At 68.7% G+C, this 53,676-nt stretch carries 60 protein-coding genes and 1 pseudogene (1 of these 61 running past the window's edge); 33 read left to right on the forward strand and 28 right to left on the reverse strand.

The window, feature by feature from the left end; translation table 11 throughout:
* The first annotated feature begins 60 nt into the window (after positions 1–60).
* Positions 61–225 carry a hypothetical protein gene (locus EZ216_RS21470; RefSeq protein WP_167772936.1) on the forward strand — a complete coding sequence of 55 codons (165 nt, stop codon included), beginning with the start codon at positions 61–63 and terminating at the stop codon, positions 223–225.
* Between the two features lie 21 nt (positions 226–246).
* Here the strand turns inward: EZ216_RS21470 and EZ216_RS15890 are convergent.
* Positions 247–833 (reverse strand): annotated as a pseudogene (locus tag EZ216_RS15890) (YdeI/OmpD-associated family protein).
* A gap of 57 nt (positions 834–890) precedes the next feature.
* Between EZ216_RS15890 and EZ216_RS15895 the strand changes: the two are divergent.
* Together EZ216_RS15895 and EZ216_RS15900 are read left to right on the forward strand one after the other, a co-directional pair.
* Entirely contained in the window at positions 891–1,952 is a 1,062-nt protein-coding gene (locus tag EZ216_RS15895; protein WP_135250761.1) for an adenosine deaminase family protein, read from the forward strand.
* A 7-nt stretch (positions 1,953–1,959) separates the two neighbouring features.
* Positions 1,960–2,928, forward strand: a complete 969-nt coding sequence (locus EZ216_RS15900) for a Bug family tripartite tricarboxylate transporter substrate binding protein (RefSeq protein ID WP_135250762.1) — start codon at positions 1,960–1,962, stop codon at positions 2,926–2,928.
* Between the two features lie 40 nt (positions 2,929–2,968).
* On the opposite strand, the gene glmS is transcribed toward EZ216_RS15900, so the two are convergent.
* The gene (gene glmS / locus EZ216_RS15905; protein ID WP_135250763.1) at positions 2,969–4,819 is read right to left on the reverse strand and encodes a glutamine--fructose-6-phosphate transaminase (isomerizing); all 1,851 of its coding nucleotides are present in this window, start codon (positions 4,817–4,819) and stop codon (positions 2,969–2,971) included.
* A 134-nt stretch (positions 4,820–4,953) separates the two neighbouring features.
* On the opposite strand from glmS, the gene EZ216_RS15910 reads away from it, so the two are divergent.
* Positions 4,954–5,451, forward strand: a complete 498-nt coding sequence (locus EZ216_RS15910; RefSeq protein WP_135250764.1) for an Lrp/AsnC family transcriptional regulator — start codon at positions 4,954–4,956, stop codon at positions 5,449–5,451.
* Positions 5,452–5,454: 3 nt separating this feature from the next.
* On the opposite strand, the gene glmU is transcribed toward EZ216_RS15910, so the two are convergent.
* A complete protein-coding gene (gene glmU / locus EZ216_RS15915; protein WP_135250765.1) occupies positions 5,455–6,852 on the reverse strand; it encodes a bifunctional UDP-N-acetylglucosamine diphosphorylase/glucosamine-1-phosphate N-acetyltransferase GlmU in 1,398 nt (465 codons plus the stop codon).
* Between glmU and EZ216_RS15920 the strand changes: the two genes are divergently transcribed.
* Positions 6,851–7,729 (forward strand): DUF6279 family lipoprotein, encoded by an 879-nt coding sequence (locus tag EZ216_RS15920; RefSeq protein WP_135250766.1) that lies wholly within the window; start codon positions 6,851–6,853, stop codon positions 7,727–7,729. The genes glmU and EZ216_RS15920 overlap by 2 nt on opposite strands.
* Positions 7,726–8,868 (forward strand): MFS transporter, encoded by a 1,143-nt coding sequence (locus EZ216_RS15925; protein ID WP_135250767.1) that lies wholly within the window; start codon positions 7,726–7,728, stop codon positions 8,866–8,868. The genes EZ216_RS15920 and EZ216_RS15925 overlap by 4 nt, the downstream gene beginning before the upstream one ends.
* A gap of 3 nt (positions 8,869–8,871) precedes the next feature.
* Here EZ216_RS15925 and EZ216_RS15930 read toward each other — a convergent pair whose 3' ends face one another.
* The 5 genes from EZ216_RS15930 to EZ216_RS15950 all read right to left on the reverse strand — a co-directional run bounded on the left by EZ216_RS15930 (position 8,872) and on the right by EZ216_RS15950 (position 12,080).
* Positions 8,872–9,189, reverse strand: coding sequence for a hypothetical protein (locus EZ216_RS15930; RefSeq protein ID WP_135250768.1), 318 nt, complete (start codon positions 9,187–9,189; stop codon positions 8,872–8,874).
* Positions 9,190–9,282: 93 nt separating this feature from the next.
* Complete coding sequence (locus tag EZ216_RS15935) at positions 9,283–10,269, reverse strand: MBL fold metallo-hydrolase (protein ID WP_135250769.1); 987 nt, start codon at positions 10,267–10,269, stop codon at positions 9,283–9,285.
* A gap of 88 nt (positions 10,270–10,357) precedes the next feature.
* Positions 10,358–10,846 (reverse strand): gluconokinase, encoded by a 489-nt coding sequence (locus tag EZ216_RS15940; RefSeq protein WP_135250770.1) that lies wholly within the window; start codon positions 10,844–10,846, stop codon positions 10,358–10,360.
* Positions 10,843–11,445 (reverse strand): TetR/AcrR family transcriptional regulator, encoded by a 603-nt coding sequence (locus EZ216_RS15945; RefSeq protein ID WP_135250771.1) that lies wholly within the window; start codon positions 11,443–11,445, stop codon positions 10,843–10,845. Before EZ216_RS15945 ends, EZ216_RS15940 begins: the two co-directional genes overlap by 4 nt.
* Before the next feature lie 161 nt (positions 11,446–11,606).
* On the reverse strand, positions 11,607–12,080 hold the full coding sequence (locus EZ216_RS15950; RefSeq protein ID WP_167772937.1) for a DUF2917 domain-containing protein: 474 nt from the start codon (positions 12,078–12,080) through the stop codon (positions 11,607–11,609).
* A 128-nt stretch (positions 12,081–12,208) separates the two neighbouring features.
* On the opposite strand from EZ216_RS15950, the gene EZ216_RS15955 reads away from it, so the two are divergent.
* Positions 12,209–13,192 carry a LysR substrate-binding domain-containing protein gene (locus EZ216_RS15955; protein WP_135250773.1) on the forward strand — a complete coding sequence of 328 codons (984 nt, stop codon included), beginning with the start codon at positions 12,209–12,211 and terminating at the stop codon, positions 13,190–13,192.
* 55 nt (positions 13,193–13,247) lie between these two features.
* On the opposite strand, the gene EZ216_RS15960 is transcribed toward EZ216_RS15955, so the two are convergent.
* Positions 13,248–13,835 (reverse strand): 5-formyltetrahydrofolate cyclo-ligase, encoded by a 588-nt coding sequence (locus EZ216_RS15960; protein WP_135250774.1) that lies wholly within the window; start codon positions 13,833–13,835, stop codon positions 13,248–13,250.
* A gap of 9 nt (positions 13,836–13,844) precedes the next feature.
* Between EZ216_RS15960 and EZ216_RS15965 the strand changes: the two genes are divergently transcribed.
* The 5 genes from EZ216_RS15965 (at position 13,845) to EZ216_RS15985 (ending at position 19,309) form a co-directional block, all read left to right on the forward strand.
* A complete protein-coding gene (locus EZ216_RS15965) occupies positions 13,845–15,836 on the forward strand; it encodes a lytic transglycosylase domain-containing protein (RefSeq protein ID WP_135250775.1) in 1,992 nt (663 codons plus the stop codon).
* Positions 15,833–16,360 carry an MgtC/SapB family protein gene (locus tag EZ216_RS15970; RefSeq protein ID WP_239024408.1) on the forward strand — a complete coding sequence of 176 codons (528 nt, stop codon included), beginning with the start codon at positions 15,833–15,835 and terminating at the stop codon, positions 16,358–16,360. The genes EZ216_RS15965 and EZ216_RS15970 overlap by 4 nt, the downstream gene beginning before the upstream one ends.
* A gap of 87 nt (positions 16,361–16,447) precedes the next feature.
* Positions 16,448–17,131: a glutathione S-transferase family protein gene (locus tag EZ216_RS15975; protein ID WP_135250776.1), complete on the forward strand. Its 684-nt coding sequence runs from the start codon at positions 16,448–16,450 to the stop codon at positions 17,129–17,131.
* Between the two features lie 23 nt (positions 17,132–17,154).
* Entirely contained in the window at positions 17,155–18,015 is an 861-nt protein-coding gene (gene dapA / locus EZ216_RS15980) for a 4-hydroxy-tetrahydrodipicolinate synthase (RefSeq protein ID WP_239024409.1), read from the forward strand.
* Positions 18,016–18,052: 37 nt separating this feature from the next.
* Positions 18,053–19,309, forward strand: coding sequence for a multifunctional CCA addition/repair protein (locus tag EZ216_RS15985; protein WP_135250778.1), 1,257 nt, complete (start codon positions 18,053–18,055; stop codon positions 19,307–19,309).
* Here the strand turns inward: EZ216_RS15985 and EZ216_RS15990 are convergent.
* The 3 genes from EZ216_RS15990 to EZ216_RS16000 are packed head-to-tail and all read right to left on the reverse strand — an operon-like array spanning position 19,282 to position 21,546.
* On the reverse strand, positions 19,282–20,205 hold the full coding sequence (locus tag EZ216_RS15990; protein WP_135250779.1) for an ROK family protein: 924 nt from the start codon (positions 20,203–20,205) through the stop codon (positions 19,282–19,284). The two genes, EZ216_RS15985 and EZ216_RS15990, sit on opposite strands and share 28 nt — an antisense overlap.
* A gap of 8 nt (positions 20,206–20,213) precedes the next feature.
* Entirely contained in the window at positions 20,214–20,408 is a 195-nt protein-coding gene (locus tag EZ216_RS15995) for a DUF2905 domain-containing protein (protein ID WP_135250780.1), read from the reverse strand.
* 43 nt (positions 20,409–20,451) lie between these two features.
* Positions 20,452–21,546: a class I SAM-dependent methyltransferase gene (locus tag EZ216_RS16000; protein ID WP_135250781.1), complete on the reverse strand. Its 1,095-nt coding sequence runs from the start codon at positions 21,544–21,546 to the stop codon at positions 20,452–20,454.
* Between the two features lie 13 nt (positions 21,547–21,559).
* Between EZ216_RS16000 and EZ216_RS16005 the strand changes: the two genes are divergently transcribed.
* The 5 genes from EZ216_RS16005 (at position 21,560) to EZ216_RS16025 (ending at position 25,460) form a co-directional block, all read left to right on the forward strand.
* Positions 21,560–22,324, forward strand: a complete 765-nt coding sequence (locus EZ216_RS16005) for an SDR family oxidoreductase (RefSeq protein ID WP_239024410.1) — start codon at positions 21,560–21,562, stop codon at positions 22,322–22,324.
* Between the two features lie 2 nt (positions 22,325–22,326).
* A complete protein-coding gene (locus tag EZ216_RS16010) occupies positions 22,327–22,695 on the forward strand; it encodes a dihydroneopterin aldolase (RefSeq protein WP_135250783.1) in 369 nt (122 codons plus the stop codon).
* A gap of 961 nt (positions 22,696–23,656) precedes the next feature.
* Complete coding sequence (locus EZ216_RS16015) at positions 23,657–24,667, forward strand: transglutaminase family protein (RefSeq protein WP_135250784.1); 1,011 nt, start codon at positions 23,657–23,659, stop codon at positions 24,665–24,667.
* Positions 24,664–25,203, forward strand: coding sequence for an RHS repeat domain-containing protein (locus tag EZ216_RS22080; protein ID WP_135250785.1), 540 nt, complete (start codon positions 24,664–24,666; stop codon positions 25,201–25,203). The genes EZ216_RS16015 and EZ216_RS22080 overlap by 4 nt, the downstream gene beginning before the upstream one ends.
* Positions 25,200–25,460 carry a hypothetical protein gene (locus EZ216_RS16025; protein WP_135250786.1) on the forward strand — a complete coding sequence of 87 codons (261 nt, stop codon included), beginning with the start codon at positions 25,200–25,202 and terminating at the stop codon, positions 25,458–25,460. Before EZ216_RS22080 ends, EZ216_RS16025 begins: the two co-directional genes overlap by 4 nt.
* A gap of 1,174 nt (positions 25,461–26,634) precedes the next feature.
* On the opposite strand, the gene EZ216_RS16030 is transcribed toward EZ216_RS16025, so the two are convergent.
* Positions 26,635–28,035: a hypothetical protein gene (locus tag EZ216_RS16030; RefSeq protein ID WP_135250787.1), complete on the reverse strand. Its 1,401-nt coding sequence runs from the start codon at positions 28,033–28,035 to the stop codon at positions 26,635–26,637.
* A 171-nt stretch (positions 28,036–28,206) separates the two neighbouring features.
* Between EZ216_RS16030 and EZ216_RS16035 the strand changes: the two genes are divergently transcribed.
* Both EZ216_RS16035 and EZ216_RS16040 read left to right on the forward strand, forming a co-directional pair.
* The gene (locus tag EZ216_RS16035) at positions 28,207–28,779 is read left to right on the forward strand and encodes an Xre family toxin-antitoxin system antitoxin (protein WP_167772938.1); all 573 of its coding nucleotides are present in this window, start codon (positions 28,207–28,209) and stop codon (positions 28,777–28,779) included.
* Complete coding sequence (locus EZ216_RS16040; protein WP_135250789.1) at positions 28,776–29,240, forward strand: RES family NAD+ phosphorylase; 465 nt, start codon at positions 28,776–28,778, stop codon at positions 29,238–29,240. Before EZ216_RS16035 ends, EZ216_RS16040 begins: the two co-directional genes overlap by 4 nt.
* Positions 29,241–29,248: 8 nt before the next feature.
* On the opposite strand, the gene EZ216_RS16045 is transcribed toward EZ216_RS16040, so the two are convergent.
* Positions 29,249–30,652 (reverse strand): MFS transporter, encoded by a 1,404-nt coding sequence (locus tag EZ216_RS16045; protein ID WP_135250790.1) that lies wholly within the window; start codon positions 30,650–30,652, stop codon positions 29,249–29,251.
* A gap of 71 nt (positions 30,653–30,723) precedes the next feature.
* On the opposite strand from EZ216_RS16045, the gene ttcA reads away from it, so the two are divergent.
* Genes ttcA through EZ216_RS16070 form a run of 5 tightly spaced genes read left to right on the forward strand, consistent with a single transcriptional unit; the run spans position 30,724 to position 36,027 of the window.
* A complete protein-coding gene (gene ttcA, locus EZ216_RS16050; protein ID WP_135250791.1) occupies positions 30,724–31,644 on the forward strand; it encodes a tRNA 2-thiocytidine(32) synthetase TtcA in 921 nt (306 codons plus the stop codon).
* Between the two features lie 23 nt (positions 31,645–31,667).
* On the forward strand, positions 31,668–32,363 hold the full coding sequence (locus EZ216_RS16055) for a DUF4136 domain-containing protein (RefSeq protein ID WP_239024411.1): 696 nt from the start codon (positions 31,668–31,670) through the stop codon (positions 32,361–32,363).
* A gap of 59 nt (positions 32,364–32,422) precedes the next feature.
* Positions 32,423–33,064, forward strand: coding sequence for a histidine phosphatase family protein (locus tag EZ216_RS16060; protein WP_135250792.1), 642 nt, complete (start codon positions 32,423–32,425; stop codon positions 33,062–33,064).
* Positions 33,036–34,232, forward strand: a complete 1,197-nt coding sequence (locus EZ216_RS16065) for a DSD1 family PLP-dependent enzyme (protein WP_135250793.1) — start codon at positions 33,036–33,038, stop codon at positions 34,230–34,232. The genes EZ216_RS16060 and EZ216_RS16065 overlap by 29 nt, the downstream gene beginning before the upstream one ends.
* Positions 34,233–34,281: 49 nt before the next feature.
* A complete protein-coding gene (locus EZ216_RS16070; protein ID WP_135250794.1) occupies positions 34,282–36,027 on the forward strand; it encodes a lysoplasmalogenase family protein in 1,746 nt (581 codons plus the stop codon).
* Here the strand turns inward: EZ216_RS16070 and ruvB are convergent.
* Both ruvB and ruvA read right to left on the reverse strand, forming a co-directional pair.
* Positions 36,024–37,082 (reverse strand): Holliday junction branch migration DNA helicase RuvB, encoded by a 1,059-nt coding sequence (gene ruvB / locus EZ216_RS16075; RefSeq protein ID WP_135250795.1) that lies wholly within the window; start codon positions 37,080–37,082, stop codon positions 36,024–36,026. The two genes, EZ216_RS16070 and ruvB, sit on opposite strands and share 4 nt — an antisense overlap.
* Positions 37,083–37,089: 7 nt before the next feature.
* A complete protein-coding gene (gene ruvA / locus EZ216_RS16080) occupies positions 37,090–37,668 on the reverse strand; it encodes a Holliday junction branch migration protein RuvA (protein ID WP_135250796.1) in 579 nt (192 codons plus the stop codon).
* Positions 37,669–37,720: 52 nt separating this feature from the next.
* Here ruvA and EZ216_RS16085 point away from each other — a divergent pair, with 52 nt between their 5' ends.
* Together EZ216_RS16085 and ybeY are read left to right on the forward strand one after the other, a co-directional pair.
* Positions 37,721–38,668, forward strand: coding sequence for a PhoH family protein (locus EZ216_RS16085; RefSeq protein ID WP_135250797.1), 948 nt, complete (start codon positions 37,721–37,723; stop codon positions 38,666–38,668).
* Positions 38,655–39,107, forward strand: coding sequence for an rRNA maturation RNase YbeY (gene ybeY / locus EZ216_RS16090; protein ID WP_135250798.1), 453 nt, complete (start codon positions 38,655–38,657; stop codon positions 39,105–39,107). The genes EZ216_RS16085 and ybeY overlap by 14 nt, the downstream gene beginning before the upstream one ends.
* On the opposite strand, the gene dtd is transcribed toward ybeY, so the two are convergent.
* Both dtd and EZ216_RS16100 read right to left on the reverse strand, forming a co-directional pair.
* On the reverse strand, positions 39,101–39,541 hold the full coding sequence (dtd, locus tag EZ216_RS16095) for a D-aminoacyl-tRNA deacylase (protein ID WP_135250799.1): 441 nt from the start codon (positions 39,539–39,541) through the stop codon (positions 39,101–39,103). The genes ybeY and dtd overlap by 7 nt on opposite strands.
* Positions 39,538–40,455, reverse strand: coding sequence for a cation diffusion facilitator family transporter (locus EZ216_RS16100; RefSeq protein ID WP_135250800.1), 918 nt, complete (start codon positions 40,453–40,455; stop codon positions 39,538–39,540). The genes dtd and EZ216_RS16100 overlap by 4 nt, the downstream gene beginning before the upstream one ends.
* Positions 40,456–40,497: 42 nt before the next feature.
* On the opposite strand from EZ216_RS16100, the gene EZ216_RS16105 reads away from it, so the two are divergent.
* From EZ216_RS16105 to EZ216_RS16120, 4 genes are all read left to right on the forward strand, one after another.
* On the forward strand, positions 40,498–41,946 hold the full coding sequence (locus EZ216_RS16105) for a sensor histidine kinase (protein ID WP_135250801.1): 1,449 nt from the start codon (positions 40,498–40,500) through the stop codon (positions 41,944–41,946).
* Positions 41,943–42,572, forward strand: coding sequence for a response regulator transcription factor (locus tag EZ216_RS16110; RefSeq protein ID WP_135250802.1), 630 nt, complete (start codon positions 41,943–41,945; stop codon positions 42,570–42,572). Before EZ216_RS16105 ends, EZ216_RS16110 begins: the two co-directional genes overlap by 4 nt.
* Positions 42,573–42,675: 103 nt before the next feature.
* Entirely contained in the window at positions 42,676–43,167 is a 492-nt protein-coding gene (locus EZ216_RS16115; protein ID WP_135250803.1) for a GlcG/HbpS family heme-binding protein, read from the forward strand.
* Entirely contained in the window at positions 43,164–43,856 is a 693-nt protein-coding gene (locus EZ216_RS16120; protein ID WP_135250804.1) for an ankyrin repeat domain-containing protein, read from the forward strand. The genes EZ216_RS16115 and EZ216_RS16120 overlap by 4 nt, the downstream gene beginning before the upstream one ends.
* A 25-nt stretch (positions 43,857–43,881) precedes the next feature.
* Here EZ216_RS16120 and tyrS read toward each other — a convergent pair whose 3' ends face one another.
* Complete coding sequence (gene tyrS / locus EZ216_RS16125; protein ID WP_135250805.1) at positions 43,882–45,117, reverse strand: tyrosine--tRNA ligase; 1,236 nt, start codon at positions 45,115–45,117, stop codon at positions 43,882–43,884.
* Between the two features lie 166 nt (positions 45,118–45,283).
* Between tyrS and EZ216_RS16130 the strand changes: the two genes are divergently transcribed.
* Together EZ216_RS16130 and EZ216_RS16135 are read left to right on the forward strand one after the other, a co-directional pair.
* Positions 45,284–46,645, forward strand: coding sequence for a M23 family metallopeptidase (locus EZ216_RS16130; protein ID WP_135250806.1), 1,362 nt, complete (start codon positions 45,284–45,286; stop codon positions 46,643–46,645).
* A gap of 25 nt (positions 46,646–46,670) precedes the next feature.
* Entirely contained in the window at positions 46,671–47,771 is a 1,101-nt protein-coding gene (locus EZ216_RS16135) for an anhydro-N-acetylmuramic acid kinase (protein ID WP_135250807.1), read from the forward strand.
* Here the strand turns inward: EZ216_RS16135 and erpA are convergent, their stop codons facing one another.
* From erpA to rplM, 5 genes are all read right to left on the reverse strand, one after another.
* The gene (gene erpA / locus EZ216_RS16140; RefSeq protein ID WP_135250808.1) at positions 47,772–48,137 is read right to left on the reverse strand and encodes an iron-sulfur cluster insertion protein ErpA; all 366 of its coding nucleotides are present in this window, start codon (positions 48,135–48,137) and stop codon (positions 47,772–47,774) included. It lies immediately after the preceding gene.
* A 58-nt stretch (positions 48,138–48,195) separates the two neighbouring features.
* Positions 48,196–48,591, reverse strand: coding sequence for a bactofilin family protein (locus tag EZ216_RS16145; RefSeq protein ID WP_135250809.1), 396 nt, complete (start codon positions 48,589–48,591; stop codon positions 48,196–48,198).
* 28 nt (positions 48,592–48,619) lie between these two features.
* Positions 48,620–49,333, reverse strand: a complete 714-nt coding sequence (locus EZ216_RS16150; RefSeq protein WP_135250810.1) for a DUF6776 family protein — start codon at positions 49,331–49,333, stop codon at positions 48,620–48,622.
* An 82-nt stretch (positions 49,334–49,415) separates the two neighbouring features.
* Positions 49,416–49,808: a 30S ribosomal protein S9 gene (rpsI, locus tag EZ216_RS16155; RefSeq protein ID WP_135250811.1), complete on the reverse strand. Its 393-nt coding sequence runs from the start codon at positions 49,806–49,808 to the stop codon at positions 49,416–49,418.
* 2 nt (positions 49,809–49,810) lie between these two features.
* Positions 49,811–50,239 (reverse strand): 50S ribosomal protein L13, encoded by a 429-nt coding sequence (rplM, locus tag EZ216_RS16160; RefSeq protein ID WP_135250812.1) that lies wholly within the window; start codon positions 50,237–50,239, stop codon positions 49,811–49,813.
* Positions 50,240–50,431: 192 nt separating this feature from the next.
* Here rplM and EZ216_RS16165 point away from each other — a divergent pair, with 192 nt between their 5' ends.
* Entirely contained in the window at positions 50,432–51,343 is a 912-nt protein-coding gene (locus EZ216_RS16165) for a 23S rRNA (adenine(2030)-N(6))-methyltransferase RlmJ (RefSeq protein ID WP_135250813.1), read from the forward strand.
* A gap of 106 nt (positions 51,344–51,449) precedes the next feature.
* Here EZ216_RS16165 and EZ216_RS21835 read toward each other — a convergent pair whose 3' ends face one another.
* From EZ216_RS21835 to ahcY, 4 genes are all read right to left on the reverse strand, one after another.
* Positions 51,450–51,914, reverse strand: a complete 465-nt coding sequence (locus tag EZ216_RS21835; RefSeq protein WP_439126738.1) for a septal ring lytic transglycosylase RlpA family protein — start codon at positions 51,912–51,914, stop codon at positions 51,450–51,452.
* Entirely contained in the window at positions 51,911–52,741 is an 831-nt protein-coding gene (metF, locus tag EZ216_RS16175; RefSeq protein WP_135250815.1) for a methylenetetrahydrofolate reductase [NAD(P)H], read from the reverse strand. The genes EZ216_RS21835 and metF overlap by 4 nt, the downstream gene beginning before the upstream one ends.
* Positions 52,738–53,493, reverse strand: coding sequence for a TlyA family RNA methyltransferase (locus tag EZ216_RS16180; protein ID WP_135250816.1), 756 nt, complete (start codon positions 53,491–53,493; stop codon positions 52,738–52,740). The genes metF and EZ216_RS16180 overlap by 4 nt, the downstream gene beginning before the upstream one ends.
* Before the next feature lie 78 nt (positions 53,494–53,571).
* Positions 53,572–53,676, reverse strand: the 3' portion of a protein-coding gene (gene ahcY, locus EZ216_RS16185; RefSeq protein ID WP_135250817.1) for an adenosylhomocysteinase. The gene runs 1,332 nt beyond the window's last position; the window shows 105 of its 1,437 coding nt (coding positions 1,333–1,437); its start codon lies off the right edge, out of view; the stop codon is at positions 53,572–53,574.

Genomic DNA, 53,676 nt, shown 5'->3' on the forward strand with positions numbered 1-53,676 from the left:
CCCCTGGCCGCGCGAGTCCTGTTCCCTTGTTCCTGCCGCGCACTCACGCGGGGAGTCGCCATGACCTTCGCCGACGTGGCCCTGCTGCTGGGCGTGATGGGCGGCTCCTTCCTGTGGGCTGCGGGGTTCGGCTTTCTCGGCGGCGACCGCCGCCAGGACGTGGCGCTCGTCGCCACGGTGGGAAGCCTGTTCGTGGTGGTGGCGGCGGTGCTCGCGGTGCTTTAGCCGCAGGCGCCCACGTCGCTCTCAGCCGTGGATCTTCTCGCCTCGGGCGAGCATCTCCACGAGCGCTTCGATCCGTTTTGACCGCGTCTGCGGCTGCTTGGCAGTCTGCACCCGCCACAGGACGGCATAGCGGTTGGCACCATCCAGCTGGTCGTAGAAGGACCTCGCTGGCGGCCGTGCATCGAGCGCGGCTGTAGGTCCGGCGGCACGACCGCCGTGCTCGCGCTGTCGTAAGCCGCGTGCCACCGCCCGTCGGCTTGTGCCGTCACGACTTCCGCCATTCCACTGGGCTGCATCCGGCCCGATGCGATCAAGGCCTGCGCCTTCTCGCGATTCGCCCTGGACCACAGGCTCCGCGCACGCCTGGGCGTGAAGCGCTGCAGCCAGTGCCGATCGTCAAGGCCCTTCTTCTGCCCGTCGATCCACCCATGGCACAGCGCGATCTCCACCGCCTGCGGATACGTGACCGTCGGCTCCCCGGCGCCGGCCTTGGCGATCAGCAGCCAGACGCCGTCGCAAGTGGCGTGGTTGCTGCTCAGCCAGGTTTCGAACGCGCGCGCAGTAGCGAAGCGCAGTGGCTGCTGCCCCGGGGCGATCTCCTTGGCCATGGCGCCAGTTTACGAATCACGCCAGGGCGGCCGCACCCGCTGCGCGAAAATCGCGGCATGACCCAGGCCCCAGCGCTAGAGCAGTTCCTGCGCTCGATTCCCAAGGTGGAGCTGCATTGCCACCTGTTCGGCGCGGTGCGCGAGCAGACCTTCCGCGACCTGAACCGCAACGCCGGCGCGCCGCTGGCCGATGAAGAGATCACCAGCTTCTACACCCGCGGCGAAAAGCCGGTGGGCGTGCTGCGGGTTCTGCGCGCGCTGGACGCCTCACTGGTGCGAAGCCCGCAGGACCTGCACCGCATGGCGTACGAGTACCTGCAGGACGCGGCGGCGCACAACGTGCGGCACAGCGAGTTTTCGTGGAACCCCACCGGGACCGTGCACGTTTCCGGCATCCCCTATGCGGCCGCGCAGGACGGCATCGTGCAGGCGATCCGCGATGCGCGGCGCGATTTCGGCATCTCGGCGCGCCTGATCGGCGCGATCGACCGCGAAGCGGGGCCGGAAGCGTCGCTGGAGATGGTGCGCTGGCTGCTGGACCACCGATGCGAAGAAGTGGCGGGCATCGGCATCGACTACCGCGAGAACGAGCACCCGCCCGAGCTGTTCGAAGCGGCCTACGCGCTGGCGCGGCAGGGCGGCTTGAAGACCACGGCCCACGCCAGCGAGTTCGGCCTGCCCTGGCACAACGTCCGCACGGCGGTCGAGACGCTCAAGGTCGATCGCATCGACCACGGTTACACCGTCGTCGACAACCCGCAGTACGCGGCCGAATGCGCGCGCCGCGGCCTCGTGTTCACGGTGGTGCCCACCAATTCGTACTACCTGCGCACGCTGCCGCCCGAGCGCTGGGCACTGGACCACCCGATCCGGCGCATGCCCGCGCTGGGCCTGCGCATCCACCCGAACACCGACGACCCGACGCTGCACAAGGTCGATCCCACCGGCGCGTGGCGGATGATGGTGAGCGATTTCGGCTTCACCCTCGACGACCTGCGCGGCTTCATGCTCAACGGCATCGACGGCGCGTGGCTGGACGAATCCGTGAAGCAGCGCTGGCGCGTCGAGTGGCCGGCCGAGTTCGACGCGCTGCGCCGCCAGCACCTGCAAGACCTCTGAGGACCGCATGTTCAAGCCCATCATTCCCCTGCTCTTCGCCTTCGCGTCGAGCCTCGCTTCCGCGCAAGCGGCATGGCCGGCCGCCAAGCCCATCACGCTGATCGTCCCGTACACCGCGGGCGGCAGCGTTGACTTCAACGCGCGGCTGGTCGCCCAGAAGCTTTCGGAACGCCTGAAGCAGACCGTGGTGATCGACAACGTGGGCGGCGCCGGTGGCGCGGTGGGCGTCACCAAGGCGGCTTCCGCCGCGCCCGACGGCTACACGCTGGTGGCCGGCACCGACAGCGCCATCGCCATCGCCAAGCTGGTCAATCCGGCGGCTTACCGCTTCGAGCCGCTGCAGGCGCTGACGCCTGTCGGCATGCTCAACACCGCGCCGATGGTGCTGGTGGCGGGCAACCGCCTGCCGGCGAAGACGTACGCCGACTTCGTGAAGCTCGCGAAGGAAAAGCCCGGCAGCCTGACGTACGCGACCTCCGGCATCGGCACCGTGCTGCAGCTGGCCATGGAACTGCTGAAGGAAAAGAGCGGCATCTTCGTCACGCACGTGCCTTACCGGGGCGGTTCGCAGATCGCCACCGACGTGATCGGCGGCCAGGTCGACACCGCCATGCTGGTCAGCACCTCGGCCATCCCGCACGTGCAGGCGGGTCGCATGCGTGCACTGGCGGTGACCGGCCCCGGCCGCATCGAGCAGTTGCCCGACGTGCCCGCGCTGGCGGAGCTGCCGGGCCTCAAGGGTTTCTCGGTCGTGACCTGGACGGGCCTCTTCGCGCCGGCGGGCACGCCGCCCGCCGTGGTCAAGCGGCTGAACGAAGAGCTGAATGCGGCGCTGAAAGATCCCGAAGTCGTGGCCAAGATGCGCGAGCAGGGCGCGGTGCCCGGCTCGGGCAGCGCGGAAGACCTCGGCCGTTTCGTGCAGGCCGAGCACGCGCGCTACGAGCGCATCGTGAAGTCCGCGCACATCCGGGAGTGAAGCGGGAAGGCCCGCTTGCCGCGGGCCTTCCGGACCGGGTTCACTCGACGGTGACGCTCTTCGCCAGGTTTCGCGGCTTGTCGACGTCGGTCCCACGCGCGCACGCCGTGTGATACGCCAGCAGCTGCAGCGGCACGACGTGCAGCAGCGGGCTGAGCGGACCGTAATGCTCCGGCATGCGGATGACGTTGATGCCGTCCTCGCTCTCGATGCGGGTGTCGGAGTCGGCCAGCACGTACAGCACGCCGCCGCGCGCGCGCACTTCCTGCATGTTGCTCTTGAGCTTTTCCAGCAACGTGTCGTTGGGCGCGACGGTCACCACGGGCATCTGCGAAGTCACCAGCGCCAGCGGGCCGTGCTTCAGCTCGCCGGCGGCGTAGGCCTCGGCATGGATGTAGGTGATCTCCTTGAGCTTGAGCGCGCCTTCCAGCGCGATCGGGTAGTGCAGGCCGCGGCCCAGGAACAGCGCGTTCTCCTTGCCCGCGAACTGCTCGGCCCAGCCGATGATCTGCGGCTCCAGGGCCAGCACCGACGACAGCGCGGCGGGCAGGTGGCGCATGGACTTCAGGTGCGACGCCACCTGCGATTCGGTGACGCGGCCCTTCACCTCGGCCAGCGACAGCGCCAGCAGGAACAGCGCGGCCAGCTGCGTGGTGAAAGCCTTGGTCGAAGCCACGCCGATCTCCACGCCCGCGCGCGTGATGTAGGCCAGCTTGCATTCGCGCACCATCGCCGACGTGGACACGTTGCACACCGTCAGCGTGTGTTCCATGCCCAGTTCGCGCGCGTGGCGCAGCGCGGCCAGCGTGTCGGCCGTCTCGCCCGACTGGCTGATGGTCACCACCAGCGTGCGCGGGTTGGGCACCGATTCGCGGTAGCGGTACTCGCTGGCGATCTCCACCTGCGTCGGGATCTTCGCGATGCCTTCCAGCCAGTACTTGGCGGTGCAGCCGCTGTAGTAGCTGGTGCCGCAAGCGAGGATCAGCACCGAGTCGATGTCCTGGAACACGCGGTGCGCGCCGTCGCCGAACAGCTCCGGCACCACGGCCTGCACGCCTTCCAGCGTGTCGGCAATGGCGCGCGGCTGCTCGAAAATCTCCTTCTGCATGTAATGGCGGTACGGGCCCAGTTCGGCAGCGCCGCTGTGCGCCTGCACGGTCTTCACGGGGCGCGTCACCGGCTTGTGCGAACGGTCCTCGACCCAGTACTTGCCCAGCTGCAGGTCGACCACGTCGCCTTCTTCCAGGTAAACGATCTGGTCGGTGACGCCGGCCAGCGCCATCGCGTCGCTGGCCAGGAAGTTCTCGCCGCCTTCCTTGCCGACGCCCAGGATCAGCGGCGAGCCCGCGCGCGCGCCCACCACGCGCAGCGGTTCGTCCTTGCAGAAGACGGCGATGGCATACGCGCCGTGCAGTTTGCGCACGGCGGCCTTCACCGCCTCGAACAGGTCGCCTTCGTACAGGCTGTCCACCAGGTGCGAGATCACCTCGGTGTCGGTCTGGCTGTGGAACTGGTAGCCCTTGGCCTTCAGCTGCGCGCGCAGCTCGTCGTGGTTCTCGATGATGCCGTTGTGCACCAGCGCCACGCGGCCGGGGCGGTCGGCCGCGCCTTCACCGGGGCCGTGGCTGAAATGCGGGTGCGCGTTGTGCACCGCCGGCGCGCCGTGCGTGGCCCAGCGCGTGTGCGCGATGCCGGTGGTGCCTTCGATGCCTTCGCGCTCCACCTGCGTCACCAGCTCGGCCACGCGCGAAACGCTGCGGGCCCGCCGCAAGCCGTCTTCGTAAACGGCCACGCCGCATGAGTCGTAGCCGCGGTATTCCAGCCGCTGCAGGCCCTGGACGAGGATGGGAACGATGTTGCGGGTGGAGACCGCGCCGACGATGCCGCACATGGGAGTTGCTCCTTGGAATGGCCGCGACTGTAGGTCAGCCTCCATGAAATAAGATGGCTAAATTGAATTTAATTCGGAATATTCGTTCCACTCATTAGAGTTATGGAATATTATTCCGATTCTCAACATAAAATATGAATCAAGTTGCGCTAGACGCCACCGACCTGGCCCTCCTGAGCCAGCTTCAGCAGGACGCTGCGCTCACCAACCAGGACCTGGCGGCCAAGGTGCACATCTCGCCGCCCACTTGCCTGCGGCGCGTGAAGCGCCTGCAGGAAGCCGGCCTGATCGAGCGGCAGGTGGCCATCCTGGCGCGCGACCGTCTCGCGCCCATCACCGGCCACGGCATCGACGCCATCGTCGAGATCACGCTGGACCGGCAGGACAACGAAGCCATGGTTGCCTTCGAGTCGCGCATGGTGGCCGACGAGGCGGTGCAGCAGTGCTACCGCGTCTCGCCGGGACCCGACTTCATCCTGGTGGTGCAGGCGCCCGACATGCCGGGCTACCTGGCGGTCGCGCAGCGGCTGTTCACGGCCGACGCGAACGTGCGCAACGTGAAGGCTTTCTTCGCGGTGCGGCGCGCGAAGTTCGATCCGCGCATCGCGCTGCCCAAGCCGCCGCGCGGCTGATCCTTACTTGGGCGCCTTCTTTGGCCGCTGCCAGCCGGAGATGCTCACCTGCTTGCCGCGCGCCACCGTCAGGGCTCCCGGTTCGGTGTTCTTGGTCACGGTCGAGCCGCCGCCCACGGTGCCGCCCTTGCCGATGCGCACCGGCGCCACCAGCACGCAGTTGCTGCCGATGTGCACGTCGTCTTCCAGCACCGTCTTGTGCTTGTTGGCGCCGTCGTAGTTGGCGGTGATGGACCCCGCGCCGTAGTTGACGCGTTCGCCCACCTCGGCGTCGCCCAGGTAGGCAAGGTGGTTGGCTTTGGCGCCGCGCGCCATCGTCGAGTTCTTCACTTCGACGAAGTTGCCGATGTGCACGTCGGGGCCCAGTTTCGCGCCGGGCCGCAGCCGGGCGAACGGACCGACCTGCGCACCCTCGCCCACCGTCACGCCGGCTTTCTCGCCGTCGAAATGCGTGAAGCCCAGGATGTGGGCGCCGGCCTCGATGGCGGTGTTGCGGATGACGCAGTTCGGCCCGATGCGCACGCCGTCACCCAGCGTCACGCGGCCTTCGAACACGCAGTTGACGTCGATCTCCACGTCCTGTCCGCATTGCAGCGTGCCTCGCACGTCGATGCGCGCCGGGTCGGCCAGCCGCACGCCGGCCTCCATCAGCTCGCGCGCATTGCGCAGCTGGAACGCGCGCTCCAGCTCGGCCAATTGCAGCGGGCTGTTCACGCCGTCGACCTGCACGCGGTCGGGGCAGGCGATGGCGACCACTTCCACGCCGTCGGCCACCGCGTGCTTCACCACGTCGGTGAGGTAGTACTCGCCCTGGACGTTGTCGTTGGTCAGCCGGGCCAGCCAGCGCTTGAGCAGCGCGTTGGGTAACGCCATGAAGCCGGTGTAGACCTCACGGATGGCGCGCTGCGCCTCGCTGGCGTCCTTGTGCTCGACGATGGCCCGCACGTGCGAGCCGTCGCGCACGATGCGGCCGTAGCCGGTGGGATCGGGCATCTCCACGCTCAGCAGCGCCAGCTTGCCGCCGGCGCATGCATCCACCAGCGGCTGCAGCGTCCCGGGGCGGATCAGCGGCACGTCGCCGTTGAGGATCAGCGCCACACCGTCGTCGGGCAACTGCGGCACGGCCTGCTGCACCGCGTGGCCGGTGCCCAGCTGCGGTTCCTGCCGCACGAACGTGGGCACGACCCTGGCGCCGGCGAAGCTGCCGCGCACCGCCGATTCCACCTCTTCCGCGCCGTGGCCGGTGATGACGACGATGCGGCGCGCGTCCAGGGCCATGGCGCAATCGATCACATGGTCGACCAGCCCACGGCCGGCCAAACGATGCAACACTTTGGGCCGGCGGCTCTTCATGCGCGTGCCCTTGCCCGCCGCCATGATGACCACGTCTACAACTGTCATGTCTTTCCTTCGTCTCGCGCGATTCGCCGCAATTATCGGCCTGCTCAGCCTCAGCGGGGCGCTCTGCGGGTGCAGCGCGATCAAGCTCGCCTACGCCAACCTGCCCCAGATCGCGTACTGGTGGCTCGACGGTTACGTGGACTTCGACGACGCGCAGTCGCACCGCGTGCGCGAGGACCTGGCGCGGCTGCACGACTGGCATCGCAAGCAGGAGCTGCCGCGGTTCATGCACCTGTTGCAGAAGGCCGAGAAGATGGCCATGGGGGACGTCACGCCCGAGCAGGTTTGCGCGCTGGAGCCGGAACTGCGCGAACGCCTGGCGGCGCTGCGCGAGCGGGCCGAGCCCATGGTGGCCGCCAACGCCGTGCTGCTGACGGCGCCGCAGCTGCAGCACCTGGAGAAGAAGTTCGCGCGGAAGAACCGCGAGTACCGCGCCGACTGGGTGCGCCTGCCGCCGGAAGAGCTGCTGGACAAGCGGCTGAAGCTGGTGGTCGAGCGCTCCGAGATGGTGTACGGCAGCCTGGGCAGCGACCAGCAGTCGCGGCTGCGCGAGCTGCTGAAAACCTCGGCTTACAGCCCGGCGCTGGTGCTGGCCGAGCGCACGCGCCAGCAGCAGGAGATCCTGGACGTGCTGCGGCGGCTGGCCACCCAGCCGGTGCCGCTGGCCGGAGCCAGGATGGCCGTGGCGCGGGTGGTGGACCGCGTCCTGCAGCCCGCCGACCCCGAGTACCGCGCCCACGTCGACACCCTGCGGCAGGAGACCTGCCGCACCGCCGCCGCCGTGCACAACGGCACCACGCCCGCGCAGCGGGACTTCGCGGCGCGGCGGCTGCGGGCCTGGCAACGCGACCTGATGGAACTGGCCGAAGGCCGATGACGGCTCTCGCGCCCGGCTCCTCGATGCCGCTGGTGTGGCGCTTCGCGGCGTCCACCACCTTGATCGTGCTGGCTTTCGCGATGGCCGGCCCGGTGCTGGCCGTCAGCCTGCAGCAGGCCGGCGCCAGCACCAGCGCCGTCGGTGCATTCGCGATGATCCCGTTCCTGATGGTGGGGCTGCTGATGCCTTTCGTGCCGCGCGTCATCGCGCGCCTGGGCGTCGTGCGCACCTACCGCGCGGGCTGCGTGTTCAACCTCGCCGGCGCGCTGCTCTACGCGGTGACCGACCACTGGCTGGCGTGGTGCGCCGGCTCCGTGCTCAGCGGCATCGGCGCCGCGGCGCTGTGGAACTCCACCGAAGCGCTGCTCGCGCGCGAAGCGCCGCCGGACCAGCGCGGCCGCGTAATGGGCCTTTACCAGACGGCGCTGGGCGCGTCGCTCGCGCTCGGGCCGTTCGCGCCGGGCGTGCTGGGCTGGAGCGCACACGCGATGCTGTGGGCCAGTGCCGCGATCGTGGTGGCTTGCTGCGCCATCGCCGCGGCGATCCCGTCGCGCTCGGCGATCGAACCGCCGCCGGGGCAGGCGGGCACGTGGGAAGCGTTGCGGACAGTGCCATTGCTGGTGCTGATCGCGTTCAGCGGCGGCGTGTTCGAAGCGGGCCTGGGCTCCGTCAGCGCCGCGAACGCCTCCGCCTCGGGCCTCAGCCTGGCGATGGCGGCCAGTGTCGCGGGCGCCATCGGCGTCGGCAGCTTCCTGTGCCAGTACCCCGCCGGCCTGCTGGCCGACCGCTTCACCATGCGCGGCATCTTCACCAGCGCGGGACTGCTGCTGCTCGCGGCCAGCGGCGCGTTCGCGCTGTCGCCGCAAGCGCCCTGGCTGCTGTGGGCGGTGGGGCTGGTGTGGGGCGGCGTGGGCGGCGCGCTGTACACGCTCACCATGGTGGAAGTCGCGCACACCTTCCAGGGCCGCGCGACGGCGGGCGGCGCGGCCGCGATGATCACCGGCTACACGGGCGGGGCGACGGTGGGCCCGCTGGCCAGCGGCGCCGCGCTGCAGTACGGCGGCATCGTGGGGCTGGCCGTGCTGCTGGGCACGCTGGCCGCCGGCACGCTGGCGGCGGCGCGCAGCGTGCCGGACTGAGGCTTATTCGCCTTTGGCTTTGGAGTGGGACTTGCCCTCTTCCTCGGCGGCCTTCATCTCGCTCGCTTCCTGTTCGGACTTGGGCTGCGCGGCCTCGGCGTCCTTCTTCACGTCGTGCGACTTCAGGTAGCGCTCGGTGCGTTCCTTGTAGTCGCGCGAGCCTTCGTAGCTGCCCTCGCCCATCTGCTGCGGCTGGCCGCTGCCCTGTTGCCGGGCGGCCGGGCGGCCCTGCTTCTGGAATTCGTCGGAGCCCGACATCTGCTGCTGCCGGGCGATGCTGTCGCCTTGGGGCTGTTGCTGCTTGGAGGTACTGCGGTTCATCCTGGTGCTCCTGTGGACCCACCAGCTTAGGCAGCCCGACAGCGCGGCGGCGTCAGCGGGCGCCGAGTGCGCTGTCGGAGCCGTCCGACAACCCTACTGCAGCTGGCCCCACATTTCCTTGTCGCGCTCGGCCGTCCAGATGCGCGGGTTCTTGATGCCGCGCGCTTCGTCGTAGGCACGGCTGACGTCGAACGGCAGGCAGTGCTCGTAGATGAACACGTGGCCGAACACGGGGTCCATGCTCTTGCGCGTGTGCGCCATGCTGGCCTTGAGGTCCATGTTGGCGGCGGCGGCTTCCTTGGCGGCGGTGTAGAGCGTCTCCACCCAGCGCTTGGTGTAGTCCAGCGCCTTGTTCACCTGCGCCGCGCCCTTCATCGCCTCGCCGCGGCCCGGCACGATGGCTTCGGCTTTCAGCGCGCGCAACGCCTCCAGCGTGGCCGGCCACTCTTCCAGGTGGGCGTCGCCGGTGTAGACGCCGGCTTCGTACTCCACCAAGTCGCCGGAAAACAGCACCTTCTCTTCTTCCACCCACGCGATGGTGTCACCGCGCGTGTGGCCGGGACCCGGGTGCCACACCTGCACCTTCACGCCACCCAGGTCCAGCACCAGCTTGCCGGGCACCTCGCCCTTCACCGGGTTGCCCCCGGCGATGACCATGGTGGGCCACGTGAGGCCGGGCACGCTCTCGGCATTGCGGAACAGGCGCGGGAAGCGCTCCATCTCCGACTGCATGTCTTCCTTGCCGCGTTCGACGATCAGCTCGTACGTGCCCTGGCTGGCGATCACCTCGGTGGCGCCTTCGGCGGCATAGGCGCTGGCGCCGAGCACGCGCACCGCGTGGTAGTGCGTGAGCAGCACGTACTTGATCGGCTTGTCGCTGACGGTGCGGATGCGCGCGATCAGGTCCTTGGCCATCGCCGGCGTGGCGGTGGCGTCGCTGACCATGATGAACTTGTCGCCGATGATCACGCCCGAATTCGGGTCGCCTTCGGCGGTGTAGGCCCAGCAGTGCGGGGAAAGCTGCTCGAAAGTGATCTTCTTGTCGGCCAGGTCGGCTTGGCTGGCGAAGGCTTTGCTCACGTCTTGGACTCCTGCGCGCCGTCGCGGCGCGAACGCACGATTCTACTTAGCGTAACGCGTTACGCATTGTTGAACGAACGGGAGTTGTTCAGCGCAGGCCGGCCGCCGCCAGCGCGACCACGTCCTCGATCGGCCGCGAAGCATCCACCACCACCACGCCCGGCTCGCCGGCGGGGTCCTGCAGCGCGGCGAACTGGCTGTCCACCAGGCTGGGCGGGTAGAAGTGGTCGCGGCGCGCGGCCACGCGGGCCTGAGCCTGCGCCGGCGTCAGCGCCAGGTGCACGAAACGCAGCCCCGGCGCGGCGGCGCGCAGGCGATCGCGGTAGGCCTTTTTCAGCGCGGAACAAGTGAGCACCGCGCCCTGCGGCCGCGACGCAAGTTCGCGGCCCAGCGTGTCCAGCCAGCCGGCGCGGTCGTCGTCGTCCAGCGGCACGCCGCGGCTCATCTTCTCGATGTTGGCCGGCGGGTGGAAGCTGTCGCCTTCCACCAGCGGCAGGCCCAGCGACTTCGCCAGCCGCTCGCCGATCTCGCTCTTGCCGCAACCCGACACGCCCATCACCACCACGTGCAGCGTCATGCGGCCAGCCCCCGGTCCAGGACCTCGATCACCTGCCCGGCGAAGTCGCCGTACGAGAGGCTGCCGCCGCCGGGGCGCAGCCAGGTGAAGGTCCAGTTGATCATGCCGAACAGCATCATCGCTACCGGCGTCTGGTTTGCATCGCCCACGCGCTGCGGGTAGGCGCGGCGGATGAAGCGGGTGACCGCCGACACCACGTCGCGCTGGCGGTCGAGGATCAGGTCGCGCTGGGTGTCGCCCAGGAACTTGGTGTCGTGCAGCAGCGCGGCGTGGCGCGTGGCGCTGGTCTCGTATTCCTCGAGGAAGGCGCGAATGAGTTCATGCAGCGCGGCCCGGTCGTCCAGCCGGCCGCGCTGCGCGGTCGCCTCAACCTGCCCGATCAGCGCCAAGAGCCGCTGCGTGTGGCGGTCCAGCAGGTCGAACAGGATGGCTTCCTTGCTCTCGTAGTAGTGGTACAGGCGCGCCTTCGACGTGCCGCCGGCGGCGGCGATGTCGTTCATGCTGGCCGCGAAGTAGCTGCGCTCGGCGAAGCACTGCGCCGCGATCTCGAGGATCTCGTCGCGCTTGATCTCGTGCTGGGACGACTTGGGTCGGGCCACCCCGCGATTGTGAGGTGCAAACGGATGCGGACACCCTTACCCAGAGTGCGCGGAGGTTTCGCAGAGATCGCAGAGAAAAACCTTCCCGATCTCTTTGCCTTCTCTGCGCCCTCTGCGAAACCTCCGCGTCCTCTGCGTAAGGGAGTCCGCTTTCGCGACCCTCAGGTCGCCGCGCACTCGTTGCGCGCGGCCGGCCGGGGCATCAGCGAGCCCAGGGCCAGCGCCGCCAGCGCGGCGCCCAGGCGCCAGGCGGCGCGCAGGCCCAGGCCGGTGGCCAGCTGCAGGTCGAGCCAGGACTGGGCCACGGCCTGCAGGCGCGGCGTGCGCACGGGGCGCAGCTGCGAGACGAAGTCCCAGCTGATATAGGCCGGCACGCCCTTCTCGGACGATTCGAGCACGACCCGCCGGCCCGCCCGCACTGTCACCTGCTCGCCCGCCCCCAGCACCCGGTCGCCCGAGTCGTTGGCAGGGCCCGCATGGGGACCGTCGAAGGTGAGCCACACGCGGCCGTGCGCGATGCGCAGCACGCCGTCTTCCCGCGGGCGCAGCGTGACGGCGCGCTTGGCCTCCAGGCGCCAGGTGCCGGGCAGGCTGGGCGTGGATTGTTGCGATTGCGTCAGAGCGAGCGGGTTCATGGCGTTCTCCTTGGGGGTGGTTCGGCGAATGAATCTTCGGGGCTGCCGCATTGGCAGTCCAATGAAATCCGGCTAGGCTATTCATTCCGACTACGCATCAATCCCCATCCCCACGGCCGACCTCCGCCATGATGCATTCACAGACCCATTTGCGCAGCCGGCCGATCTCGGCCGGCCACCTGCGCGCCTTCGAGGCCGTGGCCCGGCACCTGAACTTCCGCGCCGCTTCGGAGGAGATGGCGCTCACGCAGTCGGCCGTCAGCCGCCAGATCCAATCGCTCGAAGAGGAAGTGGGCGTGTCGCTGTTCCTGCGCCACACGCGCGCGGTGGAGCTCACCAGCGCCGGCCAGCAGTTGCTGCTGGCGGTGTCGCACGCGCTGCCGCGCATCGATTCGGCCGTGCGCCAGATCCGCCAGAGCGCCGGACGCAAGAGCGTGTCGGTCACCACGTTCGCGTCGTTCGCGTCCATGTGGCTGATCCCGCGGCTGGAGCAGTTCCAGCGCGACAACCCCGAGATCGACATCCGCATCGACGCGACGGACGCTTCGCTCGACCTGGAACTGGCCGACGTCGACCTGGCACTTCGCTACGGCCCGGTGGCCAACATGCCGCCCAAGGCCATCCGGCTGTTCGGCGAGCAGCTGACGCCCGTGGCCAGTCCCTGGCTGCTCAAGAGCGGCACGCCGGTGAAGAAGCCGGCCGACCTGGCGCAGTTCGCGCTCATCGAGGCCGGCGACGCGCACCGCACGCACCTGGAATGGCTGACGTGGCGGCGCTGGTTCGACGAGCAGCACCTCACGCGCCTGCAGCCCAAGCGCTGGCTGTACTTCAACTATGCGTACCAGATGGTGCAGGCCGCGCTCACCGGCCAGGGCGTGGTGCTGGCCCGCCTGCCGATGGTGGCGGAAGCGCTGGCCAACGGCGAGCTGATCGAGCCGCTGTCCCGGCTGCGCATGGATTCGCCCATGGCCTATTGGTTGATCATGGGCCCCCGCAGCGCGTCGCGGCCGGAGATCAAGGCGTTCTGCGACTGGGTGATGGCGCAAAGCAAGGCCACGCGCCAGGCCATCGGCGAAGTGCCCGACCCGGACACCATCGACAACATTGATTGATTTACTTCGAAATCGCTACGCGATTACGAAGTGGCCCTGCAGCGCCCCTGCGGGGTCATCGGATCGGCCAGACCACGCCGTTGTCGTTCAGGATGGCATCCAGCGGCACGTCGTGGGGCTCGGGCTCCAGGTCGTCGACGTAGCCTGTCGTGAACCCCAGTCCCACCGTGAAAGGCTTCGGCTCCAGCTTCGCCAGCGTGCGGTCGTAGAAGCCGCCGCCGTAGCCGAGGCGGAAGCCCCCCGGCCCGTAGCCCACGCAGGGCACGAACAGCAGCGTGGGCACGATCACCTCGGTGTCCTTGGGCTTGGGGATGCCGTAGGCATCCTCCTCCATCGGGCAGCCCGGGTACCAGGCGTGAAATTTGAGCGTCTTGTGCAGCTTGTCCACCACGGGCAAGCCAATTCGTCGCAGCTGCGGCTGGTCGAGGAGCTCGCCGTCCTCCTTCCACCGGTGCAGGGCGGGCAGCGGGTCGAACTCGCCCTTGATCGGCCAATAGGCGCCGATGACAGTGTCGGGGCGGCCCACCAGCCAGATGCGCATGACGCGCTGGAGCAGGTCCGCGCGCCGCAGCCGGTCGGGGAGATTCAGCCTCTCCTCGATCAGGCGCTGTCGCAGGGATTTTTTGTCCTCCGGCGTGCTCATAATCTCCCGATGAAGTTCCGTGCGATTTTGGCATTGATCCTGGCCGCGCTAGGCGCCGCGGCGCAGGCACAGAACCGGGGGGACGACGCCATCGTGGAGATGGCGCAGGCTTTCCGCAAGGGCGACAAGGCGAAGCTGGCCAACCTGCTGCCGCAGGTGCGGGGGCACGCCCTCGAACCCTGGGGGGCGTACTGGGAGCTGCGTTCGCGCCTGGACACCGCCGCGCCGGCCGAAGTACAGGATTTTTTCCAGCGCTATGCCGGCACCTACCAGGAAGACCGCCTGCGCAACGACTGGCTGCTGCTCCTGGGCCAGCGCCGCGACTGGTTCCCTTTCGCCGAAGAGCTTGCGAAGTACCGCATGAACGACGACCCGCAGGTGCGCTGCTACTCGCTGGTGGTGCAGTTCCTGCGCGATGGGCCCGGCGCCGATCCGTCGCTGGCCGACGACGTGCGCCGCATGTGGCTGGGCCAGCGCGAAGCCGAAGACGCCTGCACGCTGGCCGCCAGCCGCATGCTGGCCGACGGCGCGCCGCGCAACCGCCTCACCACGGCCGACGCCTGGCGCAAGGCGCGCATGTCGATGGAAGTGAACAGGCCGCGCGCCGCCGAAGCCGCCATCGAACTGGTCGCGCCCGACGCGCTGCCGCAGTTCCGCGAGATGGTCGCCAGCCCCGCCAAGTTCCTCACCAAACGCATCAGCGCCACCTCGCGCACGCGGCGTGAGTTGATCGGCCTGGCGCTGATCCGCATGGCCGGCACCGACCCGGACAACGCCGCGCGCCTGCTGGAAGACAAGTGGGGCCCGCAACTCTCGGCGGAAGAACGCAACTGGGTCTGGGGTGTGCTGGGCAAGCAGGCCGCGATGAAACTGGACGACGACGCGCTGTCGTCCTTCGCCAAGGTCACCCGCGACCACGACCTCAGCGACGACATGCTGGTGTGGAAGGCGCGCGCGGCGCTGCGCAGCCCGCGCGGTCCGCAGTGGGAGCCGCTGCTCTCGGCCATCCAGGCGATGAGCGACGACGCCCGCCGCGACAACGCGTGGACTTACTGGAAGGCGCGCGCGCTGCTCGCGTCCGGCCGCGAGTCGCACAAGGCCGAGGCCCGGCAGCTGCTGCAGTCCATCGCTTCGCCGCGCGGCTTCTACGAGCAGCTGGCGCTGGAGGACCTGGGCCAGAAGATCGCCGTGCCGGCCAAGCCCGCGCCGCTGACGCCGGAAGAAAAAGAGACCGCCCGCGCCAATCCTTCGCTCAATCGCGCGCTCTACGCCATCGCGCTGGGCCTGCGCCCCGAAGGCAACCGCGAGTGGAACTACGCCACCAACCTGGCGCGCGCGGGCGGCCTGTCCGACCGCGAACTGCTGGCGGCCGCCGCCTTCGCGTGCGAGCGCGAGGTGTGGGACCGCTGCATCAACACCAGCGACCGCACGAAGATCGAGTTCGATGTCGAGCAGCGCTACCCCATGCCCTTTCGCGACACGGTGGTGCGGCGCGCCCAGCAGATCTCGCTGGACCCGGCCTACGTCTACGGCCTGATCCGCCAGGAAAGCCGCTTCGTGATGGACGCGCGCTCCAGCGTCGGCGCTTCCGGCCTGATGCAGGTGATGCCCGCCACCGCGCGCTGGACGGCCCGCAAGCTGGGCATGGCCGGCTTCACGCCCGACCAGCTGACCGACCGCGACACCAACATCGCCATCGGCACCGGCTACCTGAAGCTCGCGCTGGACGACTTCGGCGGCTCCATGGCACTGGCCGCCGCGGCCTACAACGCCGGCCCGGGCCGGCCGCGCAACTGGCGCAACGGGCCGGTGCTGGACGCCGCCATCTGGGCCGAGAACGTGCCTTTCAGCGAGACGCGCGACTACGTGAAGAAGGTGCTGGCCAACACCACGATGTACGCGGCCATCCTCACCGGCCAGCCGCAATCGCTGAAGGCGCGCCTGGGCATGGTGGGCCCGCGCGACGCCAGCATGCCGGAACCGAACCGCGACCTGCCGTGAACGCCGTCACCGACACGCTGGCCAGCGAGTTCTCGGGCATCGCCGACCTCTCCTCGGTCACGCGCATCGTGGTGCGGCTGCTGATGGCGGCGCTGCTCGGCGGGCTGCTGGGCCTGGAGCGCGAACTCTCGCACAAGGCCGCGGGCCTTCGCACGCACATGCTGGTGGCCCTGGGCTCGGCGATGTTCGTGGTGGCCGCCGTGGAGGCGGGCCTGGACAGCGACGGCATGTCGCGCGTGGTGCAGGGGCTGCTGGCCGGCATCGGCTTCCTGTGCGCGGGGTCCATCCTGAAGGGAAGCGAGAAAGGGCACATCTACGGCCTGACCACCGCGGCGGGCATGTGGATGACGGCGGCCATCGGCGTGGCGGCGGGCCTGGGCCGCGAGGTCCTGGCCGTGCTGAGCACCCTGCTCACGCTGGGCATCATCTCCGCGCTGAAGCCGATCGAGCGCCGCCTGGACAGCCACCACCGCAAGCACGAGGCGGCGACCGGCATCCTGCTGCCGGAGCAGCGCGAGGACTGAGCGGGCGCATCAATCGGCGCGCCAATTCGCATCAATCGGCCGCGGACGCGCCGATAGCATGGGACCGTCCACAGAAGAGGTCGCTCCATGCTCAAGCTCTACATCGGCAACAAGAACTATTCGTCCTGGTCCATGCGCCCCTGGGTGCTGCTCAAGCAGGCCGGCATCCCTTTCGAGGAGGTGATGGTCAAGTTCGACTCGTTCGGCGCCGACTCCGAATTCAAGCGCGTCATCGGCGAGGTCAACCCGGGAGGCCGGGTGCCGGTGCTGGCGGACGACGGCCTGGCCGTGTGGGACACGCTGGCCATCGCCGAGTACCTGGCCGAGAAGTTCCCGGACAAGGCGCTGTGGCCGAAGGACAGAAAGGCTCGCGCCCGTGCGCGCAGCGTGTGCGCCGAGATGCATTCCGGCTTCGCCGCGCTGCGCAATCACTGCCCGATGAACATCGAGGCTTCGCTGGCGCAGGCCGGCGCCATCGTCTGGCGCGACCAGCCGGCCGTGCGCGCCGACGTGCAGCGCATCGTGGCGATGTGGACTGAACTGCTGGAGCAGCACAAGGGCCCCATGCTGTTCGGCGAGTTCGGCATCGCCGACGCCTATTTCGCGCCGGTGTGCATGCGCATCCGCAATTACTCGCTGCCGGTGCCCGGCCACGTCACCGACTACATCCGCCGCGTGTGTGCGCTGCCGGGCGTGAAAGCGTGGATGGACGATGCGCTGGCGGAGCGCGACTTCGTCGCGATGGACGAACCCTACCGCACCACCCGATGAGGCCGCGGCACTTCGGCGCCGTGATGAGCGCCATGGTCACGCCGTTCGACGGGCAGGGCCGGCTGGACCTGGACGCCGCGCGCACCGTAGCCCGTTGGCTGGTGAACCACGGCAACGAAGGCCTGGTGATCGGCGGGACGACCGGCGAGGCGACCACGCTGACCGACACCGAGCTGTGCGACCTGGTAGCGGCGGTGGCGGAAGCCGTCACGGTGCCGGTGGTCGCGGGCACCGCCAGCAACGACACCGCGCACAGCGTGGCCCTGACGCGCCGGGCGCGCGGCCTGGGCGCGGCCGGCGTGCTGGCCGTGGGCCCGTACTACAGCCGGCCGCCGCAAGCCGGCATCGAGGCGCATTTCCGCGCCATCGCGGACGCCACCGACCTGCCCGTGATGCTCTACGACGTGCCGGGCCGCACCGGCCGGCGCGTCGCGCACGACGTGCTGCTGCGCCTGTTCCGCGAAGTGCCCAACGTGCTGGCGTTCAAGGACGCCACCGGCGATCCCGCCGCGGCGGCCGCGCTCGTCGCCGAAGGCGGCGGCCATTTCGACTTGTACAGCGGCGACGACGCCATGACGCTGCCGCTACTGGCGTGCGGCGCCGTGGGCGTGGTGGGCACCACCACGCATTGGACCGCGCCGCGGTTCCGCCGGATGCTGGACGCCTTTCATGCCGGCGACCATGCCGCCGCCCGCGCGGTGCACGCGGAACTGCTCCCCTCCATCCGGTTCGTGAACAACGACGAGAGCGTGTATTCCATGTCCGTGAAGGTGATGCTGCGCACACTGGGTTTGCCCACCGGCCCATGCCGCCTGCCGTTGCCACCGGCGCCCGCGGGGAAGGAAGACGAAGCGCGCGCCGTCTGGCGGGCCCTCGCCCGCTGAGCCAGCGGCGCGCGGTCCGCGCCCGTAAACTGCCGCCATGCAGACGTACATGGTCGGCGGCGCGGTCCGCGATGCGCTGCTCGGGCTGCCGGTGAACGACCACGACTGGGTCGTGGTCGGCGCGACGCCCGAGCAGATGGTGCACGCCGGCTACCTGCCGGTGGGGCGCGACTTCCCCGTGTTCCTGCACCCCGAGACGCGCGAGGAATACGCGCTGGCGCGCACCGAACGCAAGACCGCTCCCGGCTACCACGGCTTCGCCTTCCACGCCGAACCGAACGTCACGCTGGAAGACGACCTGGCGCGGCGCGACCTCACCATCAACGCGATGGCGCAGGACGGCGACGGCAGGCTGTTCGACCCCTTCGGCGGACAGATGGACCTGCGCGCGCGCGTGCTGCGGCACGTGACCGACGCGTTCCGCGAGGACCCGGTGCGCATCCTGCGGCTGGCCCGCTTCGCCGCCCGTTTCGCGGACTTCAGCGTGGCGACCGAAACAATGGAACTGATGCGCGCCATGGTGCAGGCCGGCGAGGTGGACGCGCTGGTGCCCGAGCGCGTGTGGCAGGAGCTGTCGCGCGGGCTGATGGAACGCTGCCCTTCGCGCATGTTCCAGGTGCTGCGCGAATGCGACGCACTCGAGCGCCTGCTGCCCGAGGTGGACCGCCTGTGGGGCGTACCGCAGCGGGCCGACTACCACCCCGAGGTCGACACCGGCGTGCACCTGATGATGGTGCTGGACATGAGCGCGCGCCTGCGGGCGCCGCTGCCGGTGCGATTCGCCTGCCTGGCGCACGACCTGGGCAAGGGCACGACGCCGGCCGACGTGCTGCCCCGGCACATCGGCCACGAGGAGCGCAGCGCGCGCCTGCTGAAGAAGGTGGCCGCGCGGCTGCGCGTGCCGGCCGAATGCTTCGAGCTGGCCGACGTGGTGGCGCGCGAGCACGGCAACATCCACCGCAGCGGCGAGTTGGGCGCCTCCGCCGTGGTGCGCCTGCTGGAACGCTGCGACGCCTTCCGCAAGCCGCAGCGGTTCGCGCAGGTGCTGCAGGCTTGCGAATGCGACGCGCGCGGGCGCGGCGGGAAGGAAGACGCGCCGTATCCGCAGAAGGACCGCTTGCTCGGCGCGCTGGCGGCCGCGCAAGCCGTGCCCACGCGCGAGATCGCCGAAGAGGCGCAGGCGCAGGGGCTGGCGGGCCCGAAGGTGGGCGAGAGGATTCAGCAGGCGCGGGTGCGGGCGGTGACCGGCGCGCTGGCCGGCCCCGGTCAGGACACCAGCGCCAGCGCCGCGTAGTCGCCCACGCGGTTTTCCAGTCCCGCGGGCACCAGCTCGCAACCGGCCGTCACCGGCTTCATGTGTTCCAGCACGTGCGGCCGCAGGCGCGGCAGCAGGAAGTCGCGGTTGTTCCAGAACACGCTGCCGCCCAGGCTGATGCGCTGCAGGTCCAGCGACACGACCAGGTCATACAGCAGGCGGCCGAACACGCGGCACATCTCGTCGACGATGCGCAGCGCCGCGGGATCGCCGGCCTGCGCGCGCTGCATCAGGGTGGCCGCGTCGGCGCCGTAGAGATGGGCGACCGAGCCGCCCGCGACCAGCGACTCGACGTCGCCGACGTTGCCGCAGCCGCACAGCGCCTTGCCGTTGTCGCTGGCGAACATGTGCCCGGCATGCCCCGCGTTGCCGTTCTTGCCGCGCAGCACGCGGCCGTCCACGCACAGGCCCGTGCCCACGCCGGTGCTCCAGGTCACGTACGCGCAGTGATCGATGCCCTGCAGCGCGCCCCAGCGCCTTTCGGCTTCCAGGGCGGCGACGCAGTCGTTCTCGAGCCGGACCTGCTGGAAGCGGTCGTGCAACGGCGCTTCGAGCACCGCGGTCTTCCAGTCGTTGGGCAGGCCACGCTCCGCGCCGGCCATCCCGCCGCAGATGTTGGGAGTCGCGAGTTCGACGCGGCCCGCCGCCTTGACGAACGGCCCGCACGACGACACGCCGACGGTCTGCACGTCCTGGGGCAGCACGCCCAGTTCGGCGCAGGCCTCGTCGACCATGCGCAGCACCTGCCGCGCCAGCGCGTCGTTGTTGCCTTGCTTGGCGGTGGGTTCGCTGCGGCGGCCAAGCAGTTCCAGGCTGCGGCCGTCGTTCAGGCTGACGGCCACCTTGGTGCCGCCGATGTCGATGCAGGCTTTCATGTCGGTCGTTAGATCAGGCGCGCGAGGGCCGAGGCGATCATGCTCAGCACGACGGTGGACGCGAGCGGGATGAACCACTCGCGGCCGAACAGCTTGAAGCGGAAGTCCCCCGGCAGCTTGCCCAGCCCCAGCTTCTGCAGCAGCGGGGACACCCAGCTGATCAGCACCAGGGCGAGGAAGACGACGATGAACCAGCGGATCATGCGAATGCCAGTGTAGGTGCAGCCGGGCTCGCCGTGCGCGACCTCACAGGCGATCGGTGCGGTCGCCGCGCGCGAAGCCCAGCGCTTCCCAGAAGCCGCCTTTTGCGAGGCCGATGACCTTGAAGAGCTCGCCCATCTCGTGCTCGTTCACCAGCTTCTGCATGGCGGCGCGCTGCGCGAGGTCGGCGTCCGCGGCAAGCTCGAGCACCCCGCAATTGAAGAGGAAGTGCGCTTGCGTGGTGTAGCCCAGCAGGTTCAGGCCCGAGTCCTGTGCGGCTACTGCGATGCCGGTGAAATCGACGTGCGCCGTGATGTCCTTCACCCCCACATCCGACAGCGGATCCGCGTCCGCCAAGTGGCCGCGATGGCACATCAGCGTGCCCATGTGGCGCTGCGGGTGCCAGTACTCGCGCTCCGGAAAGCCGTAGTCGATGAAGAACGCGGCGCCCTTCTCCAGCCGGTCGGCGAGGGTGCGGATGAAGGCCTGCGCCTGCGGATGGATCTCGGTGAGGTAGTCGTGCGGCCCATCCACCTCGATGGGCGGGCGCAGGCCGGTCGGCCTGTCCTCGAACCGCAGCGCACCGGCGCTGCCGGCCACACCTCTCTCGTGCCAGGCGCCACCCACGCGATGCAGCAGCTTCACCGGCATGGCGTCCAGCACTTCGTTGCCGACGATGACGCCGCTGAAGTGCCCGGGCAGCTCGGCCGCCCAGCGCACGCGATCGCCGAACGCGGCCAGGCGCTGCCGCTGGCGCGACCGCAGGCTGCCGGACAGGTCCACGATGGTGTAGCGCTGCACGCGATCACCCAGCGCTTCGAGCAATTGCTGCGCGAGCGCGCCCGAGCCCGCACCGAATTCCCAAACCTCTTTCGTGCCGGAGACTTCGAGCGCCTGCGCCACCTGCCGCGCCAGCGCGCGGCCGAACAGCGGCGTCAGCTCCGGCGCGGTGACGAAATCGCTGCCGGATGAAGGCATCGCGCCGAACTTGCGCGACGCGTTGGCGTAGTACCCCAGTCCCGGCGCATACAGCGCCAGCGCCATGAACCGGTCGAACGGCAGCCAGCCGCCGTCGCGTGCCACCGCCTGTCCGATCAATGCGCCCAGGGCGCTCGTTAAACTGCCTGTCTCTTCGCTCACCCCGCGATTGTCCGTGAACGCCAACGCCCCCAGAACCGTGCTCGTCACCGGCGCCGCCCGCCGCCTGGGCCGCGAGATCGCGCTGGCGTTGGCCGGCGGCGGCTGGAACGTCGCCGTGCACTACCGGCGGTCCGCGGACGAAGCGAAGCAGACGGCCGCCGATTGCCGCGCGGCCGGTGCGCGCGCGGAAGCTTTCGCCGCGGACCTGGCCGATGAGGGTTCGACCCGCGCGCTGGTCCCCGCCGTAGCGGCGGCCTTCGGCGGCATCGACGCGGTGGTGAACAGCGCGTCGCTCTTCGAACACGACAGCGCGCAAAGCTTCGGCTACGCGTCGCTGCAGGCGCACCTGGCGTCCAACACCGCCGCGCCCATCGTCTTGGCGCAAACACTGCACCAGCACCTCGAGCAAGGCGGCGGCGAAGGCGCGGTCGTCAACCTGCTCGACCAGAAGCTGTGGAACCCCAACCCCGACTTCCTGAGCTACACGCTGTCCAAGGCCGCGCTGGAAGCCGCCACCACGCTGCTGGCGCAGGCGTTGGCGCCGCGGCTGCGGGTGGTGGGCGTCGCCCCGGGGCTGACGCTCACCAGCCACATGCTGTCGCAACAGAAGTTCGAGCAGTTGCACAAGCTGTCGCCGCTGGGCCGCTCGTCCACGCCGCAGGACGTGGCCGCCGCCGTGCGCTTCGCGCTGGAGAACCGCTCGATCACCGGCACCACGCTGCTGGTGGACGGCGGCCAGCACCTGATGAAGTTCGACCGCGATTTCTCGCTGATGTGACCATGGCCAAGGCAGGCACCCAGATCCTCACCCTCACCGGCCTGGAGTTCACGGCCAACCTGGGCATCCTCGACCAGGAGAAGACCGCGCCGCAGCCGATCCGCGTGGATGCCGAGCTGAGCCTGGGCACACAGCCGCTGCTGCCGCGCGACGACGACATCCTGCACGTGCTGGACTACCGCAAGGTGCGCCGCATCATCATCGATGAGTGCACCGCCGAGCACGTGAACCTGCTGGAAACGCTGATCGGCAAGCTGGCCAACCGCCTGATGCAGTTGCCCGGTGTGCTGGGCGTGCGCGTGAAGATCGCCAAGCTGGAGATCTTCGAGGACTGCGAGGTCGCCATCCGCGTCGAAACCGGGCAGTGGTGAACGTCACTGTCGGGAACAATTGAGTTTGCAAGTCGACAATTGAATCTGCAGTTTGGGCCGCGACAAATCAACAACTTGCAGCGGTTTGCAATCTCGCGCCTACCCGAGACATGCTTGTTCCGCACGGAGCGAGGGATCGGCCAGCTGAGCTTCTTGGCGCACCAGTTCACACCGGGTGCTGAGCACACTTGCACACTCGCACCTCTGCGCAAAGTCGGCTGAGGTGAGATCGCACCCGCTACCTAAAGCCGCGGCCAGCGTTTTAGTACCCCACCATCTGCCCTGCTCGCGTCGGATACTGTGTAAGCGTACAGCACCCGAAGGAGCTCGTTGGAGATTTACCAAGGCGCCCTCCGGCGTGCCCTATCCGCTTCGGCTGTGCAGTAGGCGCTGGTCCACGAGAAACTTCAGAAAGTCAGCGCCTCGCTCGGTAAGCGTCATGTACTGGTTCTCCAGCTTCACGAACCCGGATCCAAGCAGGAAGCTGCGCATTTCGGCTGATCTGATCACTCAGCACGTTGAGGTGGTCATCCAATGCACGGCAATACGTCCAGAAAGGCCACCATCAACTGCGGGTAACCCCGCGCGGCGCCATAGACGTGGATAACTTGTTGAATGCTCGCGCAGAAGTGACCCACTTCGCTACGACCTACCAGCTGCAATCTGACCCACCTACAACCCGAGATTTGAGCCCGCTTCTCCTCTGAGATCGCCCTGTTTGGCAGAAGGGCGTCCGTCAATCTAAGGCAAGCGCCTTGGGTCAATACTTCGCTGGCGTCAACAGGCGAGAGCATGCGCAAGGTGCGCGGCCGCACAGCGCTGGCCGAGACCTGAGGCTCGAAGAATCCTTGCGCCTAGGCTCAACACCCCCGTAATACTGACGGGGGACACCCTGACTACTGCAGTGAGACGACGAAAAAGGCCATCGATTGTGGCCCTGCCGCGCTAGATTAGATCACTGATGGGCATCACACGTCGTTCATTGCTGCAAAGCTGCGTGCGCGCCGCGCTTCTGTCAGGGCCGTCTGCTTGGGCGGCCAAGAGCGGATTGCCCCCCCTCCAGAAGTTGCTTGAGCAGCCTGAATCACAGGTCGATTACGGTGCGGCTGCGCTCACGATTGATCGCATGGCCGATCCCACCTTAGATGTTTCAGCCGCAGAGAGCCAGCTGAACCAGCTGCTCAAAGCTGCCATATCCGTCGCGGGCGGCAGCCTTCTTCGCGGAGGCAGCCAAGTGAGGATCGACGCACTGCGAACGGTCTTGTACGAGCCGGGGCCCTGGAATGACCAGCGGCCCTTCAAGTACGATCTCAAAAACGATCCCAGCGGCACAAAGATCTTCGCCAACAAGCTGTTGCCGAACTACCTGCGCTCCCGCTTGGGCAACTGCGTCTCCATGCCCGCGCTGTTCCTTGCGCTTGGCCAGCGAATGGGCCTGGACGCTCACCTATCTACCGCGCCAGAACACACCTTCGTAAAGATCCGCAGGGAAGACGGCAGCTACACGAACCACGAGTGCACGAGCAACGCTGGTGAAAAGCGCGACGCCAGCTACGTCAAAGAATTCGAGATCGTTCAAGCCGCGATGGACCAGGGGACCTACCTGGTACCGCTCTCTCCGAAGCGGGCGCTGATTCAAATGTCTGGCACGCTGGCCGAGCACTACTACCGAACCGAGAACTTGCCGATGCTCCACGCACTGGCGGACCTGTTGCTGCAGAAGGATCCTCGCTACGTTTATCCGATGCTGGCCAAGCGGTCTGCGTATGGACTGGAACTGAACCTCCGCTATCGCCGCAAATACAAGCGTTTCGAAGATGTTCCGGCGTCCGAGATGGGCCCACTGAAGGAGCTGCTTCGGACGCTGCAGCAATGGGACGAGAACGTCCGCGCCTTAGGCTGGAGGCCACTTAGCGCCTCCTTCGAACAGAGCTACAACAGAATCACCAAAGAAGCCAGGGAGCAAAGATGAAGAACAAGGTACTGGGTGGCATTTTCTTCGCCATCGTCTCCATCAGCCCATTTGCACATGGTCGTTACGTGCAGGCTGACCCAATCGGACTGCAAGGCGGGCCGAATCCGTACGGCTACGTGAACGGCAATCCTCTGCTCAGCACAGATCCGATGGGATTGATGGGGGGCAGCGGCAGCGGTGCTGGTCAAAGGCGAGGCCCCCCGATCGTGAATGCATTCGGCTGCATGGGCTTGGCGTGCGTGACCGGGGGAACCGAGCCATCATCTATGAGCGGAGAATTAACGTTGGGCGGAGGCATTGAGGTCTGCGACGCCCCTCTGCCGTCTCCACCACCTCAAATGTGCCCAGCCCCGAGTAGCGTCGTAAGTCGACTTGACCCTCCAGGCGTGCCAGTACCCGCGAAATTCGGTGGGGCCTTCATTGCTCCAAGCATCAAACGTGACGGTCGAATTTGCGTTCGTTTCGGTGCCTTTGCTTCACCGCGAATTCCCTTACCCTCGTTCGACGCTGGTCCGATGGAGCCGTTGCCATGAGCGTTCCGGTGTCAGTACTATTGATCGCGTCACTGGTGTTGGGGGTGAGTTATACGGCTCTAGGTTGGAGTGCACGCAAACACCTCAGGGAGGGCACCTCCGAGGCAGATCGATCCATCGGATGGCTGTTTTGGTGGTCGTTCGCCAAGGAGAAGTACGACGACGAGGGTAAACGGGTGTGCGATAAGGGCCAGTTACTGGCATTCGGCCTTGTTGCCCTTTACGCGGCTTGGTACTTCGTGCTTCTGCGGAAGTAGATGGTCTTGAAGAACTCGACTACCGAACCGGCAGGCGTGCTGCCTTGCTGTCGATACTTCCTCGCCACCATCGGCATGGTTGCAGCATCGGCCTGTGCACCTTCCGATGTTACGCCCCGCTCTTATGTGAGTTCTGTCATTGCCGATCTAAGCCCACAGCGAGAGGAGATTGAGCGCGTCTTGGCTGAGTCCAAGACTATTCGCGCCCACCCAATTCCATCTCCCGACCCCGGTGATGTAGCAGCTCTAAAAAAGATGCCCATTGATTTTGGCTGGGTCACGAGCGGGGGAGCGATCCTGGTCCACAGCAAGAGCTACGGTGTTGTCTTGGTTCAGGAGCCCCGGTCTGCCGGTGACCACGTCGCTTGGTCTTGCGTAGTGTTTCCTGCCGAGGCGAAACCAAACACCTGCGTTGCCGAATAGCGCAAGTCGATCCGCAGACGGTTGCAGTGCCTGCTCTTCTAGAAGCGCGCCTCGCAGCAAGATACGCCGACCGGAGCGCGTGGGGCAGCAACATTCGACGAGATTCCGGCGATCTTTGGCACTCACTCGCGACCGAAACGCGCATGTATGACAAATTGGACTGACTTGGATGTCGCGACAGTGCTACCGCCGCCACTTTCCGCTGCAGCCTAGCGATGGGACTGAACGACGCGGAGAAGGCGCGGGAGCTCGCGAAATCTCCTAAGACATGTGGTCGAGTATCAGGCAAAGGAGAACTGCTTCGAGCCAGCACTCTCGAGTGAAGCGATGCACTACCTCTCGTCGCCATTCTCGCTGTGCGGCGAGAGCGCCGAAGCTCACGCCCTGGATGCAAAGCTTCATCCGAGCACTTTGCAGCAACTCCCGCAGATTCACTCTTCGCCACAGGCTGCATCGCCCTCAGTGCGTTCCGATCCGTACGCACGAGCAGTTCACTGCTCTCGCGCGTGAAACAAGAAGGCTGTCCGAAGACAGCGGCCCTTGATCGGCGGCGCACCAAAGGAGTATTCCGTGCGTGACACCGCCACCGGCCCAACTGTGCAACAGCCGTGAGGCCAATTGTCGAAACGGCTGAGCTACAACTGAGTTGCAAGCGAAATTGCATCCTCAGCCTCCGAGCCCCCAAAGCTCTGGGCTGGGCAAGTTATTGATTTTCTTGGTATGTAATTGCGGACTCAATTGTCAGCGACAGTCACTGCAGCGTGCCGCCGCTGAAGTCGCGGGCGAAGATGCCGGACTGGTCGGCGTCCTGGCCCATCCAGGTGACCACGAAGCCCTGGCCGACGCCGCGGACCTCCGGCATCGACTCGGGCGTCGCGTTGGCGGCATCCGCCCGCGCCGGGACACCGAGCGGGTTGCCCTGCGCATCGAAGGTGCGCAAGTAGACGAAGTTGCCGGGACGCTGCCGGTCCTGCGTGTCCCAGGCGACGACGAACCCGCCATCCGCCGTGCCGGCCACCGTCGCGTTCGTCTGCATGGGGAAAGGACACGGGTGGACGCCGCCCTGGTCGGCGAAGGTGCATGGCGTGCCCAGCGCGGCGACGTCCGCCTCGTCGTCGACGCGGATGCGCGAACCGATGAGCGTGCCATCCGCGCCGAAGCGCTGCACGAGAGCGGCCTGGTTGCTGGTTCCCGCCAGCAGGTCCGTGCCCACGATGACGAACGATCCGTCGCGCAGGGCCGCGGACTGGTAGGCCGAGGCGTTGAACGTGCCCGACACCTCGCCCCCTGGATGCGTCACCGGATCCAGCGTGCCGCCGGCCGACATGAACTGGAAGAACAGGCCCACGCCGCCGCCCTGCGCCACGTCGCTGCGCGCCCATGACACGAGGCGTCGGCCGTCGGCCAGCACGGTGCCGAAGGCGGAGGTCTGCAGCACCTGGCCGCTGTCCACCAGTTGGGTGTCGATGAACGTGTCGTCGGCGCCGAAGCGGTCGAGCACCAGCACCACGCCGCTGTTGTCGGGGTTCGGCGATCCCTGCAGCAGGCGGCCGTAGCCGCCGCCGGCCAGGCTCACCAGGTCATAGGTGTGGAAGAAGGTGACGACGTCCTCGCGCACGGCCGACAGGCTGCCGTCCGCGCGGACGTGGCGGATGGCCACCGCCCACTGGTCGAAATCCGGTGAATGCGATCGCCACGTCACCACGTAGCCGCCGCCGTCCAGCCCCACCACCTTGGCCGTCTCGACCACGCGGCCGGTGACCGGCTCGTCGATGCGGATCTCGTCGCCGGTGGGCGAGCCGTCGGCGGCGAACCGGCGGGCGAAGATGCCGTTGCCCTGCGGATCGTCACGGTGCCAGGCGATGACGAAGCCGCCGTCCGAAAGCGCGGCGAGCGCCGGAGACAGCTGCGCGCCGGCGGCCGAGGTGTTCACCTGGAATGCGGCGCTCATGGCCACCGGTGTCTCGCCGGTGCCTCCGCCCATCGGGCCGGTGCCTGAAGGCAATGGGGAACCTGATGTCGTGCTGGACGGGGAGTCGGCCGGCGTGCCGCTGTCACCTCCCCCGCCGCCGCAGGCCGCAAGGCCCACGATGGCCGCCTGGACGCCCCAGCGCGCCAGACGGCGCGCCAACCCGGATGCAGTGAGTGCCATGGCGGATACCTCCACGCCGGTGGGATGGATGCACTCTAGGCAGCGGGCAAGCCAGCCGTTGCAACACCCTTGCAGGCGACGCATGTACACGGCTCCGCCGGCAGGGACCGGCCCGCCGGACCTCCCGACGCCTCTGGTGCATTTTCACCATGAATGTGGTGTAATTTCTCCATGACCCGTAAAACTCCTCCGACGGCCGCCGCGGCCGATGCCGGTTCGCCCCGGCGCGAGCTGTGGGACCTGCTCACGACGCACTACCCACCCGGCGGCGCCGGGCAGCCGCGGCCAGCCTCGCGCCCGGCCGCGGTCAAGGCGGCGGAACCCGCCCCGCCGGGCGAAGGGCGGCTGCAGTTCAGCGCCCGCATGGCCCACTGGATCGCCCGGCACGGCGTTCCCGCGCAGGCGCTGGAACCGCTGCAAGCCATCCTGGACGTCGGCAGGACCGAGCTCGCGCCCCTGCTCGGCATGGACCGCGCCACCGTGCGGCGCTACCTGGTCCCGCACACCGGCGAAGACGAGCCGCTGCTGCTGCCGCCGCACACGTCCGAAACCGTGCTGCGTCTCGCCGAACTCGAAGCCCTGGCCCAGGAGACGTTCGAGACCGGCGATGGCGCGCGCAAGTGGCTGAAGACGCCCCACCCCATGCTCGACGGCGAGACGCCGCTGCAGGCCGCGTCCACCTCGTACGGCGCGCAGCGCGTGCGCGAGATCCTCGTCGCCATCACGCACGGCGGCGTGGCGTGACCAGCGTCTGGCGCATCGGCTGGAACGGCGCGCTCAAGCTCAACCAGCTGCCCGGCGGCTCGGCGCTCGCCAACGGTCGCTGGCACGTCGCCACCAGCCGTCTGCCCATCGTGTACGCCGCCGGCACGCGCGCGCTGTGCCAGCTGGAAAAGCGCGTGCACTGCAACGGCGTCGCGCCCGCCAACATGGCGCTGCTGCGGCTGGAATTGCCCAAGGGCGCGGTGCTGCAGGACGCCGAAGCGCGCGGCCTCGCGAAGGCATGGCGGCAAGACGAGGCCCACACGCAAGCCCTGGGCACTGCGTGGGCCGGCAGCGACGACAGCCTCGGCCTCTGGGTGCCTTCGTTCGTCGAGCCCGCCGAGCGCAATCTGGTGCTCAACCCCCGGCATCCTCAGTACGCCGCGGTCAAGGTCGTGGTCGAGGCCAATCCCTTCCGGTTCGATCCCAGGCTGTTCTCCTGAAGGCAGCCTCAGTGGTGAGTGCCCAGCGGCGGCGCCACTTCCTCCAGCGGCTTGCGTTCCGCGTCCACGGCCCACAGCCACGCGATGAGCGCCGCGGCGATCACGAGCACCGCGCCCAGCACGTAGCCGCCGAACACCTGCCCGCGGCTGCCGCTGGCCACCAGCGCGCCGAACAACGCGGGCGCCGCGAAGCCGCCCAGGCCGGTGCCCACGGCGTAGAAGAGCGAGATCGCCACGGCGCGCATCTCCAGCGGAAACACTTCGCTCACGGTGAGGTACGCGGAACTCGCCGCGGCCGAGGCCAGGAAGAACACGCCTGACCACGCAAGCGCCTGGCCCGTGGCGCCGAATGCGTCGGCGAGAAAGCCGGCGCCGGTGGCGAGCAGTCCGATGCCCGAGAGCGCATAAGTCGCGGCGATCATCCTTCGCCGGCCGACGCGGTCGAACAGCGGGCCCAGCAGCAACGGGCCGAGCACGTTGCCGGCCGCGAACGGGAAGATGTACAGCGCCACCCGCGATTCGTCGACGCCGTAGAACCGCGTGAGCACCAGCGAGTAGGTGAAGAAGATCGCGTTGTAGAAGAAGGCCTGCGAAGCCATCAGCGCCAGCACCACCGCGCTGCGCCGCGGGTACACGCGCAGCAGCACGTGCGCCACTTCGCGCCACGCGGGCACGCGTCCGCGCGCCGCGGGCACGGCGTGCGCGGACGGCGCAGGCATCACTCCTGCGGCGCGCTCGATGGCCGCGACGACACGCTCCGCTTCTTCGGCCCGGCCATGCGTCAGCAGCCAGCGCGGACTCTCGGGTACGTGCCTGCGCACCAGCAGGATGGCCAGCGCCAGCACCGCGCCGAGCACGAAGCCGGCGCGCCATCCCAGTTGCGGGCCCAGCACGCGCGGGTCCAGCAGAACCAGGCTGAGCGCGGCACCCAATGCAGCGCCCACCCAGAAGCTGCCGTTGATCGCCAGGTTCACGCGCCCGCGCACGCGCGCCGGGATGAGTTCGTCGATGGCCGAGTTGATGGCCGCGTACTCGCCGCCGATGCCCACGCCGGTGAGGAAGCGGCACACCGCGAACATCGTGAACCCATCGGCGAAAGCGGTGGCCACCGTCGCGGCCATGTAGATCGCCAGCGTCCAGAGGAAGAGCCGCTTGCGTCCCAGCCGGTCGGCCAGCCGCCCGAACACCAGCGCGCCGAGCACGGCGCCACCGACGTACAGCGAGCCCGCCCAACCCACTTGCGCGTCGGTGAGGTGAAGCGTGTCCGCCCGCGTGAGCACGCCGCCCAGCGACCCCACCAGCGTGACCTCCAGCCCATCCAGCACCCAGGCCACACCCAGCGCGACGACCACGCGCCAGTGCCACGGCGACCAGGGCAGGCGGTCCAGGCGCGCGGGCAGGCTGTCGGGCATGCGGCCATGATGGCGCAGGCAAGGCCTGCGTGGGGCCCGGAAACTCGTCCGGGTGAGACAATCGCGGCACCATGTCCGCCGTCTGGATCGAGTCCGAACCCGCCCCCTCCGCCACCCGTGCGCTGAAGATCGAGCGCGAGGCGCACAAGCTGGAGAAACGCCTGTGCCGCCTGGTGGGACAGGCCATCGGCGACTACAGGATGATCGAGCAGGGCGACAAGGTGATGGTGTGCCTGTCGGGCGGCAAGGACAGCTACGGCCTGCTGGACATCCTGCTGAAGCTGCGCCAGCGCGCGCCAGTGGACTTCGACATCGTCGCGGTCAACCTGGACCAGAAGCAGCCCGGGTTCCCGGAGCACGTGCTGCCCGAGTACCTGAAGGCGCTGGGCATCCCGTTCCACATCGAGGAGCAGGACACCTACTCCATCGTCAAGGACAAGATTCCCGAGGGCAAGACGATGTGCAGCCTGTGCTCGCGGCTGCGCCGCGGCATCCTGTACCGCGTCGCCGACGAGCTGGGCGCCACCAAGATCGCGCTGGGGCACCACCGCGACGACATGCTGCAGACGTTTTTCCTGAACATGTTCTTCGGCGGCAAGCTCAAGGGCATGCCGCCCAAGCTGGCCAGCGACGACGGCAGGCACGTGGTGATCCGGCCGCTGGCGTACGTGCCCGAAAAGGAGCTGGTGCGCTGGGCCGAACACCGGCAGTTCCCCATCATCCCGTGCACGCTGTGCGGCAGCCAGGAGAACCTGCAGCGCAAGCAGGTTGGCGCGATGCTTCGCGAATGGGAGAAGAAGCACCCGGGCCGGCTGGAGAACATGGCCAATGCGTTACAGAATGTCGTGCCTTCGCACCTGGCCGACGGAACGCTCTTCGATTTCAAGGGTCTGACCGCCACGGGCGTGCCCAGTGAGGACGGCGACAAGGCTTTCGACCAGGAAGACTTCGAGCCGCCCGCGCTGCCGGGCCTGTCGATCGTCAAGCTCTGAACCCGTTCGCCGCCGCCATCACCATGAAGCGATCCCTGCCGCGCTCGTTCGCCGCTTTCGCCGCGCTGGCGGCAGTGCTGCTGTCTGGCTGCGCCGCCGGCTACCTGATGGACAACACCGTGCAATCCTTTTCCGGGCTGCAGGGCGGGCTGCCGAACGCGCCCACGTACACCTTCGAGCGCCTGCCCTCGCAAGCCAACCAGCCCTCGCACGAGCTGGTGGAGAAGCTGGCCGACCCGGCGCTCTTCAAGGCGGGCCTGCGGCGCGACGACGCCTCCCCGCGCTACACGGTGCAGGTTTCGGCGCGCATCCAGCGCGCCGTGTCGCCCTGGGCCGACCCGTGGGATCCGTGGGGCGGCTGGGGTGGTTCGTTCGCGTACGGCGGCCCGCGCGCGGGTTTCGGGCTGGGCTGGGGCGGGCCGTTCCCGCGCATGGACCAGGCCTGGTTCCAGCGCGAGGTGAACCTGCTGGTGCGCGAGCGCGCCGGCAACAAGGTCGTGTACGAGACGCGCGCCGTCAACGAAGGCCCGTGGCTGGACAACGACACCGCCATCGCGGCGATGTTCGAAGCTGCCTTGCAGGGGTTCCCCACCCCGCCGGCGGGCGCCCGGCGCGTGGACATCCAGCTGGGGGGCAGGCAACAGGCTGCCGCCGCCGCGCCCGCGGCAGCCGCATCCGCCCCTGCGACGCCTGCTCCCGCGGCGTCCGCAGTGCGGTGACATTTGGTTAACTTCCGTAGCGCTGGGCAGGCGCTGGGCCCTTGCCTAGAATCCGGCCGATGGAAGCCACGCGCATCATCGCGGTCCGCCACGGCGAAACCTCGTGGAACGCCGATGCGCGCATCCAGGGGCAGACCGACATCGCCCTGAATGACACCGGCCGCTGGCAGGCGGTGCGCGTCGGCAGGGCGCTGGCTCACGAGCCCATCAGCGCCGTCTATTCCAGCGACCTGGAACGCGCGCACGAGACTGCCCGCCCCATCGCCGAGGCAGCCGGCATCCCCGTCACCCCCCACGAAGGCCTGCGCGAGCGGCGCTTCGGCATGTTCGAAGGCAAGACCTTCGACGAGATCCACCAGGCGTGGCCCGACCACGCGCAGAACTGGCGCAAGCGCATCCCCGAATGGGCGCCGCCCGAAGGCGGCGAGTCGCTGCTGGAACTGCGCGAGCGCGTCACCAAAACCCTGCACGACCTGGCTTCGCGCCACCCCGGCGAGCAGATCGTCGTCGTCGCCCACGGCGGCGTGCTCGACGCGCTGTACCGCGTGGCCACCGGCCAGGAAGTCAATTCCCCCCGCACCTGGGAGCTGCCCAACGGCGCCATCAACCGGCTGCTGTGGACGCCCGAAGGCTTCACGCTGGTTCACTGGTCGGACACCCAACACCTCGAAGATGCTCCGGCCGACGAAACCACCGCTTAGCGACCACCTGAAGCAGCTCGTCGGCCAGCCGGCCGACGCCATCGACACCCCCGCCCTCGTCGTCGACCTCGACGCGATGCAGCGCAACCTGAGCCGCATGGCCGAGTTCGCGCGCAAGCACGAGATCCGCTGGCGGCCCCACGCGAAGATGCACAAGTGCTCGGCCATCGCGCGGCTGCAGATGCAGGCCGGCGCCGTGGGCGTGTGCGTGCAGAAGACCGCGGAAGCCGAAGCCATGGCCGCCGGCGGCGTGCACGACATCTTCATCAGTAACGAAGTCATCGCGCCCGCCAAGCTGGCGCGTGTCGCCGCGCTGGCGCACCAACTGGCGGCGGAGAAAGGCCAGCTGGCCATCGCCGTGGACAGCCGCGAAGGCGTGGCGCGGCTCGCGCAGGCGATGAACGATGCGCGGCACACCAGCGGCAACGCCGCGGTGATCGACGTGTTCGTGGAGATCGACGTCGGCCAGGGCCGCTGCGGCGTGCCGCCCGGCCGCGAAGCCGGCGCGCTGGTGCACGAGATCCGCAAGCACCCGGCGCTGCGCTTCGCCGGCATCCAGGCCTACCACGGCAAGGCCCAGCACGTGCGCAGCGCGCAGGAGCGCCGCGACATCATCGCGCGCGCCGCGCAGGACGCGGCGTTCACGCGCAAGCTGATCGAAGGCGACGGCGTGAAGGTGCCGCTGATCACCGGCGCGGGCACCGGCAGCATGGTGTGCGAAGCGGCCACCGGCGTGTACGGCGAACTGCAGGCAGGCTCGTTCCTCTTCATGGACGCCGACTACGCGCAGAACGAGCGCGACCCCGCGCAGCCGCAGTTCGAACACGCGCTCTTCGTCAAGACGCAGGTCATCAGCGCCGGGCTGCAGCACGCGGTGTGCGACGCAGGCCACAAGAGCCATGCCATCGATTCGGGATTGCCCAAGGTGCATCAGTTCGACGCACAAGACGACCTGGCCTACGGCAACGGCGGCGACGAGCACGGCATCCTGACGCCCGCAACGGCCGACGTGGCGGTGCCGGACATCGGCCGCGTGCTGTGGCTCATTCCCGGCCACTGCGACCCCACGGTGAACCTTCACGACCACATGGTGGGCGTGAAGGGTGGCCTCGAGAAAGGCACCGTGGACCGCATCCTGCGCGTGGACGCACGCGGCGCGCTCACCTGAGGGTTCGGCCCAAGCCGCAGGCCCGGCGGCGCCGCCGACAATCGCGGCCATGTCGCTCAGCCCCAGCCAGGTCATCGTCTTCGCCACGCCCGTCTTCTTCGGGCTGATCGGCATCGAGTACGCGTATGGCTGGGCGAAGAAACGCAATACCTACCGCCTGAACGACGCCGTCAACAGCATCGCGCTGGGCATGCTCAGCCAGCTGACGGCGATCTTCACGCGCCTGTTCCGCGTGGGCATCTACACCGCCGTCTATGGCTGGGTGGCGCTGTGGCACAACGAAGCGTTCTGGACCGCGTGGTACGGCTGGTTGGCCGCGCTGCTGTTCTACGACTTCTGCTACTACTGGCTGCACCGCGCGGGCCACGAGAGCGCCGTCTTCTGGGCTGCGCACGTGGTGCACCACCAGAGCCAGGACTACAACCTGTCCACCGCGCTGCGCCAGACATCCACCGGCGCCCTGCTCGGCTGGCTTTTCTACCTGCCGATGGCGCTGGCGGGCGTGCCGCCCAAGGTGTTCGCCGTCGTGGCCCTGATCGACCTACTGTACCAGTTCTGGGTGCACACCGAGCACGTGCCCAAGCTGGGCTGGTTCGACCGCTGGTTCGTCACGCCCTCCAACCACCGCGTGCACCACGCGGTGAACGACCGCTACCTGGACCGCAACTACGGCGGCATCCTGATCGTCTGGGACCGCCTCTTCGGCAGCTTCCAGGAAGAAAGCGAGCGCTGCGTGTACGGCACGCGCGCGCCGCTGGAAAGCTGGGACCCGCTGTGGTCCAACGCCGAGGTGTACTGGGCGCTGGCCAAGGACAGCTGGCACGCGCGCCGCTGGCGCGACAAGCTGCTGGTGTGGTTCAAGCCGCCCGGGTGGCGGCCCGCCGACGTGGCGGCACGTTTTCCCAAGCCGCCGTTCGAGATGTCGCAGGTGAAGCAGTACCACCCACCGATGTCACGCGCCGCCGCATGGTTCGGCGTGGTGCAGTTCGTGCTGCTGCTTGGCGCGGTGTCGGTGTTTCTCTGGTACGCGGACAGCACGCCGCTCGTGGTGAGTTCGGTCTGGCTCGCCGCCCTGGCCGCGGGCTTGTGGGCGGTGGGTGCCGCGATGCAGGGACGCATCGGCGTGCTGGCCGCGCTGATGGTGGACAGCGCCGCACTGGCCACCGCATCGGGCGCCCTGCAGCTGTCCGTGCTGCACTACGTCTTCAAGCCGCTGACGATCGCGCTGGCGATCGTGTACGTGGTGCGCCGCGCGCGCGAGAAGGGTGCGCTCGCGAAATTCGACCTGCTGCTCATCGCCGGCCTGGCGTTCTCGCTCGCGGGCGACGTGCTGCTGATGCTGCCGGGGCAGTTCATCGCCGGACTGGTCGCGTTCCTGATCGCGCACCTTTGCTACATCGCGCTGCTGCGTGACGGCGTGGGCTGGCTGCCGCGGCCGCGCGCGCTGGTGATCACACTGGGCATCGGCGGCGCGATGTACGCGGTGCTGTTCCCCGGCCTCGGGTCCGTGCTCAAACCTGCCGTCGCGGCCTACGTCGTCGTGATCGCCACGATGGCCGCGCAAGCCATCGGCCGCGCCGCGGTGCTGCGCGACAGGCAGGCCGTCGCGGTCGCTGTCGGCGCCTGCTTCTTCATGCTGAGCGACGCGACCCTCGCGCTGAACAAGTTCTGGCAGCCGCTGCCGATGGCACAGTTCTGGGTGCTGGCGACGTACTACGTGGCGCAGCTGCTGATCGCGGGGAATGCGCGCGCCTTCGCGGTGCAGCGCTTCGAACCCAAGCCCGTGCCGGCTTAAGCCCCGAACAGTTCGCCGTCGTTCTTCGGTGGCGCCACACCCAGGTGGCGGAAGGCGGCCAGCGTGGCGATGCGCCCGCGCGGGGTGCGCTGCAGATAGCCCTGCTGGATGAGGTAGGGCTCGATCACGTCCTCGATGGTGTCGCGCTCCTCGCCGATGGAAGCGGCGATGTTGTCCAGCCCCACCGGCCCGCCGTCGAAGCGGTGCACCACCGCTTCCAGCAGCTTGCGGTCCATCACGTCGAAGCCCTGCGGGTCCACGTCCAGCATGGCCAGCGCCCGGTGCGCGATGTCCTGCGTGATGCGGCCGTCGCCCTTGACGTCGGCGTAGTCGCGCACGCGCCGCAGCAGCCGGTTGGCGATGCGGGGCGTGCCGCGCGAGCGGCGGGCGATCTCGGCGCTGCCTTCGTCGTCGATGGGCGCCTGCAGCAGGCCCGCGCTGCGGCGCACGATGCGCGTGAGTTCCTCGGCCGTGTAGAACTCCAGCCGCGCGACGATGCCGAAGCGGTCGCGCAGCGGGTTGGTCAGCATGCCCGCGCGCGTGGTGGCGCCCACCAGCGTGAACGGCTGCAGGTCCAGCTTGATGGAACGCGCGGCCGGCCCCTCGCCGATCATGATGTCGATCTGATAGTCCTCCAGCGCGGGGTAGAGGATTTCCTCCACCACCGGCGACAGGCGGTGGATCTCGTCGATGAAGAGGACGTCGTTCTTCTCGAGGTTGGTCAGCAGCGCCGCCAGGTCCTTGGGCTTTTCCAGCACGGGCCCCGAGGTCTGGCGCAGGTTCACGCCCAGCTCGTGCGCGATGATGTGCGACAGCGTGGTCTTGCCCAGGCCGGGCGGCCCGAACAGCAGCACGTGGTCCAGCGGCTCGCCGCGCTTCTTCGCGGCCCCGATGAAGATTTCCAGCTGCTCGCGCGTGCGCGCCTGGCCGACGTATTCCTGCAGCAGCTTGGGGCGCAGGGCGCGCTCGATGGCTTCTTCGTTCGGCGAAGCGGGCGCCGCGGACACCACCCGCTGCGGCGGCGGCATCGCGAAGTCGTCGGTCTTGATCGTCATCCGCGCCTCAACGCGCCAGCGCCTTCAGCGCCAGCTTGATGCCTTCGCTCACGGCGACGTCCTTGGGCAGCGCCTTCACCGCGGCCTGCGCTTCCTTGTCGCTGTAGCCCAGGGCCACCAGCGCCTGCAGGATGTCGGCCTGCGAATCGGCGATGGGGCCGCCGCCCGCCGCCGCGCCCAGGTCGGCGCCGATCTTGCCCTTGAGTTCCAGCAGCAGGCGCTCGGCGGTCTTCTTGCCGATGCCCGGCACCTTCACCAGGCGGCTGGCGTCCTGCGCGGTCACGGCCTGCGCGATGTCGGCCACGCTCATGCCGCTGAGAACCGACAGCGCGGTGCGCGGGCCGACGCCCGAGATGCGGATCAACTGGCGGAAAGCCTCGCGCTCCTGCGGCGAGCCGAAGCCGAACAGCACCTGCGCATCCTCGCGCACCACGAAGTGGGTGAGCAGCGACACCTTCTCGCCCAGCCCGGGCAGGTTGTAGAAGGTGCTCATCGGAACGTCCACCTCGTACCCCACCCCGTTGCAGTCCACCAGCACCTGCGGCGGGTTCTTGTCGGCCAGCGTTCCGTTCAATCTGCCTATCATGGCGAGTCCCGGGCCTCGCGGCCCCTCTTTGAATGCTCCACGGATTATCAGCTTGATCCTGCGCCACGCCTTTTCGCCCGCGAACAACACCCGCCTCGCCCACCTGTGCGGACCCATGGACGAACACCTGCGGACCATCGAGACCGCGCTGCAGGTGAAGATCGCCCGCCGCCAGGAACACTTCAAGGTCGAAGGCCCGAAGGCGAAGGCCGAGCGCGCCCTCGACGTGCTGCAGGCCATGTACGAGATGGCCGGCCGCCCCATCGCGCCCGACAAGGTGCAGCTGATGGTGGCCGGCGAGCAGGCGATGGACGAGGACGAGGAAGGCGCGCTGGTACTGCACACGCGCCGCAGCGACCTGAAGGCGCGCACGCCCAACCAGAGCGTCTACCTGGACAACATCGCCGGCCACGACATCACCTTCGGCATCGGGCCCGCCGGCACGGGCAAGACCTACCTGGCCGTGGCCTGCGCGGTGGACGCGCTGGAACGCAGCAGCGTGCAGCGCATCGTGCTGACCCGGCCGGCGGTGGAAGCGGGCGAGAAGCTGGGCTTCCTGCCCGGCGACCTGACGCAGAAGGTCGATCCGTACCTGCGGCCGCTGTACGACGCGCTGTACGACCTGATGGGGTTCGAGCGCGTGACCAAGGCTTTCGAGCGCAACGCGCTGGAGATCGCGCCGCTGGCGTTCATGCGCGGCCGCACGCTGAACAACGCCTTCGTCATCCTGGACGAAGCGCAGAACACCACGCCCGAGCAGATGAAGATGTTCCTCACCCGCATCGGCTTCGGCAGCAAGGCGGTGGTGACAGGCGACATCAGCCAGATCGACCTGCCCAAGGGCCAGCTGTCGGGCCTGGTGGATGCGGAACGCGTGCTGCGCCGGGTGAAGGGCATCGCGCACACGCACTTCACCAGCGCCGACGTGGTGCGCCACCCGCTGGTGGCGCGCATCGTGGACGCGTACGACGCGGCGAAGAAGCGCGATGCGGCCGCCTGAGCTGTCGCTGGAGCTGCAGTTCGGCGAGTTCCGCGGCGCGGACAAGCACCGCGCGCTGCTGCGCCCCGCGCGCGTGCGGCGCTGGATGGCGCCCGCGCTGGCGCGCGACGGCGAGATCACCGTGCGCATCGTCGGCGAGGACGAAGGCCGCGAGCTGAACCGCCATTACCGCGGCAAGGACTACGCGACCAACGTGCTGACGTTCGACTACACGGTGGAACCCGTCGTCAGCGCCGACCTGGTGCTGTGCGGGCCCGTGGTGGCGCGTGAAGCCGCCGAACAAGGCAAGACGCTGGAAGCGCACTATGCGCACCTGCTGGTGCACGGCACGCTGCACGCGCAGGGCTACGACCACGAAACCGGCGAGCGCGATGCGCTGGAGATGGAAGCGCTGGAGATCCTGGTGCTGGGGTCGCTGGGGTACGCGAACCCCTATTGAATGCGCACCGGGATGGTCACCGGCCCGTCGTTGACCAGGTGCACCTTCATGTCGGCCTGGAAGCGGCCCGTCTGCACCACCGGATGCGCTTCGCGCGCCTTCGCGACGAAGTAGTCGAACAGCCGCCGCCCTTCCTCGGGCGAAGCGGCATTGCCGAAGCTGGGCCGGTTGCCGCCCGACAAGTCGGCGGCCAGCGTGAACTGGCTGACCACCAGCAGCTCTCCGCCCACGTCCTGCACGCTGCGGTTCATCTTGCCTTCGGCGTCGGAAAAGATGCGCAGCTTCAGCAGCTTGGCCAGCAGCTTGTCGGCCTGCGCCTCGCCATCGCCGCGCTCGGCGCACAGCAACAGCAGCAGGCCGGCGCCTATCTCGCCCACCACTTCGCCTTCCACCACCACGCGGGCTTCGCTCACCCGTTGCACCAGTCCGATCAAATCAGGTCCTTCTCGTCGTAGAAATGCGCTTCCACGTCCATGGGCAGCAGCTGGATGGTGGCGCGAAGGCCGGGCACCGCGCTCATCAGCGCCTGCTCGACGGAACCGCGCACCGCCGCCGCGCGCCGCAGCGTCCATTCCGCGGGCATGTGCATGTGCATGTCCACGAAGCGCCGCGAGCCGGACCGGCGGGTGCTGAGGTGGTCGAACCGGATGGTGGGGTGCTCGAACGACTTCAGCACCTGTTCGATGTCGGCCAGCACCCGGCGCTCCACCCGCTTGTCCATCAAGCCCTGCGAGGAGCGCCACACCAGGCTGCCGCCTTCGCGCAGGATGTTCAGCGCCACGCCGATGGCCACCAGCGGGTCCAGCCACAGCCAGCCCGTCACCGCCACCAGCGCCACGCCGACCACCACGCCGACCGAGGTCCACACGTCGGTCACCAAGTGCCGCGCGTCGGCTTCCAGCGCCATGGAGCGGTGCTGCGCGGCGGACTGGAACATCGCCCAGGCCAGCACGCCGATGAACACGGAGCTGACGACCGACAGCGCCAGGCCGATGCCCAACTGCTCCACCGGGTGAGGATGCAGAAGCCGGTCCACGCCGGTCCACAGGATGGCCAGCGCGGCGATGAAGATGGCCAGGCCTTCGAACGCGGAGGAGAAGTACTCCGCCTTGTGGTGGCCGTACGGGTGCTCGGCGTCAGCGGGCGATTGCGCCACGCGCACCATCACCAGCGCGAACGCGGCGCTGGCCAGGTTGACGACGGACTCCATCGCATCGGACAGCAGGCCGACCGAACCGGTCAGCCACCAGGCCAGCGTCTTCAGCGCGATGGTCAGCACCGCGACGACGATCGACACGCGAAGCCAAGCTTGCGGCGGGATGTTGCGGACGCGTTGGACCAGGCTCATGCACCCGATTGTGCGGCAGGGGTCGTGCCAGAATCGTCGGCGATGAAGCTGAGCGCTCGTGAGTCGTGGCCGTGGATCGCCGCCTGGCTGCTGGCGGCGGCGCTGGGCGCCTGGGTGCTCGGCGTGCAGGAGCGCGACCGCCAGCGCGACGCCTTCGAGAACCAGGCGCGCATCGCGCACCGGCTGCTCAGCCAGCGCGCTTCGCAGCACGACGCCATCCTGGGCACGCTGGCGCTGCTGCAACCCGCGCCCGGTTCGGATGGCCTCGCGCGGTTGCCGGCGCTCTATCCGCAGGTGCTGGCGGTGAAGCAGTTGCCCGCGGGACAAGCCTGGGGCGAAGCCGACCTCGATGCGGCGCAGGCGGAATCGCGCCGCCTGCACCAGCCCGTGCTGGCGCGCGAAGACCTGGCGCACGGCCGCGCCTGGCTGCTGCTCGCGGCCGAACCTGCCAGCTTCGCATTGCAGGTGGACCTGCTTGCCGCCGTGCCCTGGAGCGAGTGGCCCATGTCGCGCGACAGCAGCCCGGTGCGCGTCTCGCTGTCGCAGCAAGGGCATTCGCTGCTGCTGCAGGCCGGCCGCGAAGCGCGGTCGGCGCCCGCTTCGTTCGTGCTGCGCAAGCCGCTGGCCGCGCCCAGCCAGCCGTTCGAATTCGTCGCGCAACGTGACCTCGCCTGGTCCGAATTGCCTTGGGCCGCGTGGGCCTTGTGGTGGTTGGCCAGCGGCGCGGTGGTGCTGGCGCTCGCCGCGTGGCAACGCCAGCGGCTGGCGCGGCAACGTGCGGAGGAGTTGCTTCGCCTGGGCCAGGTGGCGCGGCTGAACACGCTGGGCGAACTGGCCGCGGGCCTTGCCCACGAATTGAACCAGCCGCTCACCGCGCTGCTCGCCAACACGCAAGCCGCTCGACGCCTGCTGCAGGACGAGCCGCCCGCGCTGGACGAAGCGCGCGGGGCGATGTCGCAAGCCGCCGAACAGGCCCGCCGCGCCGCCGATGTGGTGGCGCGCCTTCGCCGAACCATCGAGCGCCCCGGCACGCAAGCCCTTCAGCCGGTCGTGCTGCAGGACGCGGTGCGCAACGCCTTCCACCTGCTCGAACCCGAGTTCCATCGCCGCCACGTCGCCCCGCGCCTGGTCGGCAGCGAACCCGTGCGCGTGCACGCCGAGCCGGTGGCGCTGGAGCAGATCGTGCACAACCTGCTGATGAACGCGCTGCAGGCGCTGGACCAGGTGCCCGCCGCCGAACGCGAGCTGGCCGTGGAAGTGCAAAGCCGGCCCGAAGGCGGCGTGCTCAGCGTGGAAGACAGCGGGCCGGGCATCGCGCCGGAACTGCTGCCGCGCATCTTCGAACCCTTCGTCACCACGCGCGAGCAGGGCCTGGGCCTCGGCCTCTCTCTTTGCGAAAGCCTGGCCGGCGCGATGGGCGGCCGCCTGCAGGCGCAAGCGCGCGCGCCGCGTGGCGCCGCCTTCCTCCTCACCCTGCCCGCCGCCGCATGAACGAAGAGACGCTTTCGCCGCTGGTGCAGCTGGTCGACGACGACGCGGCGGTGCGCGATGCGCTGTCGCTGCTGATCGGCACGGTGGGCCTGCGCGTGAAGGCGTGGGCGGACCCGCAGGCGTTCCTGCGCGAGTTCGACCGCGAGGCGGTCGGCGCCATCGTGCTCGACGTTCGCATGCCCGGCCTGGGCGGCCTCGCGGTGCTGGAGCAACTGGTGGCCGGCGGCGCCGACCAGCCGGTGGTGATGCTCACCGGGCACGGCACGGTGGAGATGTGCCGGCGCGCTTTCAAGGCCGGCGCGGCAGAGTTCCTGGAGAAACCCGTGGACGACGAGCGCCTGCTGGAAGCGCTGCAGCAGGCCATCCGCCAGCACGTGCATTCGCGCGAGCGGCGCCAGGGCGACCGCGAAGCGCGCGAGAAGCACGGCCAGCTGTCGCCGCGCGAGCGCGAGGTGCTGGCGCTGATCGTGGAGGGGCTGACGAACAAGGAGATCGGCAAGGCGCTGGGCCTGTCGCCGCGCACGGTGGAGGCGCACCGCGCCCACCTGTTCGAGAAGCTGGAGGCGCCTTCGCTGGCCCAGCTGATCCGCCGCTACGCGGCGCTGGTGGACGCGGGCACCGCGTAGTTCTACGCATGCCGCGGCGTAGCCGCACGAATGGCGGCGCGGGGGCGCGACTCCTAAAGTGGCGGCACGGCTGGACGACGGCCGCAACCGAAGGAGAACACCAATGAAAGCCAAGACCCTCGCCACCCTCGCCGCCCTGACCGTGATCGCCGGCGCCGCGTCCGCCCAGGCCGTGCGCACCGAGCGCAACATGTCGCTGGACCTGGCCAACCGCGTCGCCGCCAACGCCGTGGCCGCGTGCACCGCCAACAAGTACAACGTCACCGCCACCGTGGTCGACCGCGCCGGCACCGTGCGCGCCGTGCAGCGCGCCGACCTGGCCGGCCCGCACACGCTGGAAGCCAGCCGCCTGAAGGCCTACACGTCGGCATCGGCCAAGAACAACACGCTGGCGATGATGGAAGGCGCGCAGAAGAACCCCGGCGCCGCCAACCTGGTGAACATCCCCGGCTACCTGCTGCTCGGCGGCGGCGTCCCGGTGAAGGTGGGCGACGAAGTGATCGGCGCGGTGGGCGTCGCCGGCGCGCCGGGCGGCAACCTGGATGAGCAGTGCGCGATCGCGGCGCTGGACCAGGTGAAGGACCTGCTGAAATGAAGGCGGCGCTGGCGTCCCTGATGCTGGCCCTGGGCTCGCTGCTGGCCGCCGCGCCGTCTTCGGCCCAGGTCGGGCCTTCGCCGGCGGAAGCCGCGAAGTACACCGGCCTGCATGCCGCCGCGCAGCGCGGCGACGCGGAGGCGATCCGCAAGCTGGCCGCTTCGCACGCCAACCTGGAGGCACGCGACGGCAACGGGCGCACGCCGCTGCACGTCGCCACGTTCGCGCGCCAGCGTGAAGCCATCCGCGCGCTGGCGCAGGCGGGTGCCAAGCTCGACCCGCTGGAGAACGACCGCTACGACGCGGTGACCATCGCGTCGGTGGCCAACGACGAGGAGACGCTCGCGCTGCTGCTGTCGCTGGGCGCCAGCGCGAAGCAGGTGACCAGCCGCTACGACGGCACGGCGCTGATCGCCGCGGCGCACCTGGGGCACGCGGGCGTGGTGCGGCAGTTGATCAAGGCCGGCGCGCCGCTGGACCACGTGAACAACCTGCACTGGACCGCGGTGATTGAGTCCGTCGTGCTGGGCGACGGCGGCCCGCGCCACCAGGACACGCTGAAGGCGCTGCTGGACGCGGGCGCCAGCCAGCAGCTGAAGGACCGGCAGGGCAACACGCCGCTGCAGCTGGCGCGCTCGCGCGGCTACATGGAGATGGCGAAGCTGCTGGAAAAGGCGGGCGCGCGCTGAGGCGGTGCCGCCCGCGCGCCGAGCGTCAGGCCAGGGTCACGCGCGCGAACTTGCGCTTGCCCACCTGCACGACGTAGGTGCCCGCGGCCAGCTTCAAGCCCTTGTCGCTGACGGTGGAGGAGTCGATGCGCACGCCGCCGCCGTCGATCAGCCGGTTGGCTTCGCTGGTGGACGGCGCCAGGCCCGCCTGCTTGAGCAGCGCGCCGATGCCCAGCGGCGCGCCCGAGAGCGTCACTTCCGGGATCTCGTCCGGGATGCCGCCCTTGCTGCGGTTGACGAAATCCTGCTCGGCCGCGTCGGCGGCGGCCGCGTCGTGGAAGCGCGCGGTGATCTCCTTGGCCAGGGCCACCTTGGCATCGCGCGGGTTGCGGCCACCGTCCACTTCCGACTTCAGCTTCGCGATGGCGGCTTCGCTCTGGAACGACAGCAGCATGTACCAGCGCCACATCAGCGTGTCCGAGATCGACATCACCTTGGCGAACATGGTGTTGGCGTCCTCGGTGATGCCGATGTAGTTGTTCTTGCTCTTGCTCATCTTGTCGACGCCGTCCAGGCCTTCGAGCAAGGGCATGGTCAGGATGCACTGGGGCTCCTGGCCGTATTCCTGCTGCAGGTGGCGCCCCATCAGCAGGTTGAATTTCTGGTCGGTGCCGCCGAGCTCCAGGTCGCTCTTCAGCGCGACCGAGTCGTAGCCCTGCATCAGCGGGTACAGGAACTCGTGCACGCTGATGGATCGGCCTTCGGTGAAGCGCTTATGGAAATCGTCGCGCTCCATCATGCGCGCCACCGTGTAGCGGGCGGCCAGCTGGATCATCCCGCGCGCGCCCAGCGGGTCGCTCCATTCGCTGTTGTAGCGAAGCTCGGTCTTCGAGGGGTCGAGGATCTTGTAGGCCTGCGCGCGGTAGGTCTCGGCGTTGGCTTCGATCTGCTCCTTCGTCAGGGGCGGGCGCGTGGTGTTGCGGCCCGAGGGGTCGCCGATCATCGATGTGAAGTCACCGATGAGGAAGATGACGGTGTGGCCCAGGTCTTGCAACTGGCGCAGCTTGTTGAGCACGACCGTGTGGCCCACGTGGATGTCCGGGGCGGTGGGGTCCAGGCCCAGCTTCACCCGCAAAGGGGTGCGGGCGGCTTCGGATTTCGCCAGCTTCGCGACCCACTCGTCCTTCGGGATCAGTTCCTCGCAGCCGCGCAGCGTCACCGCCAGGGCTTCGCGGACACGGTCGGTCACGGGGTGCGCGGTTGTAACAAGTGGTTGATTCATCACGGTTTTTTACTGATCCGACGGGTTGTCACCATCGCTATACTGGCGCCCATTTCGCGGCCGGGGTGATTCTAAAGAGCTGCCCAGTCGAGGCATTCCCGCCGCGCCGCCCACGGGACACACTGCCGGCCGATCCCGGTGTTTCCCGTCACAGAAGGTCCGAGGTTTGAAAAGAAACATCTTTGCCGCTGCCGAAAGCGCCCTGGCCCTCGCCGCCGGGGCATTGCAGCGGCATCCGCGCCAGATCACCGCCGTGGTCGCCGCGCTGTTGCTGGGTGGTGGTGGCGGCGCTTTCGCCGTCGCGTCGTTCGGGCCGGATCCTTCCAGCCTGCCGGTGAGCACGGTGGAAGAAGCGGTGCAGCCCGCGTCCACCCCGCTGTCGGAGCAGGCCGAAGCGCTGGACGCCCACGTCTTCAATCTCTATCGCAGCGACACCGTGCGCACCACCGACACGGTGGACACGCTGCTGGCGCGCCTGGGCGTCAGCGACCCGGCCGCGGCCAACTACCTGCGCCAGGACGGCACCGTGCGCCAGCAGCTGCTGGGGCGCCCGGGCCGCGTGGTTCGCGCCGAGGCGACCGACCAGCACGCGCTGGCCAGCCTCACCGCGCGCTGGGTCGCCGACGATTCCGGCAACTTCCGCCGCCTGGTGGTGGAGAAGGACGCCAAGGGCCAGTTCTCCACCCGCATCGAAAGCGCGCCGCTGCAGGCGGCCGCCCGACTGGGCAGCGGCACCATCCGCACTTCGCTCTTCGCGGCGGTGGACGAGTCGCACATCCCCGACGAAGTGGCGGTGCAGGTGGCCGACATCCTGTCCGCCGAGATCGATTTCCACCGCGGCCTGCGCAAGGGCGACCGCTTCAGCGTGGTGTACGAAGCGCTGGAAGCCGACGGCGAGCCGCTGCGCACCGGCCGCGTGCTGTCGCTGGAGTTCGTCAACAACGGCAAGACCTTCCAGGCAGTCTGGTTCCAGGAACCGGGCACCAAGGGCGGCTACTACACGCTGGACGGCAAGAGCCTTACCAGCTCGTACCTGGCTTCGCCGATGGAGTTCTCGCGCGTCACCAGCGGGTTCGCCAACCGCTTCCATCCGATCCTGAAGCAGTGGAAGGCCCACCTGGGCGTGGACTACGGCGCGCCCACCGGCACGCCGGTGCGTACGGTGGGCGACGGCGTCGTGCAATTCGCGGGCGTGCAGAACGGCTTCGGCAACGTGGTGATGGTCAAGCACAACGGCAGCGACCTCACCGTGTACGCGCACCTGAGCCGCATCGACGTGCGCAATGGGCAGAACGTGTCGCAGGGCCAGCGCATCGGCGCGGTGGGCGCCACCGGCTGGGCGACCGGCCCGCACCTGCACTTCGAGTTCCGCGTCAACGGCGTGCACCAGGACCCCATCCTGGTGGCCAGGCGCGCGCAGAACACGCCGCTGACGGCGTCGGCCAGGCCGGCGTTCGAGCAGCTGGCGAAGTCCATGCGCGCCCAGCTCGCGGCCGCGGCGCTCGCGACGACCGCCAGCGCGGAATAGGCGCGCTGCGCGGCAGAATCGCCGCATGCCCGAACACTTCATCGGCCTGATGTCCGGCACCTCGCTCGACGGGGTGGACGGCGTCGTCGCCACTTTCGACAGCGGCGTGCGCGTGCTGGCCCATGCCACCGCGCCGTTCGATCCCGCGTTGCGCGCCGAATTGCTGGCGCTGAACAAGTCCGGTGAAGATGAGATCCATCGCGGCGAGCTGGCGGCGAATGCGCTGATGCGCGTGTATGCGCAGGTGGTGCACGACCTGCTGCGGCAGTCGAAGCTCACGGCCGGCGACGTGCGCGCGATCGGCGCCCACGGCCAGACCGTGCGGCACCGGCCGCAGGCTTTCGACGGCACCGGCTACACGGTGCAGCTGGCGCAGCCGGCGCTGCTGGCGGAACTGACGGGCATCGACGTGGCGGCCGACTTCCGCACGCGCGACGTTGCGGCGGGCGGCCAGGGCGCGCCGCTGGCGCCGTTCTTCCATCGGGCGATGTTCGGCCGTGCAAGCGAAACGCTGGGGGTGCTGAACATCGGCGGCATCTCCAACCTCACGCTGCTGCGCGCCGACGGCACGCAGCTGGGGTTCGACTGCGGTCCGGGCAATGCGCTGATGGACTCGTGGTGCCTGCGGCACCAGGGCCAGCCCTTCGATCGCGATGGCGCGTGGGCCGCGGGCGGCACGCCGGACCAGGCGCTGCTGAAGTCGATGCTGGCCGAGCCCTACTTCGCGTCGAACCCACCCAAGAGCACCGGACGCGACCTGTTCCACGACGAGTGGCTGGCAGGGCAGCTGAAGTCAAACGTTTCGCCGCAGGACGTGCAGGCGACGCTGGCCGAACTCACCGCGGCCGCCATCGCGCAGGACGTGAAGCGCCACGCGGCCGATTTGCCCAAGCTGGTGGTCTGCGGTGGTGGCGCGCTCAACGGCCACCTGATGCGCCGCCTGCAGGCGCTGCTGCCCGGCACGCGCGTGCTGTCGAGTGAAGAGGAAGGCTTGCCGCCGCTGCAGGTGGAAGCCGCGGCCTTCGCCTGGTTGGCGCGGCAGTGCGTGCGGCGCGAAAAACTGCCCCTCACAAGCACCACGGGCGCCCGAGGCGCCCGTGTGCTTGGAGCTCTTTGGCCCGCCTGATCAGGCGGAGAAGCTGGAGCCGCAGCCGCAGGTGGTGGTGGCATTCGGGTTCTTGATCACGAACTGCGCGCCCTGCAGGTCTTCCTTGTAGTCGATCTCAGCGCCCACCAGGTACTGGTAGCTCATCGCGTCGATCAGCAGCGAGACCCCGTTCTTGCTCATCACGGTGTCGTCGTCATTCGCGATCTCGTCGAACGTGAAGCCGTACTGGAAACCCGAGCAGCCCCCCCCCTGCACGAAAACGCGCAGCTTCAGGTCGGGGTTGCCTTCCTCGGCGATGAGGTCGGCCACCTTCGCCGCGGCGCTGTCGGTGAAGATCAGCGGTGCGGGCATTTCGGTCTGGACGGTTTCGGCGGCGGCGCTCATGAGAATGACTTCCTTGAATGAGACTGGAATGGTACGGCAATCCAGTCGGGTATTGCGGCTACTGGTTGTTTGCCGCCAGCTTCAGTAAGGGCTTTTCCTCGCCCACCGCCAGCGGCTTCAGCTGCCCGGAGATGACGGCGCCCTGGTGCATTTCCAGGGCCCGGTAGGACACATCCCCTTCGATGTGCGCCTTGGGCTGCAGTTCCAGCAATTCGTTGGCGAACACGGGGCCGCGCACGGTGCCGTTGACGATGACGTGGTCGGCGTGGATCTCGCCCTGCACCACCGCGGCTTCGGAGATCACCAGCATGCTGGGCTCTTCGGTCATGGCGCGGATGTCGCCGACGACTTCGCCGTCGACCCGAAGGCCTTCGGTGAACCTGAGGTTGCCTTCCACGCGGCTGCCGTGGGCGATGAGGCTCTTGATCGGGGGTTGCGCTTTCTTGCCGAACATCGGCTACTCCTCTTTGCGTTCCTGCTGATCAGGCCCCGAGCTTGATGCTTTGCACCGCCCGGGTGGCCGTCCCTTCCACCACCTTGGCGGAAACGTTTTTTACCACGACCTGTTGAGGCAGGTCGACCATGCCTTCCAGGCGGCGGTATTGGCGGAACCGAAGGTCCTGCGAGCCGTCCGGGAGGTCCATCATCCAGGGCTTGCCGTCCAGCGTGCCGGCGACCGTGAGCTGGAGCTTGCCGCGGAATTCCGGCGCGTTCTTGACGGGCTGGATCACCAGCACCTGCCATTTCAGCTGCGTGCCGGCCAGCACCTCGGCCTGCAGACCGCGGATGGCGATGCCTTCGTTGCCGCCGGCGGGCATCAGCTTCTCGAAGAAGCCCAGGTCGTCGCGCAGCGCGCGGTTCTCGGCTTCCAGCTGGCGGACCTGCGAGGCCATGCGTTCCTGCGCGGAGCGCTCGGCCGTGATGAGGCTGCCGGAAGTGTTGAGGATGGACTGCGCCTTGTCGCGCTCTTCGCGCAGCCGCGAGACCTCACTGCGCAGCTGCGACAGCTCGGCCTTGGCTTCGCTGTCCAGCCCGGCGATGCTCTTGCCGAATTCGAAAGCCCACAGGCTGATGGCGCCGCAGAAACCCAGCACGATGGCCACCACCGCCCAGCGCAGGGGCCAGGGCATGGCGCTTCGGACCGCGACCCGGGGGGCGCTGATCGTCAGCCGGCGGCGTAACAGCTTCCAACGCATGAGCTAGTTTGTGAGCATGCCACCAACGACAAAGCCGCACCAAGCGAACTTGTGTGCGGCTTTGTAACGCTGAGCTTGCGGTTTAGCGCTTGCTGAACTGCTTGCGGCGGCGCGCGGAGTGCAGGCCGACCTTCTTGCGCTCGACCTCACGGGCGTCGCGCGTGACGAAGCCGGCGGCCGACAGTTGCGGCTTGAGGGCCGCGTCGTAGTCGATCAGCGCGCGGGTGATGCCGTGGCGCACCGCGCCGGCCTGGCCGGATTCACCGCCGCCGTGCACGTTGACCATGACGTCGAACGCTTCGTTGTTGGCGGTCAGCACCAGGGGCTGGCGCGCGATCATGATCGACGTCTGGCGGCCGAAGAACTGCTCGATGTCCTTGCCGTTGATCGTGATCTTGCCGGAGCCCTTCTTCAGGAACACGCGGGCGACGCTGGTCTTGCGCCGGCCGGTGCCGTTGTTCCATTCACCGATCATCTTCAGATCTCCAGGGGCTTCGGTTGCTGGGCGGTGTGCGGGTGCTCGGTGCCGCCGTAGACCTTCAGCTTCTTGATCATGGCGTAGCCCAGCGGGCCCTTGGGCAGCATGCCCTTGACGGCCTTCTCCAGCGCGCGGCCGGGATGCTTGGCCTGCAGGTCGCGGAAGTTGGTCTCGTAGATGCCGCCGGGGAAGCCCGAGTGGCGGTAGTACTTCTTGTTCAGCTCTTTCGTGCCGGTGACACGGAGCTTGGAAGCGTTGATGACGACGATGTAGTCGCCGGTGTCGACGTGAGGCGTGTAGATGGCCTTGTGCTTGCCGCGCAACCGGAGTGCTGCTTCGCTGGCAACACGTCCGAGCACCTTGTCGGTGGCGTCAATCACAAACCACTCGTGCGTCACGTCAGCGGGTTTCGCGCTGAACGTTTTCATGGAAGCTTTCGAGTTGGGTCTGGCGGCCCTTTTCCACGGTCGGTGTTCCTCTTCTGGGAACCTCTTAGGTGGGGTGACCGGATTTCTCCGGCTTCCGTCGCGGGGCCTAGTAGCGCTGCGGAAAGCCTGAGATTCTACGATGAATCAAGGACTTACCGCAAGGAAGCGACGGGCGGCGGGTAGGATACCGGGATGTTCAGTTACCGCCACGCCTTCCACGCCGGCAACCACGCCGACGTTTTCAAGCACGTGGCCTTGCTCGCCATCCTGCGCCACCTCACCCTGAAGGAGGCGCCGCTGTGGGTGATCGACACCCACGCGGGGGCCGGCCTGTACCGGCTGGATGGCGACTACGCCGGCACCTCAGGCGAAGCCATTGACGGCGTGTTCAAGCTTTTCGAGAAAGTGGGCGCTAACAAGACAATGGACGGCCAGCCCCTGGCGCCCGCCGTCGCCGACTACATCGAATTGGTGCAGGCGTTCAACCGCCCCGGCGAGGTGCGCGTCTACCCCGGCTCGCCATTCATCGCCCAGCACGCGCTGCGGTCCGGCGCCGGCTCGCGCGACAAGCTGAAGCTGTTCGAGCTGCATCCCAGCGACAGCCAGGCGCTGGCCGGCAACGTCGCCCAGCTGAAGGCCGGCCGCCAGGTCACGGTGGACCGCCAGGACGGCTTCGAGGCGCTGAAGGCGCTGCTGCCGCCGCCTTCGCGCCGCGCGTTGGTGCTCATCGACCCCAGCTACGAGATCAAGAGCGACTACGCCAAGGTCACCGCGGCGCTGAAGGACGCCCTGCCGCGTTTCGCGACCGGCACCTACGCCGTCTGGTACCCCGTCATCCCGCGCGCCGAGGCGCACGACCTGCCGCGCAAGCTGAAGACGTTGGCCAACCAGGCGCGCAAGCCCTGGCTGCACGCGACTTTCTCGGTGGGCGCGAAGGAAGCGGAGCCCGGCGGCCCGCGCAAGCCCACGCTGAACGCCAGCGGCCTGTTCGTGCTGAACCCGCCGCACACGCTGAAGCCGGCGCTGCAGGCCGCGCTGCCGCAGCTGTTGTCGGTGCTGGGGCGGGGCCGCGGCCAGGGGCAGCAGCTCGAAGCCGGCGGCTGACGCCGGCCGCCGGCGCCGATTCGAGGTGTGCCAGGCGCCGGCAATACGAGGCCCAGCGCCGCATCGACCAGGACCGCGAACGCATCCGCAACCTCTGCATGCAGAACTACGGCCGGCCCTGCTGCTGACCGCGCCGGCGCGGCGGCAGTTCCTGCGCCAGCGTCAGCACCACCGATCTCGTTCCCACGCCCAGCAGGCCCAGCGCCTGCGCGGCCGCATGGCTCAGGTCGATGATGCGGCCCGCCACGTGCGGCCCGCGGTCGTTGATGCGCACGACGATGCTGCGGCCATTGCGCGGGTTGCGCACCAGCACGCGCGTGCCGAAAGGCAGCCAGGGATGCGCGGCGGTGAAGGCCTTCATGTCGAAGCGCTCGCCGCTGGCCGTGCGCCGGCCGTGGAAGGCCAGCCCGTACCAGGACGCGGGACCTTCCTCCACCACCGGCGAAGGCGAAGCGGAAAGTTGCGGCGTCTCTGGCAGCGGCTTGTCCAGCCCGAACGGCTCGCCGGCCTCGTCGGCCCACGCACCGCACGAAGCGAAGCCCGCCAGCAGCAGCGCCGCCCAAGCCCTCACGCGCCCAGCCTCCGGCAGATTTCCAGCGTGGCCTGCGCCTGGTTCATCGTGTAGAAGTGCAGGCCGGGCGCGCCCTCCGCACGCAGCCGCTCGCACAGCGCGGTGACGACGTCCAGGCCGAACGACTTGATCGAAGCCGAGTCGTCGCCGAAGCCCTGCAGCCGCAGCCGGATCCAGCGCGGGATCTCCGCGCCGCACGCGTCGGAAAAGCGCATCAGCTGCGTCGAACTGGTGATGGGCATGATGCCCGGCACCACCGGCACCTGCACGTTGCGCTTGCGCAGTTCATCGACGAATCGCAGGTACGAATCGGCGTTGAAGAAGTACTGCGTGATGCCCGAGTCCGCGCCCGCTTCCACCTTGGCGATGAAAGCCTCCAGGTCCGCCTGCGGCGAACGCGCCTGCGGATGCACCTCGGGGTACGCGGCCACTTCCAGCGTGAACTGGCGGCCGGTTTCCGCGCGGATGAAAGCGACCAGGTCACTCGCGTAGCGGAACTCGCCGCCCAGGCCGTAGCCGCTGGGCAGGTCGCCACGCAGCGTGACGATGCGCTTCACGCCCGCGGTCGAGTACGCGACCAGCCGCTCGCGGATGCTGTCGCGCGTCTGGCCGATGCACGAGAGGTGCGGCGCGGCCGACACGCCTTCGGCCATGATCTCGCGCACCGAAGCCAGCGTGCCCTCCTGCGTGGACCCGCCCGCGCCGAAAGTGACCGAGCAGAACTCGGGCTTCAGCGCATACAGCTTCTGCCGCGCCCCGCGCAGCTTCTCCGCCCCCTCTTCGGTCTTGGGCGGAAAGAATTCCAGGCTCACCGGAAGCGTGCTCATGCTCCCCTCCTTGCGTCGATGAAGAACTCGCGGTTGCCGTCGCCGCCGCGGATCGGGCTGTCGTGCCAGCCCAGGACTTGCAAACCATTCGCCGCGCAGGCTTCGCGCAAGCGCGCTTCCACCTGCGGGTAGAGCGCCTCGTCGCGCACCACGCCGCCCTTGCCCAGCTGGCCGGGCTGCAGCTCGAACTGCGGCTTGGCCAGCATCAGCAGGCGTCCGCCCGGCGCGAGCAGCGGCGCGAGGGCGGGCAGCACCAGCGTGAGCGAGATGAACGACAGGTCGCCGACCGCGAGATCGAAGTGCGCTTCGACGCCCGCTTCGCGCAGGCGCGCCGCATCCAGCTCGCGCGCATTCACCTTCTCCAGCGCGACCACGCGTGCATCGGCCCGCAGCTTGTCGTGCAGCTGGCCGTGGCCCACGTCCACGCCGGCCACCTGCGCCGCGCCTTGCTGCAGCAGCACGTCGGTGAAGCCGCCGGTGGACTGGCCCACGTCCAGGCACCGCAGCCCGCGCGGGTCCACGCCCGCCGCGCGCAACGCACCTTCCAGCTTCAGCCCGCCGCGCGAGACGTAGCGCGTTTCCGCGTCGTCCAGCAGCTCGACCTGCGCGCCTGCGGGCACCTCGTCGCCGTTCTTGGCCACGTCGTGCCAGCCGCGCGCGTCGTGCCAGCGCACGCCCGACGCGATCAGGCGCTGCGCCTGCGAGCGCGTGGCCGCGAGGCCGCGTTCGACGAGGAGCTGGTCGGCGCGCATTCGGGCAATGGCAAATGAGCTCGCTGCCGCTCGATGACAAATGACTTCATGCGTCATTTGTCATTCGCCATGCGCAGCTCAATAGCGGTACGTATCGGGCTTGTACGGCCCGTTCTTGTCCACGCCGATGTAGGCGGCCTGCTCGGCGGTCAGCTCGGTGAGCTGCGCGCCCAGCTTGGACAG

The organism is Ramlibacter humi, from assembly GCF_004681975.1.
Classification (GTDB): Bacteria; Pseudomonadota; Gammaproteobacteria; order Burkholderiales; family Burkholderiaceae_C; genus Ramlibacter; species Ramlibacter humi.

Bases quoted from the DNA above. Each gene is read 5' to 3' on its own strand.
- EZ216_RS21470 (WP_167772936.1), top strand. From the start codon at position 61: ATGACCTTCGCCGACGTGGCCCTGCTGCTGGGCGTGATGGGCGGCTCC.
- EZ216_RS15895 (WP_135250761.1), top strand. From the start codon at position 891: ATGACCCAGGCCCCAGCGCTAGAGCAGTTCCTGCGCTCGATTCCCAAG.
- EZ216_RS15900 (WP_135250762.1), top strand. From the start codon at position 1,960: ATGTTCAAGCCCATCATTCCCCTGCTCTTCGCCTTCGCGTCGAGCCTC.
- glmS (WP_135250763.1), bottom strand. From the start codon at position 4,819: ATGTGCGGCATCGTCGGCGCGGTCTCCACCCGCAACATCGTTCCCATC.
- EZ216_RS15910 (WP_135250764.1), top strand. From the start codon at position 4,954: ATGAATCAAGTTGCGCTAGACGCCACCGACCTGGCCCTCCTGAGCCAG.
- EZ216_RS15920 (WP_135250766.1), top strand. From the start codon at position 6,851: ATGTCTTTCCTTCGTCTCGCGCGATTCGCCGCAATTATCGGCCTGCTC.
- glmU (WP_135250765.1), bottom strand. From the start codon at position 6,852: ATGACAGTTGTAGACGTGGTCATCATGGCGGCGGGCAAGGGCACGCGC.
- EZ216_RS15925 (WP_135250767.1), top strand. From the start codon at position 7,726: ATGACGGCTCTCGCGCCCGGCTCCTCGATGCCGCTGGTGTGGCGCTTC.
- EZ216_RS15930 (WP_135250768.1), bottom strand. From the start codon at position 9,189: ATGAACCGCAGTACCTCCAAGCAGCAACAGCCCCAAGGCGACAGCATC.
- EZ216_RS15940 (WP_135250770.1), bottom strand. From the start codon at position 10,846: ATGACGCTGCACGTGGTGGTGATGGGCGTGTCGGGTTGCGGCAAGAGC.
- EZ216_RS15950 (WP_167772937.1), bottom strand. From the start codon at position 12,080: ATGAACCCGCTCGCTCTGACGCAATCGCAACAATCCACGCCCAGCCTG.
- EZ216_RS15955 (WP_135250773.1), top strand. From the start codon at position 12,209: ATGATGCATTCACAGACCCATTTGCGCAGCCGGCCGATCTCGGCCGGC.
- EZ216_RS15960 (WP_135250774.1), bottom strand. From the start codon at position 13,835: ATGAGCACGCCGGAGGACAAAAAATCCCTGCGACAGCGCCTGATCGAG.
- EZ216_RS15965 (WP_135250775.1), top strand. From the start codon at position 13,845: ATGAAGTTCCGTGCGATTTTGGCATTGATCCTGGCCGCGCTAGGCGCC.
- EZ216_RS15975 (WP_135250776.1), top strand. From the start codon at position 16,448: ATGCTCAAGCTCTACATCGGCAACAAGAACTATTCGTCCTGGTCCATG.
- dapA (WP_239024409.1), top strand. From the start codon at position 17,155: ATGAGCGCCATGGTCACGCCGTTCGACGGGCAGGGCCGGCTGGACCTG.
- EZ216_RS15985 (WP_135250778.1), top strand. From the start codon at position 18,053: ATGCAGACGTACATGGTCGGCGGCGCGGTCCGCGATGCGCTGCTCGGG.
- EZ216_RS15990 (WP_135250779.1), bottom strand. From the start codon at position 20,205: ATGAAAGCCTGCATCGACATCGGCGGCACCAAGGTGGCCGTCAGCCTG.
- EZ216_RS15995 (WP_135250780.1), bottom strand. From the start codon at position 20,408: ATGATCCGCTGGTTCATCGTCGTCTTCCTCGCCCTGGTGCTGATCAGC.
- EZ216_RS16010 (WP_135250783.1), top strand. From the start codon at position 22,327: ATGGCCAAGGCAGGCACCCAGATCCTCACCCTCACCGGCCTGGAGTTC.
- EZ216_RS16015 (WP_135250784.1), top strand. From the start codon at position 23,657: ATGGGCATCACACGTCGTTCATTGCTGCAAAGCTGCGTGCGCGCCGCG.
- EZ216_RS22080 (WP_135250785.1), top strand. From the start codon at position 24,664: ATGAAGAACAAGGTACTGGGTGGCATTTTCTTCGCCATCGTCTCCATC.
- EZ216_RS16025 (WP_135250786.1), top strand. From the start codon at position 25,200: ATGAGCGTTCCGGTGTCAGTACTATTGATCGCGTCACTGGTGTTGGGG.
- EZ216_RS16030 (WP_135250787.1), bottom strand. From the start codon at position 28,035: ATGGCACTCACTGCATCCGGGTTGGCGCGCCGTCTGGCGCGCTGGGGC.
- EZ216_RS16035 (WP_167772938.1), top strand. From the start codon at position 28,207: ATGACCCGTAAAACTCCTCCGACGGCCGCCGCGGCCGATGCCGGTTCG.
- EZ216_RS16045 (WP_135250790.1), bottom strand. From the start codon at position 30,652: ATGCCCGACAGCCTGCCCGCGCGCCTGGACCGCCTGCCCTGGTCGCCG.
- ttcA (WP_135250791.1), top strand. From the start codon at position 30,724: ATGTCCGCCGTCTGGATCGAGTCCGAACCCGCCCCCTCCGCCACCCGT.
- EZ216_RS16055 (WP_239024411.1), top strand. From the start codon at position 31,668: ATGAAGCGATCCCTGCCGCGCTCGTTCGCCGCTTTCGCCGCGCTGGCG.
- EZ216_RS16060 (WP_135250792.1), top strand. From the start codon at position 32,423: ATGGAAGCCACGCGCATCATCGCGGTCCGCCACGGCGAAACCTCGTGG.
- EZ216_RS16065 (WP_135250793.1), top strand. From the start codon at position 33,036: ATGCTCCGGCCGACGAAACCACCGCTTAGCGACCACCTGAAGCAGCTC.
- EZ216_RS16070 (WP_135250794.1), top strand. From the start codon at position 34,282: ATGTCGCTCAGCCCCAGCCAGGTCATCGTCTTCGCCACGCCCGTCTTC.
- ruvB (WP_135250795.1), bottom strand. From the start codon at position 37,082: ATGACGATCAAGACCGACGACTTCGCGATGCCGCCGCCGCAGCGGGTG.
- ruvA (WP_135250796.1), bottom strand. From the start codon at position 37,668: ATGATAGGCAGATTGAACGGAACGCTGGCCGACAAGAACCCGCCGCAG.
- ybeY (WP_135250798.1), top strand. From the start codon at position 38,655: ATGCGGCCGCCTGAGCTGTCGCTGGAGCTGCAGTTCGGCGAGTTCCGC.
- EZ216_RS16100 (WP_135250800.1), bottom strand. From the start codon at position 40,455: ATGAGCCTGGTCCAACGCGTCCGCAACATCCCGCCGCAAGCTTGGCTT.
- EZ216_RS16105 (WP_135250801.1), top strand. From the start codon at position 40,498: ATGAAGCTGAGCGCTCGTGAGTCGTGGCCGTGGATCGCCGCCTGGCTG.
- EZ216_RS16110 (WP_135250802.1), top strand. From the start codon at position 41,943: ATGAACGAAGAGACGCTTTCGCCGCTGGTGCAGCTGGTCGACGACGAC.
- EZ216_RS16115 (WP_135250803.1), top strand. From the start codon at position 42,676: ATGAAAGCCAAGACCCTCGCCACCCTCGCCGCCCTGACCGTGATCGCC.
- EZ216_RS16120 (WP_135250804.1), top strand. From the start codon at position 43,164: ATGAAGGCGGCGCTGGCGTCCCTGATGCTGGCCCTGGGCTCGCTGCTG.
- tyrS (WP_135250805.1), bottom strand. From the start codon at position 45,117: ATGAATCAACCACTTGTTACAACCGCGCACCCCGTGACCGACCGTGTC.
- EZ216_RS16135 (WP_135250807.1), top strand. From the start codon at position 46,671: ATGCCCGAACACTTCATCGGCCTGATGTCCGGCACCTCGCTCGACGGG.
- erpA (WP_135250808.1), bottom strand. From the start codon at position 48,137: ATGAGCGCCGCCGCCGAAACCGTCCAGACCGAAATGCCCGCACCGCTG.
- EZ216_RS16145 (WP_135250809.1), bottom strand. From the start codon at position 48,591: ATGTTCGGCAAGAAAGCGCAACCCCCGATCAAGAGCCTCATCGCCCAC.
- EZ216_RS16150 (WP_135250810.1), bottom strand. From the start codon at position 49,333: ATGCGTTGGAAGCTGTTACGCCGCCGGCTGACGATCAGCGCCCCCCGG.
- rpsI (WP_135250811.1), bottom strand. From the start codon at position 49,808: ATGATCGGTGAATGGAACAACGGCACCGGCCGGCGCAAGACCAGCGTC.
- rplM (WP_135250812.1), bottom strand. From the start codon at position 50,239: ATGAAAACGTTCAGCGCGAAACCCGCTGACGTGACGCACGAGTGGTTT.
- EZ216_RS16165 (WP_135250813.1), top strand. From the start codon at position 50,432: ATGTTCAGTTACCGCCACGCCTTCCACGCCGGCAACCACGCCGACGTT.
- metF (WP_135250815.1), bottom strand. From the start codon at position 52,741: ATGAGCACGCTTCCGGTGAGCCTGGAATTCTTTCCGCCCAAGACCGAA.
- EZ216_RS16180 (WP_135250816.1), bottom strand. From the start codon at position 53,493: ATGCGCGCCGACCAGCTCCTCGTCGAACGCGGCCTCGCGGCCACGCGC.